General features: G+C 70.4%; 54 protein-coding genes (1 of these 54 only partly in view). 34 read left to right on the forward strand and 20 right to left on the reverse strand.

Going from position 1 to position 54,807, the window contains the following annotated elements; translation table 11 throughout:
• Positions 1-108: 108 nt before the first annotated feature.
• From EZ242_RS06400 to EZ242_RS06410, 3 genes are all read right to left on the reverse strand, one after another.
• Positions 109-1,314 carry a multidrug effflux MFS transporter gene (locus EZ242_RS06400; protein ID WP_135284319.1) on the reverse strand — a complete coding sequence of 402 codons (1,206 nt, stop codon included), beginning with the start codon at positions 1,312-1,314 and terminating at the stop codon, positions 109-111.
• A gap of 96 nt (positions 1,315-1,410) precedes the next feature.
• Positions 1,411-1,827 (reverse strand): hypothetical protein, encoded by a 417-nt coding sequence (locus EZ242_RS06405; protein ID WP_135284320.1) that lies wholly within the window; start codon positions 1,825-1,827, stop codon positions 1,411-1,413.
• Positions 1,828-1,835: 8 nt separating this feature from the next.
• Positions 1,836-2,672 (reverse strand): TIGR02587 family membrane protein, encoded by an 837-nt coding sequence (locus EZ242_RS06410; RefSeq protein ID WP_135284321.1) that lies wholly within the window; start codon positions 2,670-2,672, stop codon positions 1,836-1,838.
• A gap of 176 nt (positions 2,673-2,848) precedes the next feature.
• Here EZ242_RS06410 and serA point away from each other — a divergent pair, with 176 nt between their 5' ends.
• Positions 2,849-4,084, forward strand: a complete 1,236-nt coding sequence (gene serA, locus EZ242_RS06415) for a phosphoglycerate dehydrogenase (RefSeq protein WP_135284322.1) — start codon at positions 2,849-2,851, stop codon at positions 4,082-4,084.
• Between the two features lie 34 nt (positions 4,085-4,118).
• On the opposite strand, the gene EZ242_RS06420 is transcribed toward serA, so the two are convergent.
• On the reverse strand, positions 4,119-5,384 hold the full coding sequence (locus tag EZ242_RS06420; RefSeq protein ID WP_240787010.1) for an MFS transporter: 1,266 nt from the start codon (positions 5,382-5,384) through the stop codon (positions 4,119-4,121).
• A 96-nt stretch (positions 5,385-5,480) separates the two neighbouring features.
• Between EZ242_RS06420 and EZ242_RS06425 the strand changes: the two genes are divergently transcribed.
• The 17 genes from EZ242_RS06425 to EZ242_RS06500 all read left to right on the forward strand — a co-directional run bounded on the left by EZ242_RS06425 (position 5,481) and on the right by EZ242_RS06500 (position 20,577).
• Complete coding sequence (locus EZ242_RS06425; RefSeq protein WP_135284323.1) at positions 5,481-6,011, forward strand: TspO/MBR family protein; 531 nt, start codon at positions 5,481-5,483, stop codon at positions 6,009-6,011.
• Positions 6,012-6,078: 67 nt separating this feature from the next.
• Positions 6,079-6,666 carry an NAD(P)H-dependent oxidoreductase gene (locus EZ242_RS06430; protein ID WP_135284324.1) on the forward strand — a complete coding sequence of 196 codons (588 nt, stop codon included), beginning with the start codon at positions 6,079-6,081 and terminating at the stop codon, positions 6,664-6,666.
• 31 nt (positions 6,667-6,697) lie between these two features.
• Positions 6,698-7,555, forward strand: a complete 858-nt coding sequence (locus tag EZ242_RS06435; RefSeq protein ID WP_135284325.1) for a creatininase family protein — start codon at positions 6,698-6,700, stop codon at positions 7,553-7,555.
• 175 nt (positions 7,556-7,730) lie between these two features.
• A complete protein-coding gene (locus tag EZ242_RS06440; protein ID WP_135284326.1) occupies positions 7,731-8,714 on the forward strand; it encodes an ABC transporter substrate-binding protein in 984 nt (327 codons plus the stop codon).
• Positions 8,714-9,529: an ABC transporter ATP-binding protein gene (locus tag EZ242_RS06445; protein ID WP_135284327.1), complete on the forward strand. Its 816-nt coding sequence runs from the start codon at positions 8,714-8,716 to the stop codon at positions 9,527-9,529. The genes EZ242_RS06440 and EZ242_RS06445 overlap by 1 nt, the downstream gene beginning before the upstream one ends.
• Positions 9,526-10,326, forward strand: coding sequence for an ABC transporter permease (locus EZ242_RS06450; protein WP_135284328.1), 801 nt, complete (start codon positions 9,526-9,528; stop codon positions 10,324-10,326). The genes EZ242_RS06445 and EZ242_RS06450 overlap by 4 nt, the downstream gene beginning before the upstream one ends.
• Positions 10,327-10,444: 118 nt before the next feature.
• Positions 10,445-11,812 (forward strand): FAD-binding oxidoreductase, encoded by a 1,368-nt coding sequence (locus tag EZ242_RS06455; RefSeq protein ID WP_135284329.1) that lies wholly within the window; start codon positions 10,445-10,447, stop codon positions 11,810-11,812.
• A 138-nt stretch (positions 11,813-11,950) separates the two neighbouring features.
• Complete coding sequence (locus EZ242_RS06460; protein ID WP_135284330.1) at positions 11,951-12,418, forward strand: RidA family protein; 468 nt, start codon at positions 11,951-11,953, stop codon at positions 12,416-12,418.
• Positions 12,419-12,513: 95 nt separating this feature from the next.
• Positions 12,514-13,476 (forward strand): ABC transporter substrate-binding protein, encoded by a 963-nt coding sequence (locus EZ242_RS06465; RefSeq protein ID WP_135284331.1) that lies wholly within the window; start codon positions 12,514-12,516, stop codon positions 13,474-13,476.
• Positions 13,477-13,505: 29 nt separating this feature from the next.
• Positions 13,506-14,558 carry an aromatic ring-hydroxylating dioxygenase subunit alpha gene (locus EZ242_RS06470; RefSeq protein ID WP_135284332.1) on the forward strand — a complete coding sequence of 351 codons (1,053 nt, stop codon included), beginning with the start codon at positions 13,506-13,508 and terminating at the stop codon, positions 14,556-14,558.
• On the forward strand, positions 14,552-15,610 hold the full coding sequence (locus tag EZ242_RS06475) for an aromatic ring-hydroxylating dioxygenase subunit alpha (protein ID WP_135284333.1): 1,059 nt from the start codon (positions 14,552-14,554) through the stop codon (positions 15,608-15,610). Before EZ242_RS06470 ends, EZ242_RS06475 begins: the two co-directional genes overlap by 7 nt.
• A complete protein-coding gene (locus EZ242_RS06480; protein ID WP_135284334.1) occupies positions 15,607-17,025 on the forward strand; it encodes an amidohydrolase family protein in 1,419 nt (472 codons plus the stop codon). The genes EZ242_RS06475 and EZ242_RS06480 overlap by 4 nt, the downstream gene beginning before the upstream one ends.
• Positions 17,026-17,129: 104 nt before the next feature.
• Positions 17,130-17,948 (forward strand): class I SAM-dependent methyltransferase, encoded by an 819-nt coding sequence (locus EZ242_RS06485; protein ID WP_135284335.1) that lies wholly within the window; start codon positions 17,130-17,132, stop codon positions 17,946-17,948.
• A 130-nt stretch (positions 17,949-18,078) separates the two neighbouring features.
• A complete protein-coding gene (locus tag EZ242_RS21950) occupies positions 18,079-18,243 on the forward strand; it encodes a hypothetical protein (protein ID WP_167784673.1) in 165 nt (54 codons plus the stop codon).
• 223 nt (positions 18,244-18,466) lie between these two features.
• Positions 18,467-19,480, forward strand: coding sequence for a POTRA domain-containing protein (locus tag EZ242_RS06490; protein ID WP_135284336.1), 1,014 nt, complete (start codon positions 18,467-18,469; stop codon positions 19,478-19,480).
• A 5-nt stretch (positions 19,481-19,485) separates the two neighbouring features.
• A complete protein-coding gene (locus tag EZ242_RS06495) occupies positions 19,486-20,175 on the forward strand; it encodes a hypothetical protein (RefSeq protein ID WP_135284337.1) in 690 nt (229 codons plus the stop codon).
• Positions 20,176-20,577 (forward strand): hypothetical protein, encoded by a 402-nt coding sequence (locus EZ242_RS06500; RefSeq protein WP_135284338.1) that lies wholly within the window; start codon positions 20,176-20,178, stop codon positions 20,575-20,577. It abuts the gene before it with no gap.
• Between the two features lie 342 nt (positions 20,578-20,919).
• Here EZ242_RS06500 and EZ242_RS21955 read toward each other — a convergent pair whose 3' ends face one another.
• Positions 20,920-21,135 carry a hypothetical protein gene (locus tag EZ242_RS21955; protein ID WP_167784674.1) on the reverse strand — a complete coding sequence of 72 codons (216 nt, stop codon included), beginning with the start codon at positions 21,133-21,135 and terminating at the stop codon, positions 20,920-20,922.
• 223 nt (positions 21,136-21,358) lie between these two features.
• Between EZ242_RS21955 and EZ242_RS06510 the strand changes: the two genes are divergently transcribed.
• Positions 21,359-22,327 (forward strand): class I SAM-dependent methyltransferase, encoded by a 969-nt coding sequence (locus tag EZ242_RS06510; RefSeq protein WP_167784675.1) that lies wholly within the window; start codon positions 21,359-21,361, stop codon positions 22,325-22,327.
• Here the strand turns inward: EZ242_RS06510 and EZ242_RS06515 are convergent.
• Positions 22,284-22,865, reverse strand: a complete 582-nt coding sequence (locus tag EZ242_RS06515) for a hypothetical protein (protein WP_135284341.1) — start codon at positions 22,863-22,865, stop codon at positions 22,284-22,286. The two genes, EZ242_RS06510 and EZ242_RS06515, sit on opposite strands and share 44 nt — an antisense overlap.
• A complete protein-coding gene (locus tag EZ242_RS21960; protein WP_167784676.1) occupies positions 22,866-23,510 on the reverse strand; it encodes a hypothetical protein in 645 nt (214 codons plus the stop codon).
• 20 nt (positions 23,511-23,530) lie between these two features.
• Between EZ242_RS21960 and EZ242_RS06525 the strand changes: the two genes are divergently transcribed.
• Complete coding sequence (locus EZ242_RS06525; protein WP_167784677.1) at positions 23,531-24,205, forward strand: TIGR04283 family arsenosugar biosynthesis glycosyltransferase; 675 nt, start codon at positions 23,531-23,533, stop codon at positions 24,203-24,205.
• A gap of 8 nt (positions 24,206-24,213) precedes the next feature.
• Here EZ242_RS06525 and EZ242_RS06530 read toward each other — a convergent pair whose 3' ends face one another.
• From EZ242_RS06530 to EZ242_RS06555, 6 genes are all read right to left on the reverse strand, one after another.
• Complete coding sequence (locus EZ242_RS06530; RefSeq protein WP_135284344.1) at positions 24,214-24,957, reverse strand: sterol desaturase family protein; 744 nt, start codon at positions 24,955-24,957, stop codon at positions 24,214-24,216.
• Entirely contained in the window at positions 24,957-25,505 is a 549-nt protein-coding gene (locus EZ242_RS06535; RefSeq protein ID WP_135284345.1) for a vitamin K epoxide reductase family protein, read from the reverse strand. The genes EZ242_RS06530 and EZ242_RS06535 overlap by 1 nt, the downstream gene beginning before the upstream one ends.
• A 26-nt stretch (positions 25,506-25,531) precedes the next feature.
• Positions 25,532-26,548 carry an SDR family oxidoreductase gene (locus tag EZ242_RS06540; RefSeq protein WP_135284346.1) on the reverse strand — a complete coding sequence of 339 codons (1,017 nt, stop codon included), beginning with the start codon at positions 26,546-26,548 and terminating at the stop codon, positions 25,532-25,534.
• A 119-nt stretch (positions 26,549-26,667) separates the two neighbouring features.
• A complete protein-coding gene (locus EZ242_RS06545) occupies positions 26,668-27,642 on the reverse strand; it encodes a nucleoside hydrolase (protein WP_135284347.1) in 975 nt (324 codons plus the stop codon).
• Positions 27,639-29,030, reverse strand: coding sequence for a TIGR04283 family arsenosugar biosynthesis glycosyltransferase (locus EZ242_RS22355; protein WP_240787011.1), 1,392 nt, complete (start codon positions 29,028-29,030; stop codon positions 27,639-27,641). The genes EZ242_RS06545 and EZ242_RS22355 overlap by 4 nt, the downstream gene beginning before the upstream one ends.
• Positions 29,027-30,097: a phosphotransferase gene (locus tag EZ242_RS06555; RefSeq protein ID WP_135284348.1), complete on the reverse strand. Its 1,071-nt coding sequence runs from the start codon at positions 30,095-30,097 to the stop codon at positions 29,027-29,029. Before EZ242_RS06555 ends, EZ242_RS22355 begins: the two co-directional genes overlap by 4 nt.
• Before the next feature lie 78 nt (positions 30,098-30,175).
• Between EZ242_RS06555 and EZ242_RS06560 the strand changes: the two genes are divergently transcribed.
• Both EZ242_RS06560 and EZ242_RS06565 read left to right on the forward strand, forming a co-directional pair.
• Positions 30,176-32,338, forward strand: coding sequence for an FAD-dependent oxidoreductase (locus EZ242_RS06560; protein WP_135284349.1), 2,163 nt, complete (start codon positions 30,176-30,178; stop codon positions 32,336-32,338).
• 1 nt (position 32,339) lies between these two features.
• Positions 32,340-33,065, forward strand: coding sequence for a DUF3047 domain-containing protein (locus EZ242_RS06565; protein ID WP_135284350.1), 726 nt, complete (start codon positions 32,340-32,342; stop codon positions 33,063-33,065).
• Between the two features lie 112 nt (positions 33,066-33,177).
• Here EZ242_RS06565 and EZ242_RS06570 read toward each other — a convergent pair whose 3' ends face one another.
• The 3 genes from EZ242_RS06570 to EZ242_RS06580 all read right to left on the reverse strand — a co-directional run bounded on the left by EZ242_RS06570 (position 33,178) and on the right by EZ242_RS06580 (position 34,628).
• Positions 33,178-33,588 carry a PIN domain-containing protein gene (locus tag EZ242_RS06570; RefSeq protein ID WP_135284351.1) on the reverse strand — a complete coding sequence of 137 codons (411 nt, stop codon included), beginning with the start codon at positions 33,586-33,588 and terminating at the stop codon, positions 33,178-33,180.
• Entirely contained in the window at positions 33,588-33,812 is a 225-nt protein-coding gene (locus tag EZ242_RS06575; protein ID WP_135284352.1) for an AbrB/MazE/SpoVT family DNA-binding domain-containing protein, read from the reverse strand. Before EZ242_RS06575 ends, EZ242_RS06570 begins: the two co-directional genes overlap by 1 nt.
• A 66-nt stretch (positions 33,813-33,878) precedes the next feature.
• Positions 33,879-34,628 carry an SDR family NAD(P)-dependent oxidoreductase gene (locus EZ242_RS06580; RefSeq protein ID WP_135284971.1) on the reverse strand — a complete coding sequence of 250 codons (750 nt, stop codon included), beginning with the start codon at positions 34,626-34,628 and terminating at the stop codon, positions 33,879-33,881.
• 139 nt (positions 34,629-34,767) lie between these two features.
• Here EZ242_RS06580 and EZ242_RS06585 point away from each other — a divergent pair, with 139 nt between their 5' ends.
• A complete protein-coding gene (locus EZ242_RS06585) occupies positions 34,768-36,915 on the forward strand; it encodes an acetate--CoA ligase family protein (protein WP_135284353.1) in 2,148 nt (715 codons plus the stop codon).
• 21 nt (positions 36,916-36,936) lie between these two features.
• Here the strand turns inward: EZ242_RS06585 and EZ242_RS06590 are convergent, their stop codons facing one another.
• The gene (locus EZ242_RS06590; protein WP_135284354.1) at positions 36,937-37,413 is read right to left on the reverse strand and encodes a YqaA family protein; all 477 of its coding nucleotides are present in this window, start codon (positions 37,411-37,413) and stop codon (positions 36,937-36,939) included.
• Positions 37,414-37,586: 173 nt separating this feature from the next.
• On the opposite strand from EZ242_RS06590, the gene dusB reads away from it, so the two are divergent.
• From dusB to EZ242_RS06610, 4 genes are read left to right on the forward strand one after another with little or no spacing between them, the layout of a single operon-like run.
• Positions 37,587-38,636, forward strand: coding sequence for a tRNA dihydrouridine synthase DusB (gene dusB / locus EZ242_RS06595; protein ID WP_135284355.1), 1,050 nt, complete (start codon positions 37,587-37,589; stop codon positions 38,634-38,636).
• Positions 38,633-38,866 (forward strand): Fis family transcriptional regulator, encoded by a 234-nt coding sequence (locus EZ242_RS06600; RefSeq protein WP_135284356.1) that lies wholly within the window; start codon positions 38,633-38,635, stop codon positions 38,864-38,866. Before dusB ends, EZ242_RS06600 begins: the two co-directional genes overlap by 4 nt.
• A 16-nt stretch (positions 38,867-38,882) precedes the next feature.
• On the forward strand, positions 38,883-40,454 hold the full coding sequence (gene purH, locus EZ242_RS06605; protein ID WP_135284357.1) for a bifunctional phosphoribosylaminoimidazolecarboxamide formyltransferase/IMP cyclohydrolase: 1,572 nt from the start codon (positions 38,883-38,885) through the stop codon (positions 40,452-40,454).
• A 13-nt stretch (positions 40,455-40,467) separates the two neighbouring features.
• Entirely contained in the window at positions 40,468-40,788 is a 321-nt protein-coding gene (locus tag EZ242_RS06610) for a hypothetical protein (protein WP_135284358.1), read from the forward strand.
• Between the two features lie 61 nt (positions 40,789-40,849).
• On the opposite strand, the gene hemL is transcribed toward EZ242_RS06610, so the two are convergent.
• Together hemL and thiD are read right to left on the reverse strand one after the other, a co-directional pair.
• Positions 40,850-42,160, reverse strand: a complete 1,311-nt coding sequence (gene hemL, locus EZ242_RS06615) for a glutamate-1-semialdehyde 2,1-aminomutase (RefSeq protein WP_135284359.1) — start codon at positions 42,158-42,160, stop codon at positions 40,850-40,852.
• Positions 42,144-43,091 carry a bifunctional hydroxymethylpyrimidine kinase/phosphomethylpyrimidine kinase gene (thiD, locus tag EZ242_RS06620; protein ID WP_135284360.1) on the reverse strand — a complete coding sequence of 316 codons (948 nt, stop codon included), beginning with the start codon at positions 43,089-43,091 and terminating at the stop codon, positions 42,144-42,146. The genes hemL and thiD overlap by 17 nt, the downstream gene beginning before the upstream one ends.
• Before the next feature lie 114 nt (positions 43,092-43,205).
• On the opposite strand from thiD, the gene EZ242_RS06625 reads away from it, so the two are divergent.
• The 6 genes from EZ242_RS06625 to EZ242_RS06650 all read left to right on the forward strand — a co-directional run bounded on the left by EZ242_RS06625 (position 43,206) and on the right by EZ242_RS06650 (position 53,041).
• Positions 43,206-43,358 carry a rubredoxin gene (locus tag EZ242_RS06625; protein ID WP_276606534.1) on the forward strand — a complete coding sequence of 51 codons (153 nt, stop codon included), beginning with the start codon at positions 43,206-43,208 and terminating at the stop codon, positions 43,356-43,358.
• A gap of 63 nt (positions 43,359-43,421) precedes the next feature.
• Positions 43,422-43,811 (forward strand): response regulator, encoded by a 390-nt coding sequence (locus EZ242_RS06630; protein ID WP_240787012.1) that lies wholly within the window; start codon positions 43,422-43,424, stop codon positions 43,809-43,811.
• A gap of 4 nt (positions 43,812-43,815) precedes the next feature.
• A complete protein-coding gene (locus EZ242_RS06635; RefSeq protein ID WP_135284363.1) occupies positions 43,816-44,181 on the forward strand; it encodes a response regulator in 366 nt (121 codons plus the stop codon).
• A 19-nt stretch (positions 44,182-44,200) separates the two neighbouring features.
• Complete coding sequence (locus EZ242_RS06640; RefSeq protein ID WP_135284364.1) at positions 44,201-44,728, forward strand: chemotaxis protein CheW; 528 nt, start codon at positions 44,201-44,203, stop codon at positions 44,726-44,728.
• A gap of 14 nt (positions 44,729-44,742) precedes the next feature.
• Entirely contained in the window at positions 44,743-46,962 is a 2,220-nt protein-coding gene (locus EZ242_RS06645) for a methyl-accepting chemotaxis protein (RefSeq protein ID WP_135284365.1), read from the forward strand.
• Between the two features lie 25 nt (positions 46,963-46,987).
• On the forward strand, positions 46,988-53,041 hold the full coding sequence (locus tag EZ242_RS06650) for a hybrid sensor histidine kinase/response regulator (protein WP_135284366.1): 6,054 nt from the start codon (positions 46,988-46,990) through the stop codon (positions 53,039-53,041).
• On the opposite strand, the gene EZ242_RS06655 is transcribed toward EZ242_RS06650, so the two are convergent.
• Positions 53,005-54,516: a cryptochrome/photolyase family protein gene (locus EZ242_RS06655; RefSeq protein ID WP_135284367.1), complete on the reverse strand. Its 1,512-nt coding sequence runs from the start codon at positions 54,514-54,516 to the stop codon at positions 53,005-53,007. The two genes, EZ242_RS06650 and EZ242_RS06655, sit on opposite strands and share 37 nt — an antisense overlap.
• Before the next feature lie 31 nt (positions 54,517-54,547).
• Between EZ242_RS06655 and EZ242_RS06660 the strand changes: the two genes are divergently transcribed.
• Positions 54,548-54,807, forward strand: the beginning of a protein-coding gene (locus EZ242_RS06660; RefSeq protein WP_135284368.1) for a YqgE/AlgH family protein. Its footprint extends 340 nt past the window's final position; the window shows 260 of its 600 coding nt (coding positions 1-260); the start codon lies at positions 54,548-54,550; the stop codon falls past the right edge of the window.

Here is a 54,807-nt window from a genome sequence, read left to right on the forward strand (position 1 = left end):
CCTTTTCTTTGCCTCCTTTCTTTTGGCGAAGCAAAAGAAAGGAGGTCGGCCGCCGGGCCGAGACCCGGCAAGCCACGAACGCAGCAACACGCCGCCAAAGCCAAAGCCCTAGCGCCGCGCCTTCCCGAACAACACCCCCTGCGCCCCGATCCCCACCACAGCCCACCCGATCATCAACAACACCAGGTTCACAGACCCCTCGTGCGGCACCAGCCCCACCAGGTAACCCCCCAGCGCGCCGAAGAGCTGTTGCATGAGCCCCGTCACCGCTGCCGCCGACCCCGCCAGCGCCGGCAGCAATCCGACGGTGCCCACCAGCGCCGGCGGGACCAGGAGGCCGTGGCCCACGCCCAGCACCATCAGCGGCAGTGCCAGCGCCCAAGGCGAGCGCCAGCCGGCGATGCCGACGGCCAGCGTGAGCAGCAGGCCCAGCAGGGCCAGCGCCTGGCCCGCGTTCATGAGGCGGCGGTCGCCGAGCCGGCTCACCAGGCGGGTGGTGAGCCAGTTGCCCAGCATGTAGGCGATGGGGATGGACATCAGGTACCAGCCGATCTCCTTCGGGCCCACGCCGTAGCCGCCCAGGACGATGGGGGCGCCGGCCAGGAAGGTGTAGAAGGTGGCGGTGGACCCCGCGAGGATGGCCACGTAGGCCAGGAAGGCCGGCACGCGCGCCAGCCGCGCGTAGCCCGCGACGCTGTCGCGCCAGCTGCCGCGGTCCTCGCCGGCGGGGCGCCGGGCGGGGGAGGGCAGGCCCTTCCAGGCCGCGAACAGCAGGGCCAGGCCCAGCATCGCCATGAACCAGAAATTCGCGGCCCAGCCCACATGCACGTGCAGCTGGCCGCCCAGCAGCGTGGCCGCCGGCGGGCACAGGCCCATGGTCATGCCGATGAAGGCCGTGGTGCGCGTTCGCTCGTGCGCGTCGAAGAGGTCCTGCACCAGTGCCCGGCCCACCACCATGCAGGCCGCCGCCCCGGCGCCCTGAAGGCCGCGGGCGGCGATCAGCCAGGCGATGGTCGGCGCCATCGTTGCCAGCACGGAGGCGACGATGGCCACGACCAGGCCCGCCATCAGCACGGGCTTGCGGCCCAGGCGGTCGGAGAGCGCGCCGTACACCAGCTGCATCACGCCATAGGCGATCACGTACACGCTGAAGGTCAGTTGCACGCTGGCCTGGCTGGCGGCGAACAGGCGCGGCCAGTCCTGCATGGAGGGCAGGCAGATGGTCATGGCCACCAGCCCGAACGCGAACTGGGCGATCAGGTTGACGGTCAGCCAGGGGGAGTGCCGCCGGACGGCGACGCAGTCTTGATTCATGTGGATGGCGCAGGCTCGCACGGTGCAGCCGCGGATGGCGAGCCCACCGGGCGCGCATGCCCGGGCCGTGCGGTCCGGCGAGTGTAGCCAGCGCGCTCAGGGCGCCTGGTAACCCTCCGCGCGCAGCTGCAGCTCCAGCCCGCGCGGGTCGCGGTCGAAGAGCAGGGCGGCGCGGCGACTGGAGCCGGGGGGCAGGAGATCGAGGCGCGCGACGCTGCGCTGCACCGGCTCGCCGCCCTCGCGCAGCGTGCCCGAGATCTGCAGGTCGGCCGCCGCCTGCCGGCCGGCGTTGCGCACCTGCAGCTCCACCAGCCAGTCGCCGCCCTGTGGACGGATACCGCGCACCTCCAGCACGGGTGCGGCCGGTCCGTCCTCTCCGTGCAGCGCGTGCCAGCCCAGCACCGAGGCGCTGCCCGCCACCAGCACGGCGGCCACCGCCGCGGCGATCCATTCGGCCAGGGGGTTGTCCTCGGTCTGCCTGGCTTGCCTGCCTTCGCTGCCTTCGTGTGCCATGGAGGGTCCTAGAGAATGAGCCGCGCGGCGGCCGCGCCGATGGCGGCCGGGAATCCCAGCACCGCGACGGCCTTGAGCGCCGGCACCAGGCCGCTTCCTTCCAGGCTTCCGAACATCCACAGCATGAAGGCGCTCAGCAGCAGCGCGAGGGCGTAGCCGACCACGGTGAATCGCAGGAAAAGCGGCCAGCCGCTCTCGTGCGCGGCAACGGCCGGCTGGCCGCGGAAGGCCACGCCGTAGACGAAGGCGTGCATCAGCGCCAGCGACACCGCCATGAGCAGCAGCGCCTGCCCCGCGCCGATGCGCAGCGCGATCAGCAGCATCTCCTGCGTGGGCGCGAGGTTGAAGGACAGGAACAGCGCGCCGACGGCCATGATGAAGACCTCGCTGGCCCAGTGCTCCTCGCCCGAAGGCTGCGCGTCCCGAGGCCCGCGCTCGCCCAGTTGCGACTGCGCCAGCAGCGCGCCGATGCTCCCCGGAACGGCCTGCAGGGTGACCTTGCCCACCGCCTCGCGCAGCGAGCCCTCAGGGGTCAGCACGCCGATGAGCCCGAGCGCCGCCGCCGAGGCGGTGAAGCCCACGCCATAGGCGACCAGCGCATCGACCACGTCGCCGCGCCAGCTGAAGGTGTCCTCGAAGCCCACGTGCCAGGAGAGCACCACCAGAAAGGGGAAGAACAGGACCAGCAGCGTGACGAGCTTCCAGGCTGGCAGGTGGACGCCCAGCTCCCACATCTCCATGGTCATGAACAGGGGCAGTCCGAAGATCAGCGCCCCGGCGTAGGCCCGCGCGAGGCCCTTGCCGAACTCGCGGTTCGAAACGGCGGGCGCTGGGGCGGCATGCATGGCCCAAGCATAGGCAGCAGGCCCAGCCGCGCCGTCTCATGTTGTCCGACTTACCTGCTGTTGCACGGCCGAGCTCCTGCGCCGCGGAGCACCGCCACGAACCACGGGGGCTTGGCTTTCCGCTCTAATGGCCCTCTCGTGCGGCGCGGCGCCGCGCGTTCTTTCCCGCATCGCCCATGAACACCCCCCGGCTCTCGCACCCCAAGGAAAAGATCAAGTTCGTCCTGCTCGAAGGCATCCATCCCTCGGCCATCGACACGCTCGACCAGGCGGGCTACGCGCGCGTGGTCACCGCCCCCAAGGCTCTGGCCGGCGACGAGCTGGCCGAGGTGCTGAAGGACGCCCATTTCCTGGGCATCCGCTCGCGCACGCAGCTCACCGCCGAGGTGCTGGCCCAGGCGCCCAGGCTCACCGCCATCGGCGCCTTCTGCATCGGCACCAACCAGATCGACCTGCGCGCGGCCATGCTGCGCGGCATCCCCGTCTTCAACGCGCCCTTCTCCAATACGCGCAGCGTGGCCGAGCTGGTGCTGGCCGAGGTCGTGATGCTGATGCGCGGCATCCCGCACAAGAACGCGGTGCTGCACCAGGGCGGCTGGGTCAAGAGCGCCGCCGGCTCCCACGAGGTGCGCGGCAAGACGCTGGGCATCGTGGGCTACGGCCACATCGGCACGCAGATCGGCGTGCTGGCCGAGCACCTGGGCATGCAGGTCGTGTTCGTGGACATCGAGGCCAAGCTGCCGCTGGGCAATGCGCGGCAGCTCTCGTCGCTGGACGCGGTGCTGCAGGCCGCCGACGTGGTGAGCCTGCACGTGCCCGAGACGCCCGAGACGCAGAACATGATCGCGGCGCCGCAGCTCGCGCGGATGAAGCCTGGCAGCCATCTGATCAACGCCTCGCGCGGCACCGTGGTGGACATCGACGCCCTCACCGACGCGCTGGAGCGCAAGCACCTGGCCGGCGCGGCCATCGACGTGTTCCCGGTCGAGCCGCAGGGCAACGACGCGCGCTTCGACTCGCCGCTGGTCAAGTTCGACAACGTGCTGCTCACGCCCCACATCGGCGGCTCCACCGCCGAGGCGCAGGAGAACATCGGGCGCGAGGTGGCCGCCAAGCTGGTGCGCTATTCGGACAACGGCTCCACCGTCACGGCGGTGAACTTCCCCGAGGTGTCGCTGCCCGGCCATGCCGGGCGCTCGCGCCTGCTGCACATCCACCGGAACGTGCCGGGCATGATGGCCCGCGTCAACGAGCGCTTTTCGGATGCCGGCATCAACATCGCCGCGCAGTACCTGCGCACCAACGACGACGTGGGCTACGTGGTGATCGACGTGGACTCCGACGCCAGCGAGGCGGCGCTCGATTCGCTCTGCGGCATCCCGGGCACCATCCGCTGCCGCGTCCTGTACTGAGACGCTGCGAACGAATCGGCAGCTCGAGCTTTGCTCAGGCCGTCCGCAGCGCCCCCGCCCCCGCGCGCGGCAGCTGCAAGGACACGGCCGCCGCGCCCAGCAGCAGCACGCCGGCCGAACCGAAGGCGATCCAGTGCGTGCCATAGGCCTCGTAAGCCCAGCCGCCCAGCCAGGCGCTCACCATGCCGCCGAGCTGGTGGCTGAGGTAGGTGAGGCCGTACAGAACGCCCACCAGGCGCACGCCGTAGACGTCGGCGAGGATGGCCGAGGACAGCGCGATGCTGCCGGCCCAGACGATGCCGCCGATGCTCGCGGCGGTGTACAGCTCCCAGTGCGTGCCCACGGCCACCAGCACGAAGAAGCCGATGCCGCGCACGCCATAGATGGCAGCCAGCAGCTGCCGCTTGGGCATGCGGTCCGACAGGCGGCCCAGCACCAGCGTGCCGAAGATCGCCACCAGGCCGATCAGGCCGATGCCCAGCGAGCTGGAATGCGCGTCGAAACCGTGGTCCATCAGCATGGGCACGCCGTGCGTGCCCAGCAGGTTCATGCTGAAGCCGCAGGCGAACAGGCCCAGGGCGATGTTCCAGAACGGCACCGTCGCGATGGCGTGGCGCAGCCCCGGGGCGGGCTGCGAGGACGGCGCCGTCGCCGGCCGCGTGGCGATGTCCTCGGGCCGCAGGTCGGTGTGCTCCGGAGCCTGGTCGCGCACCACCAGCCAGGCCGCCGGCAGGGCGAAGGCCGTGAGCGCGGCCGCGAAGCCGATCATGGCGATGCGCCAGCCATAGGCCTCGATGGCGGCCGCCAGCACCGGCGTCATCACGGCCATGCCGGCCATGGATCCGGTGGACAGGAAGAACAGCGCCATGCCGCGCTGGCGCGTGAACCAGCGGCTGATCACCGGGGTCATGGCCACCGGGCTGGTGAAGGCCAGGCCCACGGACATCAGCACGCCGAAGGACCACAGGAAGCCCTGCGCACTGGAGGTGTTCACCGCCCAGGCCACGGAGACGGCGACGATCGCCACGCCGAGCGTGAGCACGGTGGCCGTGCCCCAGCGGCCGACCAGCCATCCGGCCAGCGGCATGCCCAGGCCGTACACGATCATGCCCACCGCCACGATCCCCGCCAGCACGCTGCGGCTGAAGCCGAGGTCTTCGGTGATGGGGAGGAAGAAGGGGCCGATGCCCAGGCGCATGCCCACGGCCAGCAAGGTCAGCAGGCTGCCCACCGCCACGATGTTCCAGCCGTGGTACCAGCGCGGCGCGCGCGCGGTGGGGGAGGGCAGGGGCCGGGTCACGGGGTACTCCTTGGGATCAGCGGGGGACTATAGCGGCAGGGGCTCACCCTGGCCCGGCTCACCTATGCTGCGCCAACGACCTCGACAGGAGCTGCGATGCCTTCGACACTTCACGGCGAACCCTCGGCCGGACCGCCCACCCCGTCCCCGGGCCGGCAGGCGCTGGCCCTGGCCATCGCGCTGGGCGTGTGCTTCACCGCCGCGGGCCTGGGGGCCATCGCCTCGGCGGGAGCGCCTGCGTTCTACGCCCAGCTTCAGCGCCCCGCCTGGGCGCCGCCAGCCGGCCTGTTCGGGCCGGTGTGGACGGTGCTGTATGCGTTGATGGCCGTGTCCGCCTGGCTGGTCTGGCGCACGCAGGGCGTGGCCATGCGCACCGCGCTGGCCTTCTTCGCCGCCCAGCTCGTGGCCAACGCGGCCTGGAGCTGGCTCTTCTTCGCCTGGCGCCTGGGGGCGTTCGCCTTCGCGGACGTGCTGCTGCTGTGGCTGCTGCTGGCCGCCACCATCGTTCGCTTCTGGCGCCTGCACCGCGGGGCGGCCGTGCTGCTGCTGCCCTACCTGGCCTGGGTCACTTACGCGGCGGCCCTGACCTGGAGCGTCTGGCAACGCAATCCGGGGCTGCTCGGCTGACTCTGCCGGAGGGCGCTGGCACAGCCCTTGCGAGACGGGACGCACCGAAGTCCCCGTCCGGCTCGCCATGCATGTCCTAGTCGTCTACTGCCACCCGGTGGAGACCAGCTTCCACGCCGCCCTGCACCGCGAGGTTCTGCGGCAGCTTCGGTCGGCCGGCCACACCGTGGACGACTGCGACCTGTATGCCGAAGGCTTCGATCCCGTCATGTCGCGCGAGGAACGCCTGGGCTACCACGACGTGCCAGCCAACCAGGCGGCGCTGGGTTTCTACGTGGACCGCTTGCGCCGGGCCGAGGCCATCGTGTTCTGTTTTCCGACCTGGTGCTTCGGCCTGCCGGCGATGCTCAAGGGCTTCTTCGACCGGCTGCTCATGCCCGGGGTGGCCTTCGACATCAGCGACCCCGCGAACGTGAAGCCCCTGCTCACGAACATCCGCCGCATCGGCGCCGTGGTCACCTACGGCCGCCCGCGCTGGATGGCCTGGTACATGGGCGATCCGCCGCGCAAGATGGTCACGCGCTACCTGCGGCGCCTCACCGGCAACCGCGCCCGCGTGGACTACCACGCCTATTACCACATGAACGTCGCGACGCCGCCGCGCCTCGCGCGCTTCATGGCCCGGGTGGGCCAGGCGATGGCCCGCTTCGCCTGAATTTCCTTTCCGTCCGAAAAGACCTCACACCATGATGCATGGCTACATCCCTGCCGAACGCTTCCTGCCCTACCTGAGCTGGACCGACATCGACCAGCTGCCCGACCGCGAGAACACCGTCATCGTGCTGCCGGTCGGCGCCATCGAGCAGCACGGTCCGCACCTGCCCTGCGCGGTGGACAGCGTCATCTCGGCCGGCGTGCTCGGCAAGGCACTGGAGCGCCTGCCCGCCGCGGTGCGCGCCTTCGGCCTGGCGCCCATCACCTACGGCAAGTCCGACGAGCACCTGCACTTTCCCGGCACCATGACGCTCACCGGCCCCACGCTGCTCGCCGTGGTGCAGGAGATCGGCGAGTCGGTTTACCGCGCGGGCTTTCGCAAGCTGCTGCTGGCCAACGGCCACGGCGGCCAGCCGCAGGTGCTGGAGATGGCCGCGCGCGAGCTGCGCCTGCGCCATGGCGACTACGTGGTGGTGCCGCACCATGTCTCGCGCCTGCCCAATTCCTCGGGCAAGTACATCCACGACCAGGAGCGCAAGCTCGCCATGCACGCCGGCCATTCGGAAACCGCGCTGATGCTGGCCTTGGCGCCGCAGACGGTGCACATGGACCGCGCCGCGCCCAACTTCCCGCCGCCTTTCCCCTCGAAGATGCTGTCCGCCGACGGCCGCCCCGCCTGCGCCTGGACCGCGCGCGACTTCGGCCCGAGCGGCGTCATCGGCGACCCCTGCGGCGCCACGCGCGAGCAGGGCCTGGACATCCTGGACACGCTCAGCGCGAGCTGGGTGCAGGCCATCACCGAATTGTTCGAGATGCGCTGGGTGGTGCGCGAGGCGCCGTCCTGGGGCCATGTGCACCAGCACGGACACATCGAGTCAGCGCGCTCGTGATTCCCCCTCCCCCTTTGGGGGACGGCAGGGGTGGGGGCCGCGCGCGCCGGCCATGTGGCTCGAACGCGTGGCCCCCATCCCGGCCTTCCCCCAGCGGGGAAAGGAGGAACTCCCCCTGGTCATGGCCCGCAATTTGCAATTGCGCTCTCACCCGACCCACTCCCCACCCGACCCCATGACCCTCCACCGCACCCGCCTGCTCGCCACCCTCCTCGCCGGCCTCGCGACCGCCGCCGGCGCCTCGGCCCAGGAAAAGCTCACCTACTTGACCAACTGGTATGCCCAGGCCGAGCACGGCGGCTTCTACCAGGCGGTGGCCACGGGCCTGTACAAGAAGGCCGGGCTGGACGTGACCATCAAGATGGGCGGGCCGCAGGTCAACATCCTGCAGCTCATGGCCGCCGGCCAGGCCGACTGCATCATGGGCTCCAGCGACATGCAGATGATGGTGGCGCGCGCCGGCGGCCTGCCGGTGGTCACCGTGGCGGCCATCTTCCAGAAGGACCCGCAGGTCTTCATCGCGCACGAGCAGGTCAAGTCCTTCGAGGACATGAAGGACAAGACCATCCTCATCGCACCCTCGGCGCAGCGCGGCTACTGGCTGTGGCTGAAGAAGAAGTACGGCTTCCAGGACTCGCAGACGCGGCCCTACACCTTCAACATCCAGCCCTTCGTCGCCGACAAGAACACGGTGCAGCAGGGCTACCTGAGCTCCGAACCCTTCGCGGTGCAGAAGGCCGGGGTGAAGGCCAACACCTTCCTCTTCGCCGACCACGGCTGGACCTCCTACGCCACCACCATCTCCTGCATGGAGGACACGCTGAAGAACCGGCCCAAGGTGGTGGACGCCTTCGTGAAGGCCACCATGGAAGGCTGGAAGAGCTTCCTGGCCGACCCGGCACCCGGCGCCGCGCTGATCAAGAAGGACAACCCCAACATGAGCGACGAACAGATCGCCTACAGCGTGGGCAAGCTCAAGGAAATGGGCATCGTCACTTCGGGCGAGGCCAAGGCGCAGGGCATCGGCACCATGGACGTGGCGCGCGTGCGCCAGAACCATGCCTTCCTGGTCGAGAACAAGCTGATCGAAGCCGGCAAGCTGAAGGTGGAAGACGCCGTCAAGCTGGACTTCATCAAGACCACGAAGGTGCTGCCTTGATGCGCGAACCCCTCGCCGCGCTGGCCCCGGCCGCCGCGGCCGTCGAGGTGCTCTCGGCGCACAAGACCTACCCCGGCGGCACGGTCGCCCTGCAGCCGGTGGACCTCACCGTGCAGGAAGGCGAGTTCGTCACGCTGCTCGGGCCTTCGGGCTGCGGCAAGAGCACGCTGCTCAAGATGATGGCCGGGCTGCTGGAACCCAGCGACGGTCGCCTGCTCCTGTGGCGCAAGCCCGTGGACCGCCTGCACGAGGCCGACAAGCGCATGGCCTTCGTCTACCAGGCGCCGACGCTCATGCCCTGGGCCGACGTGGCCACCAACGTGCGCCTGCCGCTGGACCTGGCCGGCGTGCCGCGGGCCGAAGCCGAGGCGCGGGTGCTCGACGCGCTGGCGCTGGTGGGCCTGAAGAAGTTCGCGCGCGCCTTGCCGCGCGCGCTCTCGGGCGGCATGCAGATGCGCGTGTCCATCGCGCGCAGCCTGGTCGTGCAGCCGCACCTGCTGCTGATGGACGAGCCCTTCGGCGCGCTGGACGAGATCACCCGCCACAAGCTCGACGCCGACCTGCTGGCCTTGTGGCGCGAGAAGAAGCTCACCGTCATCTTCGTGACCCACTCCATCCACGAGGCGGTGTTCCTCAGCACCCGCGTGATCATGATGGCCGCCCGGCCGGGCCGCATCGTGGAGGAGGTGGTGATCGACGAGCCCTACCCGCGCACGCCGGACTTCATGGTCACGCCGCGCTTTTCCGGGTACGCGCGCCACCTGCAGGACAGCCTGCTGCGCGCGAGCCGCGAGAACGAGGAGGACATGGAATGAACACCGCATCCGCATCCCGCCGGCGCCACGACAAGGTGCTCTACCCCCTGCTCGTGGCCCTGGTGCTGCTGGGCCTGTGGCAGGGCGCGGTCACCGGCTTCCAGCTGCCTGCCTACCTCGTGCCCTCGCCCATCCTCATGCTGCAGACGCTGGTCACCGACTGGCAGATGCTGGGCGGCGCGCTGCTCTTCACGCTCAAGATCACGCTGCTGTCCTTCGCGGTGGCCATCGTCGCGGGCGTGCTGGTCTCGTTCCTCTTCGTGCAGAGCCGCGCGATCGAGACGGCGCTCTTTCCCTATGCCGTGCTGCTGCAGGTCACGCCCATCGTGGCCGTGGCGCCGCTGATCATCATCTGGGTCAAGGACCCCACGGCTTCGCTGGTGCTGTGCGCCGCCCTGGTGGCGCTCTTTCCCATCATCAGCAACACCACGCTGGGCCTGCGCAGCATCGACCCCGACCTGCAAAGCTACTTCGCGATGAACCGCGCCAGCCGCGGGCAGATGCTGCTGCGCCTGCGCATCCCCAGCGCGCTGCCGTATTTCTTCGGCGGATTGCGCATCTCCAGCGGCCTGGCCCTCATCGGCGCCGTGGTGGCGGAGTTCGTCGCCGGCACCGGTGGCAACAACACGGGGTTGGCCTACCAGATCCTCTTCGCCGGCTACCAGCTCAACATCCCGCGCATGTTCGCGGCGCTGCTGCTGATCTCGCTGACCGGCGTCGCACTCTTCGTGCTCATGGCCTGGCTGTCCAAGTTGGCGCTCGGCTCCTGGCACGCGAGCGAACTGTCGCGCGACTGATGCGCATTTCTCCTCCCCCATTGGGAGGAGGCAGGGAGGGGAGGCTGCGCGCCCTCGCCGCCCCCCACCCCGACCCTCCCCCAGGGGGGGAGGGAGGCTCACTCCGTCCCATCGAACCATGAACGCACCCCTGAACCCCATCGAACACCTGCAGATCGAGGTGCCCGACATCGACTGGGTGAGCGACCCCCAGCGCATCGCCCGGCTCTCGCAAGACTTCTCCTGGTTCAGCCCCGTGCTCACGCGGCAGCTCGCCGGCAAGATGGCCGAAGCCGTGGCGCGCCCGCGCAGCGTGGAGGAAATCCGTGCCCTGGTGGCCGCCTGCGCGCGGCTGCGCGTTCCGATCACGATCCGCGGCGCCGGCACCGGCAACTATGGGCAGTGCGTGCCGCTGCAGGGCGGCGTGGTGCTGGACCTCTCCGGCTTCAACCAGTTCCTGTGGGCCCGCGGCGGCGCGGCGCGCGCGCAGGCCGGCATCCGCCTCGCGGACTTCGAGAAGCAGGCCCGCGCTTCGGCCGGGCTGGAACTGCGCTGCATGCCGTCCACCTTCCGCAGCGCCACGCTGGGCGGCCTCTTCGGTGGTGGCTTCGGCGGCGTGGGCTCCATCAACTACGGGCCGCTGGCCGCGCGCGGCAACGTGCTGGGCATCAAGGTCATGACCGTCGAGGAGTCGCCGCAGATCGTGGAGCTGCGCGGGCCCGAGGCCCTGGCCCTGCACCACCTCTGGGGCACCAATGGGCTGGTGCTGGAGATCGAACTGGCCATGGCGCCGGCCCTGGACTGGCAGGAGCACCTGGTGGTCTTCGAGGCCTTCGGCGATGCGCTGGAGTTCGGCCAGGCGGTCGCGGCGGCGCCCGGCATCGTCAAGCGCGAGGTCGGCCTGCTGGCCGACCCCATTCCCGGCTACCTCACGGCCTGGTCCGCGCACCTGCCGGCCGGCTCCCATGCCCTGGTGCTGGCCATCGCGCCGGCCGGCGAAGCCGCCATGCGCGAGCTGGCTGCCGCCTGGCGGGGAGAGGTGAGCTACGCCAAGAGCGCGGCGGAAGTCGCCCAGGGCGGCCGCACCCTGCTGGAGACCACCTGGAACCACACCACGCAGCTGGCCCTGCGGGTGCGCAAGGACATCACCTACCTGCAAAGCGCCTTCACGCCCGGCCAGCACCTGGCGCAGGTGCGCAAGCTCCACGCGCTGCTGCATCCGGAGGTGCAGATGCATGCGGAGTTCATCCGCACGCTGGACGGGCAGCTGACCTGCACCGCGCTGCAGATCGTGGAGTTCACGACCGAGGAGCGGCTGCAGGAAATCATGCGCATCCACCGCGAGCACGGCGTGCGCATCAACGACCCGCATGTCTTCATCGTGGAGGACGGCAAGGCCGGCGGCGGGCTCGACCCGGCGGTGGTGGCGGCCAAGCGTCGCTTCGATCCGCTGAATTTGCTGAACCCGGGGAAGGTGCGGGCGTGGCGGGAGGGGGTGCCGGAATGAGGGCGGCTTGTACGCGCTGGGCTTCGACAGGCTCAGCCCGAACGGTGGGGGGGAGCGTCGCCGGTGTGCCCACCAAGCCCGTTCGCCCGAGCCTGTCGAAGGGCCTGTCCTGAGCCTGTCGAAGGGCATCCCCCACCCATGACCGCTTCCCAGATCGGCCACCCCATGGCCCGCTACGCCGCCGCGCGCCGCGCCGGCGACTTCCTCTTCGTGAGCGGCGTCGTCGCCGTGGACCCGGCGCGCCAGGCCGTCATCCAGCGCTACGACGAACTGCCCTCCCACGCGCGCGAGCAGCTGCGCGCGCTCGGCTACGACACGGGGCAGATGACCGTGGACCTGTACGAGGCGCCGGTCGTCGCACAAAGCTGGTTCGTGCTCGATCGCATCCGGCAGATCGCGCACGAGCACGGTGCGCGCATGGAGGACGCCATCAAGCTGGTGCAGTACTTCCGGGACCTGCGCCACTACCCGTTCTACAACCGCGTGCGGGGCCTGTTCTACCCCACGCAGCCGCCCGCCAGCACGGTGGTGGAGGTGGCACGGTTCATGCCTTCTGACATGGCATGGATCGAGGTCGAAGCGACGATTCACCTTCGCGGCGACTGATCCATCGCTCTCAGAGTAGAAGCAGGCAGTGGCGGCGCATGCCACCACGGGTCATTGCTCTGGTTCCTTGTCATTCGCACCGGAGAACCTCCTCGATGAAATCCGCCTTCGCCGCCATCGCGCTCGCCTGCGCCGCCACCGCCTCGTTCGCGCAGGACAAGGTCACCTTCCTCACCTCCTGGTATGCCCAGGCCGAGCACGGCGGCTATTACCAGGCCGTGGCCAACGGCATCTACAAGAAGCATGGCCTGGACGTCACCGTCAAGATGGGCGGCCCGCAGGTCAACGCCGTGCAGCTCGTGGCCGCCGGGCAGGCCGACTTCATGATGGGCAAGGACTTCCAGGTCCTCGCCGGGCTGGAGCAGGGCGTGCCCATGGTCACCGTGGGCGCCATCTTCCAGAAGGAGCCGCAAGGCATGGTCACGCACCCGGACGTGAACAGCCTGGCCGACCTCAAGGACAAGACCATCCTCGTGGCCACCAGCGGCCGCAGCACCTGGTGGCCCTGGCTGAAGCTCAAGTACGGCTTCAAGGACGAACAGACCCGTCCCTACACCTCCAACATGCAGCCCTTCTTCGCGGACAAGGGCCTCGCGCAGCAGGGCTTCCCCAGCTCCGAGCCCTTCACCGCCGAGAAGGCGGGGCAGAAGGTCAAGTTCTTCCTCTTCGCCGATGACGGCTATCCGCCCTACGGCAACACCATCGTCACGCTGCAGAAGACGGTGAAGGACAAGCCCGAGATGGTGCAGCGCTTCGTGCGCGCCACGCTGGAGGGCTGGAAGAGCTACATGGAGAACCCCGCCGCGGGCAATGCCCTGATCAAGCAGGACAACCCCAAGATGGACGACGAGATGCTCGCCTATGCGCACAGGAAGATGAAGGAGATGAAGTTCTTCGACGGCGGCGACGCGGCGCGCCTGGGCGCGGGCGTGATGACCGACGCGCGCTGGAAGACCACCTACGACTTCATGGTCTCGAGCGGCCAGCTCAAGCCGAATCCGAACTGGCAGCAGGCCTACACCCTGCAGTTCGTCAAGGACCTGAAGGTCCTGCCCTGAGGGCGCGAGGCGATCGGAGAACCCCCGACATGCTCGTGACCCGACAACCCGTGCTGCGGCGTTTCTGGTACGCCGTCATGCCCATGCACCGGCTCGACGCCGGTCCGCAGCCCTTCCGCCTGCTCGGCGAGGACATCGTCCTCTGGAAGACGGCGGACGGCACGCCCGCTGCCGTGCGGGACCGCTGCTGCCACCGCACCGCGAAGCTCTCCAAGGGCTTCGTGGAAGGCGGCCACATCGTCTGCGGCTACCACGGCTGGACCTACGACTGCAGCGGCGCCTGCGTGAAGATCCCGCAGGCGGCCGACCAGCCGGTGCCGCCCGGCGCGAAGGTGCCCGCCTACCACTGCCAGGAGCGCTTCGGCTACGCCTGGGTGGCGCTGGACGAGCCGCTGCGCGACCTGCCGCTGCCCGAGGAGGAGAGCCTGGGCTGGCGCCGGGTGCACCAGTTCGACGAGACCTGGCGCACCGGGGCGCTGCGCCTGATGGAGAACTCCTTCGACAGCGCGCACTTCGCCTTCGTGCACAAGGGCACCTTCGGCCAGGCCGACCAGCACAAGCCCCAGCACTTCAGCATCACCGAGACCGATTACGGCTTCGAGGCCAGGATGGTCATCACCATCAACAACCCGCCCGAGTCGCACCGCATCACCGGCAGCACCGAGCCGACCACCGAGCGGCGCTTTTCCAACCAGTGGCACCTGCCCTTCCTGCGGCGCCTGGGCTTGGTCTATCCCAGCGGCGTGCAGCACGTGATCTACACCTGCGCCACGCCCATCGACGACGAGCGCATCCAGCTCATTCAATGGCTGTACCGCAACGACACAGAGGCCGACTGCCCGGCCGACCTGATCAACGACTGGGACACGCGCGTGGTGATGGAGGACAAGGAGATCCTGGAGACCGTGAACGCCGACGCGCCGGTGGACGTCGGCCGGCGCGACGAGCAGAGCATGGCCAGCGACCGGCCCGGCCTCATCATGCGCAAGCGCCTGCTGGCCCTCCTGCAGGCGCACGGCGAAGCCGAGGCGCATGGCTGGCCCCGGAATGCGCAGCCGCGCGAGGAGGTCGCCGCATGCTGACCACCCGGCAGAACGTGCTGCGTCGCTTCTGGTACGCGCTCATGCCCATGTCCCGGCTGGACGAGGGCCCCCAGGCCTTCCGCCTCATGGGCGAGGACCTGGTCCTGTGGAAGCAGGCCGACGGCACGCCCGCGGCCGTGGCCGACCGCTGCTGCCACCGCACCGCGAAGCTCTCCAAGGGCTTCGTGGAAGGCGGCAACATCGTCTGCGGCTACCACGGCTGGACCTACGACTGCACCGGCGCCTGCGTGAAGATCCCGCAGGCCGCCGACCAGCCGGTGCCACCCGGCGCGAAAGTCCCCGCCTACCGCGCGCAGGAGAAATACGGCTACGTGTGGGTGGCGCTGGAGGACCCGCTGCGGCCCATCCCGCACTTCCCCGAGGACGGCCGGCCCGGCTGGCGGCGCATCTTCCAGTTCTACGAGGAGTGGAAGACCAGCCCCGTTCGCATGATGGAGAACTCCTTCGACAACTCGCACTTCTCGTACGTGCACAAGGCCAACTTCGGCATCCTGGAGAATCCCAAGCCCGCGCCCTACGAGTTCCGCGAGACCGACTACGGCTTCGAGGCCGAGACGCTGGTGCCGATCCGCAACCCCGAGGCCAGCCACCGCGTGACCGGCACCACCGAGCCCATCACGCATCGCCACCTCGTCAACCGCTACTACCTGCCCTTCGCCCGGCGCTTCGGCTGCACGTATCCGGCCAGCGGCATCGGCCACATCATCTACAACTGCGCCACGCCCATCGACGACGAGCGCATGATGCTGGTGCAGTGGCTGTACCGAAGCGACACCGAGGCCGACTGCAGCACGCAGGAGCTGATCGACTGGGACGCGGCCATCACCGTCGAGGACCGCGAGATCCTGGAGGCCACCGACCCGGATGCCTGCGTGGACATCGCGCGCCGCGCCGAGTTCCACATGGCCTCCGACAAGCCGGGCCTGGTGATCCGCAAGCAGCTCATGGCGCTGCTGCGCGAGCACGGCGAGGAGGAGGTGCATCGCGGCAACGTGGGGCAGGCGGCGCCGCCGGAAAGGGTCACGGCATGAGCGAGCTTCTCATTCGCGGAGCGACGGCCGTCCTCACGGGCCTGGGCGGGGTGAAGGCCCGCGCCCGGGGCGGCGACATCCGCGTGGAGGGCGGTCGCATCGCGCAGATCGGAACGCTCTCGCCGCGACCCGGCGAACGCGTCATCGACGCGAGCGGCTGCGTGGCCTACCCGGGCTGGGTCAACACGCACCACCACCTGTTCCAGTCGCTCCTCAAGGGCGACCCGCAGGGCCTGAACGCCACGCTCACGCCCTGGCTCGCGGCCACGCCCATGCGGCTGCGGCCGCTGATGAACGAGGCCGAGTTCCGCCTGGCCACGCGCATCGGGCTCATCGAGCTGGCCCTGTCGGGATGCAGCACGGTGGCCGACCACAACTACCACTACTGGCCGGACATGCCCTTCGACGGCTCGGCCATCCAGTTCGAGGAGGCCGCGCGCCTGGGCCTGCGCTTCGTGCTGTGCCGCGGCGGCGGCACGCTCGCGCGCCTGCCGGGCGACCAGCTCCCCGCGGCCTCGCGGCCCGAGACGCTGGAGGGGTTCCTGCGCGAGGTGCAGCGCACCGCGCGCGAGTTCCACGACCCGCGGCCGGATGCCATGCGCCGCGTGGTGGTCGCGCCCACCACGCCGCCGCACTCCATGCGCCCGCAGGAGCTGCGCGAGGTGGCAGCCTTCGCGCGGTCCATGGGCCTGCGCCTGCATTCGCACCTGTCGGAGACCGTGCAGTACCACGACGCGGTGCACCAGCACCACGGCATGAAGCCCGTGAACTTCTGCGAGACCGTGGACTGGCTGGGGCCGGACGTGTGGTTCGCGCACCTGGTCAAGCTGGACGCGGACGAGATCGCCCTCCTGGGCGCGACGCACACCGGCATCGCGCACTGCCCGCAGAGCAACGGACGCCTGGGGAGCGGCATCGCGCCGGTGCGGCAGCTCGAAGCGGCCGGCGCGCAGGTCTCCATCGGCGTGGACGGCGCCGCCTCCAACGAGGCGGCCGACATGATCTCCGAGACCCATGCCGCCTGGCTCATGCAGCGCGCGCGCGGCGGCCAGGACGCGGTGGCCCTGCACCGCGGTGGCGCGGGCGAGGGCGATGCGGCCGCCGTCACGGTGGAAGACGTGGTGCGCTGGGGCACGGCCGGCGGGGCTGGCGTGCTGGGCCTGGACGCGGTCGGCACCCTGGCCGTCGGCCAGGCCGCCGACATCGCGCTCTACGGCATCGACCGCAACCCGCGCTACTTCGGCCTGCACGATCCGGCCATCGGTCCCGTCGCCAGTGGCGGCGCGGCGGACCTTCGCCTGCTGCTGGTGGGCGGGCGCGAGGTGGTGCGGGACGGAGCCCTTCCGGGGCTGGACATGGCGCAGCTGGCGCACGAGAGCCGCGAGGCGGTGCGGGCGATCCTGGGGCGCCTGTAGATCGCCCGGCCGCCCGGCGCCTGGGCGGCTCCGGGACAAAGCTCCCTTGCCCGCAGCGGCGCCCCGTCGCCCAATGGCCGTTTTCCCCGTTGAGAGGAGCTGCCATGAACCCCAACAAGGCCCTGTGGGAGAAGGGTGATTTCACCCGCATTGCCGAGACCATGCGCGACAGCGGCGAGTCGCTCGTGCAGTCGCTGGGCATCCAGCGCGGCGACCGGGTCCTGGACCTGGGTTGCGGCGACGGCACCACGGCCCTGCCCGAGGCGCGGCTCGGCGCCGAGGTCCTCGGCGTGGACATCGCGAGCAACCTGGTGGCCGCCGGCAATGCGCGCGCCGCCGAGGAGGGCCTGAGCTCGCGCTGCCGGTTCCAGGAAGGCGATGCCTCGGACCTGCAGGGCATCGAAAGCGACCGCTTCGACTGGGTGGTCAGCATCTTCGGCGCCATGTTCGCGCCCAAGCCCTTCGACGTGGCGCGCGAGATGGTGCGCGTCGCGCGCCCGGGCGGGCGCATCGTGATGGGCAACTGGATCCCCGGTGACCCGACCTTGGTCTCCCAGATCCTCAAGATCAGCTCGGCCTACTCGCCGCCGCCGCCGGAAGGCTTCGTCAGCCCGATGACCTGGGGTGTGGAGGGCAACGTGCTGGAGCGCTTCGAGGCTGCGGGCGTGCCGCGCGAGCGCATCGACTTTTCCCGCGAGAGCTACACCTTCCGCTTCGCGGGCGCGCCGGCCGAGTTCGTGGACCGCTTCCGGCGCTGGTACGGCCCGACCATGAACGCCTTCGAGGCCGCGGACAGGAGCGGCCGCGCGGAACAGTTGCGCGAGGAACTGGAGGCGCTCTTCCAGCGGCAGAACCAGGCCAGCGAAGCCGGGCGCACGACCATCCCGGCCACCTTCCTGCGCGTGACGGTGCGCGTGCCCTGAGGGTCGGCGGCCTACTCGCGCGCGCGTCTTGTCCGCCACCGGACTGCGCGCATCGCCGACCACGCCGGATTCCCCCGCCCTTTACAAGAAGGGCGTGCGGCCGCGCGGGCCGCGATGAAAGGGGTGCAGCATGAGGCGGATCAAGACAGCGCGGGCGCGGGCCGCAAGCGTGGCGCAACGGCGGGCGCGGATGCTTCGCATCGGCATCATGGGACTGGTGCTCGCCGGGGGCGCATGGTTCGCGGCAACGGCCGAGGCCGGCGGCCGGGCGGCTCAATGCATGGGCATGCTCTGACACACGACCTGCAGCGCATGAGTTCGCGACCCGAGCCGTCCATTCCCCCCCAACCGAAGCCACCCTTGGGCCCCGACCCGCAGCCGCCGCGCGGGCCATTGCCGACGCCGCCGCCGGTGGAGTAAGTACGACTCAGGTGATACAAGCTGCTAGCTTCGACAGGATCGAGAATGTCTAAGTATTAGCAGCTCCGTAGAATCGCTCGCTTTTCCAGAAGCGAGCAATGTTTCTACTACTGCGGATCCGGCAGGCGTTTCGCCTCGTTCTTGCCTTGTGCGCCTGCATTGCGGGTGCGACGGCACCGGCGCAGACGCCAGAAGCCAGCGCGACAGAGCAGCAGCGCCGCGCCACCGAGCGTGCGGCCCAGCAGCGACAGCGACTCGAGCCGCGCCCCGAGGTGCATCTGCAGCCGGACGGACATCACACCGCGCGCAGGATCCCACCTGAAGAAGCGCCCTGCTTTCCCATCGATACCCTCCGCCTGGAGGGCGAGTTGCACGAGCGTTTCAGCTGGCTGCTCGGGCATGCCGACGGGCACCTGCAGCTGGCCCCACCCGATCCGGTCATCGGGCGCTGTCTGGGTACGCAGGGGATCCAGATCGTCATCGACCGCCTGCAGCATGCGCTGGTCGCCGCAGGTTATGTGACGAGCCGCGTGATGGCCGGTCCCCAGAACCTGCAGACCGGCGCGCTGGTACTCACGCTGCTGCCGGGGCGCGTCGGTGCCGTTCGTTTTACCGACGGCACCGGCGAGCGGGCGAGCCGGTGGAATACCGTGCCGGCCAGCTCCGGTGAGGTGCTCAACCTGCGCGACGTCGAGCAGGCGCTGGAGAACTTCCAGCGCGCACCGAGTGCCGAGGTGGACGTCGAGATTGCACCCGGCCAGGAGCCTGGCACGAGCGATCTGCTCATCGCGCACCGCCAGCCCATGCCGCTGCGAATCTCGGCCACTGCCGATGACAGCGGCACACGCAGCACTGGCAAGTTCCAGGGCAGCTTCACTTTCAGCCACGACAGCCCCCTCAACCTGAGCGACCTGTTCTACCTCACGCTCCTGCATGAAGCGTTCGGGGAAATACCCATCGCGCATGCGCCTGTGGTTGCTCGAAGCGGCGCTGCAGCACGGGGACGTCTTACAGGCGGAGGCGGCGCTGTTCAGGGCCTTACTTCGATTGTCTTTATCAACAGCGGAGGTGCCTTGACGAGTAATGCAACTAATGGGTTGCAGGCGAGGTAGGGGAAATGAACGCTTTTCTATACTGGCTGCGTCGATTCATATCGATGGGGGTCGTTCTCAGTGTTGCATTGGTCATATTGCTCCTGATGATCGAGTATCTCGCTCGACCGGCGCTGGAGTTGTTTGCGCTGGAAGTCCGGAGCATTCTCGCCATAGGCGGAGTATTCTTTGTGCTTTTCTTTTCAGTCTCGGGCGGCTTGATGATGGCGACGGTTCTGATCTCGCTTGAGTATTACAGCTCTAACGCCGGGAACCACATCAGGAAACTCGTGACCTGCGCACTCCTTAACTTGGTGGTGCTTGCGCTTGTCTTTGGGGTATTGGTGCCGTTGTACCGCGGCTACGTCGGTTTGGTAGCGATACAACCGCAATTCCCGGCCACAGCAGGCCGGCTAGTCTCCAGCGGCGCTCGAATCGGTTCACGAAACCTTGAGCACTGGAACGGCCCCGTTGCGGGCGCTGTGGTTGGAACGGCTGTCGGGTACAGCGCAGGAAAGGGAATCGAATCACTTGTTCGGGTCCGGACGGATCCGTGGTGGAAGCCTGATTGGGTGACCGCTGGACCGTTGGGTCTGACTCGATGGAACGGGCAAAGCAGCGTTCCCACGGCAGCTGGGAATGCCGCAGCCAGCGGCGTTCAAGAGTATCTTGGAGCGCGGGCCTCGGGTGCAATTGACGGCCGGCAAGGAAAGTAGATGATTGCACCGACTTTTCGACTGTGGGTTGAAATCTTTGCAATCTACTTCTTCGGAACTGTCCTTCTCGTGATGCTGGTTCCGGTTGTCGGCTACGCCGTTGTGCATGCGGACTCGTTTACGAGCGGGAACTTCTGGTCCTGGGAGGCGCTTACGGCTTCTATTTCGCCCCAAGCCTGGGTGCGCTACTTCGTTTTCGGCGTAACGGCAGGCCTGTTCACTGGCGGGCCCCTCGCTTGGCAGAACTGGTTGGCCAGCCAAAGACCGCCCCTCGTATACGCTGCACTTGCCTTCGGCACGTTGGTTGTGCCGGTTCTTGTGTTGGCGGCGGCGACTCTGTACTGGCGCCATCAGCTTGTCGGAGTACTCGTAGGGCTACTGAACGACACAGCACGCTTCTAATCCTTGAACCCGGGGCACGGCCTCTCAGGGTATTTGCATGCATCGCGTTCGATGCCGCTGCTATCGGATCAGTGCTGTTGTTGTTGAATTCAGTGCAGACAATACTTAGCTAACGCTGCGGGTGTTGAATGGAAGTGACGGTAGGGTGTATGCGGAGCAATCACGAGGGAAAGGATTGGCTGCTTTGATTAAGTGTTTGATCGCACGGTTCCTCTGGTGTTGGTGTGCAATGATTGCACTGCTAGGCACTTCAATAATCCTCTTGAAGTACCTTGTAGAGCCCGGAGTTGTGTGGGCCGTGTCCGGAACCTGGACGAAACCTTCCTTCTTGCAGGTCTCGCCCTATTTGCTAAGCGTATTCAGCATCGGGCTGCTGTCAGCGGTCGCTTTCGCTTCGTTGACGTGGTGGCGGATCAGCTCGATCAGAGCAGGAGCGAAGGCTCGGCAGTGATCTTCGCCTTTGCCGTGATGGTGCCGCTGCAGCGACAAGTTTCTGCGTGGCTTGTTGCCGCTGGCGCGCAGTGAACCCGAGCCCATCCGGTGCTGCTGAACTCCCATAGGAATTCGTGAACTGGCGGACGGAGTACCCCGTTCAAGCTCAACAACAAAAAGTAGTTATCAAGTTGGAGTGGTCGTCGGCAAACTAGTCCTTGCCTCGTACATCAAAACGAGCGTCGCCTAGCCGACCTCTGGCCACTCGACAATGAACCAAGAACAAGCGTACAGCCCCTTCACCGCCCAAACACCCTGCCCCTGTTGCGGCGCTTTCGAGGGCATTCTCGTGTCCACCATCGACGGGAAAACCGACGAGAAGCTGCTGACGGTTTCGTGCAATGGCTGCGGGCTCGGCCGGATCGATCCCATGCCCACCGAAAGCGAACTGGAGCAGTGGTACGAAAGCCGCTACCGGCAGGCCTACAAGGGTTGCGAGCAACCCAGGATGCATTACGTGCTCAGGGCGGCGCGCAACGCGCTCGACAGATACCAGTGGCTGCTGCACAGGCAGTTGCTGCGCGAAAACGGGCCGAGTCTGAGAACTCTGGACATCGGGTCCAGCAGTGGCGAGTTCGTGAGCCTGATGGTTCACAAGGGCCACGACGCGCATGGCGTCGAACCCCACCGTGGTTACGCCGAATACGCACAGTCGATGGGCCTCCAGGTCGCGAACGGCTCCCTGAGCAGCACCCTCCAGGCGCACGCCGGGAAAAGCTTCGACCTGGTCACGATGTTCCACGTGCTGGAGCATCTCGCGGACCCCGTCAGTGCGCTGAGGAGGATCGGCGCGTGCCTCAAGGAGGACGGCATCCTTTTTATCGAAGTGCCCGATGCCACCCGCTTCACCTCACCGAAGTACATGTTCTTCAAGGCCCATACGCTGTATTTGACGCCCGGGTCCCTGCAGAACGTGCTGCGTTGCGCGGGGTTTGAACTGGTACGCCTGAGCGAGCCGGGTGCGGGGAATGTCCGGTGGGCCGGTACGTTCCGCGGCGTCAGCGCGCAGGCCGCGACGATCCCGCACAGCCATGAGCTGGTCACGGCGCAGGAGCGAAGAAGATGGGCGCCCTACCTGCTCCACCAAGCCCAGAAGGGCGAGCCCTTCGGCAAGCTGGCGAAGCGCTACGGCGAGAAGCGGGTGGCGCGCCGCTTTGACAGTCCCCGGGAGCTGATGGACCATGTGTACGGCGTGCCGGCGCTGCTCCCGGGCCTCACATCTCCGGCGCCCGGTGCACGCGCCGGTCACGCAGCGTGATGTACACCCCCGCTGCCACCAGACCGAAGATCACGTGGTTGAGCCAGCTGACCCAGTGCGTGGCCTCCACGAACCAGGGGAAGAGCGCGGGTGCGAGCACGTAGAAGTTGAGCAGGTACTGGGCGATCAGGCCGAACAGGCCGCCCACCAGCAGCGCCGGGCCGAGCGTCATCGCATGCACGATGGCGCCGATGATGAGTCCGTAGATGATGGACAGGCCGAAGTGGATCAGCAGGCCCACCACCATGATGCTCAGCGTCATGTCGGCCACCGCGGGCAGCACGTCCGGGCCCATGAGGATGGCCGCGATCATCTGCAGCGGTCCCCAGAAGCTGCCGCCCAGCAGCGTGGCGGTGAGCGTCATCTGAAGCACAGCGAAGACCACGCCGGCGATGACCCCGGCCCACGCGGCCGAGCCCCACCAGGTGGTGTGGCGCACGTCGATGATCTCCACGTGCCTTGCGCCGCCCGGGGCCGCGTGCGGGTGGGGCGGCACATCGGAGCGGGCATCGGTGCGGGTGTCGTAGTCGCTTGCCATTCACAACCTCCTTGGAGTCGGGTGTCCATCGGGAATGCCGGGGCAGGCCCCGGCCAGTTCACGGCGCACGGCCGCGCGGTAGTGGTCCGCGTCGGCCGCCAGGCAGTCCAGCGAGCTCAGCCCGGCTTCCAGCAACTCGCCGCCCAGGGCGACGTAGTCCGCGCGGGCGCTTCGCAGCTCGGCGCCATCGGCGGGCGCGAGTCGCGCCACCCAGGTCGTGCCCAGCTTCCGGTGCGCCATTTCCTGGTGGAGCACCAGCGGCCGCAGCGGTACCCAGGCGTCGGCCATGCGGGCCAGCTCGCCGGGTGGAGGCGCCAAGGCTGCACAGGCCAGCCCTTCCAGCACGCACTGCAGGCCCAGCAGCGAGGCAGCGAGCCGACCGGCCTGAACGTCGTCCATGAGCCGCGCCTGCCACGCGTCCATGACCTGTACGAGCGCGGGTGGACACGGGGCGTTCCCCGGAAGGCATTGCAGGACGCGACGAAAAGTAAGGGCATGCAGGGCTTCCTGCCGGCCCTGCCGTGCGAGCACGGGCGCGAGCGGCGGTGGCGCGATGAGCGCCTGTGCCAGGGCGACGTCACGCGAGAGCTCCTCGGCCCGCACCATGGCCGCGAGCAGCGGCCGCAGGGCCTGCGGCTTCAGCATGGCGCACCTATCATGGCCGGGTGATCAGCGTGATCGTGCCCCTGCGGAACGAAGCGGCGCTCGTGCGTGAGGCGGTGGAAGCCTTGCGCGCGCAGGCTGGGGACTTCGAGTTGCTGCTGGCCGATGGCGGCAGCACCGATGGCACCTTGGAGATCGCGCAGGCCCTGCCCGGTGTGCGCTGCGTGCGCAGCGCGCCCGGACGCGGCGTGCAGATGAATGCAGCCGCCGCCGTCGCGCGCGGGTCCGTGTTCCTCTTCCTGCACGTGGACACGCGACTCGAACCCGGCGCGCTCCTGGCGCTGGAACGCGCCGTGGCGGCGGGGCTGCAGGCGGGGGCCTTCACGCACCGCTTCGACCACCCGGACTGGCGGCTGCGCCTGGTGTCCTGGGGGCACAACCTGTCCTGCCGCATTGGCCGCATCTATTACGGCGACCACGGCATCTTTGTCACGCGCGAACTCTTCGAGCGCGTGGGGGGCTTTCCCGAGGTGCCGGTGCTGGAGGACGTGATGTTCTGCGAGCGCTTGCGCCGCCATGCGCGCGGGCGGCTGCTCGCGCCCGTGGCGACGACCGGTGCGCGGCGCTTCCTGCAGCTGGGGGTCTGGCGCACGACGGCGCGCGGCTTGTGGATCCTGGCGCAGCATCGGCTGGGGCGCGTGCCGGATGGACGCGGCTTCCGGGAAGAGGTTCGCTGAGGCCGCGTTCAGCCTGCGTCCACCGGCAGGCCGATGGTCACATGCTGCGGCGCCTCGGCGGGCCGGTAGCTGCCGTGCAGCCGGTCCCACACGGTGAGCCCGCTGGAGAGGTTGGAGCGCTGCAGGGCTTCGCGGTTGGCGTGGTGCAGCCCGTGCAGGGCCGGGGTGACGATGACGCGGGACAGCGCCCGCTCCAGCGGCGGCGGCAGGCGCAGGTTGCTGTGCTGGAACATGACCTCGGCCAGCGTGAGCTGTCCCCACAACTTCAGCAGCGCGGGCGAGGTGCCGATCAGCAGGACCTGCCCCGCGCGCCAGGGCACGGACCAGAGCAGCTCCATGGGGTGGAAGCGCAAGGCGGTACCGGTGTCCAGGTCGGGGTCGGCGTGGTGGTAGCGGTGCCAGCGCCAGAGCGTGTCGCTCCTGTGCAGCAGGATGTGCCAGAGAAAGAGCGTGTAGTCCATGAGCGCCAGGCCCAGGGCGGTGGCGGCCGGCGCGGGCAGGCCTAGGCGCGGCAGCAGGCCCCAGCGGCGCCGCTCCACTTCGCGCGCCAGGCGCTGGACCACCGGTTCCTCGGCCAGGGCGACCGTCAGGGCGGCCGCCGCGCCGGTGGCGAGGTTGGCGGCCAGGCGCGGCGGCTCGGGCGCGCTGCGCGCGCGCAGCGGACGCCGGCGTTCGGATACCAGCAGCGCGACGAAGACGGCGCCCAGCGCCAGCGCCGGCAGGTGGGCGCCGAGCCGCCGGACGACGCTCATCAGCTCTCCCCGCGCAGCGTGCGTTGCGACAGAACCCGCCGCAGGGCCGCACGCGATTCGGGCAGCGTGAGGCCGACGGTGGCGAAGTGCGTGAGCGCATCGACGATGCAGTAGGGGCACCAGGCCTTGTCCACCTTGGGCATCTGCCAGAAGAGGTAGCGCGCGGCGGTGACGGCCTGCGCGCCGGCGAACAGCGTGGCCAGCAGCGGCAGCCAGGGATGGCGCGCGGGCCGGTCCCAGCCGCCCATGGAGGCCAGCACCATGTTGACGCCGTGGGTGGTGATGGCGATGGGGCTGTCGGGGCCGCCGTAGCTGTAGGCCTCCGGCGAGGAGTTCACCTGGCGGGTGTGGAAGTTGCCGCGCGGTGGATCGGGCAGGTTCTTCACCACGCCGGTCTGCAGCAGGGTGGTGGCGGCCATGGCCGCGATGCCCAGGAGCGAGACGACGATGGTGGCGCGCCGCAGCGTGAGTGCGTCGTCCGCGCCTTCCTGCAGGTAGTAGCGCAAGGCCTGGGGCTCTTCGCCCAGGAGGGAGCTGAGGGTGGGCATGGGGGTCCTTGGAAGACGCGAAGGGGTCAACGCCGGCGCACGCCGGCGGCGGTGCCGGCGGCCACCAGCGTGAGGGCCAGCAGGCCGGCCGCGCAGGGCAGCAGCCAGGGCAGGTGCAGGTTCATGCGCTGGCTGGTGCTGTGCGGGCTGGCCTCCGCGTCGAAGCGGCCGTGCGCCGAGAAGTCGCCTGGCACCGGATCGAAGAGGTTGTCCTTGCGGTCGGCGGCCAGGGGCTCGTCCATCTGCTGGCCGTCGTAGGCCTTGTGCGCGAGGTAGTGGTCCATCAGCCCGGGGGCGAGCTTGTCGCCCCAGATGGCCATGGCGCTGGAGAAGGCCACGTAGGTTTCGCGGCGGCCAGTCTCCACGGTCTGCAGCACGGCGCGGGCCGGCACCTCGGGCTGGTAGATGGTGCCCAGGGGCTTGGGGTGGCCGGACATGCGGGTGCGGCACCACTCGAACTGCGGCGTGTTCACCGCGGGCAGCTCGACCATGCCGAGGTGGATGGCCGAGTTCTCGTAGATCAGCTCGGTGCGCAGCGACTCGGTGAAGCCGCGCACCGCGTGCTTGGCCCCGCAGTAGGGCGCCTGCAACGGGATGGAGCGGTAGGCCAGGGCCGAGCCCACCTGCACGATGCTGCCGCGGTTGCGCGGGCGCATGCGCTTGAGCGCGGCCAGGCTGCCCCACACGGTGCCGTGGTAGCTCACCTCGGTGACGCGGCGGAACTCCTCGGGCTCGATCTGCTTGACGGGCGCCACGATGGTGACCATGGCGTTGTTGATCCACACGTCGATGGGACCCAGCTCGCGCTCGGCGCGATCCGCCGCGGCCTCCACCTGGTCTTCATGGGCGACGTCGCAGGCGATGGCGATGGCCTGCCGCGCGCCCAGCCTCAGCATCTCCGCGCGAGCCTGTTCCAGTCGCTGGGGCTCGCGTGCGAGCAGTGCGACGCTGGCGCCGCGGCGCGCGAATTCCTGGGCGATGGCGCGGCCCACGCCGGCGCTGGCGCCGGTGACCACGGCCACGGTATCGGGTCCGATCTTCATGCATGCTCCCTGGACAATGGGAACAAGCCTCCCACAGCCCACCCATGCGGCGGGGCGCTGCCCGGCACAACAGCGGGCAACTTGGGCAACGGGGTGTCAACCAGGAGTGGACAGAGGGCCTAGGGCAGCCGCGCGAAGAAGTCATTGAAGATGCCGTCGCGGTCCACCGCATGGGCCTCGCGCATCAGCGCACGGCCGGGCGCGGCCTGCCAGCGCAGCGCATCGTCCACGGCCGGGGTGCGCAGCAGGCTGCTGGGCACCCAGGCGGGCTCCAGCAGCCAGGCGATGCAGATGAGGTCCCAGATCACCCAGCTGTGGCTGTCGGCGCGGGGGCGCCCGGTGATCGCCCACAAGGGGTTGTCGGTGAAGAGTGCATGCAGGTAGTCGCCGATGCGGCCGCGCCCGCGTACGTGCCGGTCCGCCTCGGCCCGCGAGAGGCGCAGCTGTGCGCCCACGTGGAAGCCGGGCAGGTAGACCAGGGGCACGCCGCTGTCCAGCAGCTGGCGCGTGGCGGGCAGGTCCTGCTCCAGGTTGAAGGAGTCGTTGACCTGCGGCGCGTGCGAGGGGTAGCCGCTGGTCCAGACCACCACGATGCGCCGGGCGATGTCGGGTGCGAGCAGCAGGGCGCTGGCGATGTTGGTGACGCAGCCCAGGGCCGCGACATAGAGCGGCTCACCGGGCGGGGTGGCGCGGGCGAGGGCGACGAGGTGCTCGGCGGCCTCGCTGCGCAGCGGCTTGCCGGGAGCCGGCAGGTAGCCGGGGCTGCCGGCGAAGACGCGGCCGCCGCTCGGCGCGTCCAGCAGCGAGAAGACCCGGTGGATCTCGTCGAGGCTGCGGCGCATGCCGAGCTCGGGCGTGCAGAACGGCGCCGCATCGTGTGGCGCGCGGGGGTACTGCGCGCGGCGGTGCGCGAAGGAAAAGGGCGCCGCATAGACCGCTTCGAGCCGCAGGCGCTCGGGCGCGCGCAGGGCCCAGGCCAGGGCGAATTGGTCGTCGATCTCGTTGGCGGCGTCGGTGTCGATGACCAGGCGCACCGGGCCGGTGGGCGGCGCCAGGCGGGCGGTGGTCCAGTCGTCGTCAGGGGTGGGCGTCATGGCCGGGTTCCGGTGGCGGGGTGTTCGTGCAGCGTGAGCAGCGCCTGCCAGCGCTGCCAGTCGGCCGGTTCGTCCACGTCCCACAGTGCCGGCAGCTCCGCCCAGCGCCAGCCCCCGGCGCGCAGCCGCTCGCGCGTCTGGGCCGCGACGGCGTCCGTGCTCCAGGCGATGCCGGGCTCGAACAAGGTCGGCAGGGGGATGCGCATACCGACGAGCACGTAGCCGCCGTCTTCGGCCGGCACCAGCACCGCGTCATGGTCGCCCAGGACGCGTGCGGCGGCCTGCAGCAGGCCCGGCGAGAGTAGCGGGCAGTCCGTTCCGACGATCAGTAGCGGCAGGGCGGGACGCTCCTCGAAGTGCCGCTGCATGGCCGCGAGCAGGCGCGCGCCGAGGTCCCCCTCGGGCTGCGCATGCAGGCGCACCCGCGGCTCGCGCGACAGCGCGCGGAAGCTGCGGTGATGGGTGGACGGCGCGCACCAGAGGTCCACCTCACCGAGCCGGCTGGCCAGCGCCGCGCGCACGGTCGTGCCCAGCAGGCGCCGCTGAGCGCGCGCGGCCTGCGCGGCGCCCAGCAGCGGGATGAGGCGCGTCTTCGCGAAACCGGGCAGCGGCGCCTTGGCGAGCACGGCGACGGCGGCGCTGTGCAGCGGCGGCGCAGGCGCGTAGCCGTAGTCGCGGGCGAGCATCGCCGCATCGGCGCCCAGGGCATGGCGCGCGCGCAGCCACCACATGAGCGCAATGGTGCGCAGCACGCCGTGGCGCTCCCAGCGGCGCCCCGAGGTGTGCACCGGGCTGCCGATGCAGGCCGGCCGTCCCACCGCGCGCAGCAGCCGGGCGCTGAGGTCCACGTCTTCCATGAGCGGCTGCGCGGTAAAGCCGCCGAGCTGCTCGAAGACGCTGCGGCGCACGAACATGGCCTGGTCGCCGGTGGCGATGCCGCCCAGGCGCGAGCGCAGGTTCATCAGGCCCTGCACCACGCGCAGCAGCGGGTGCCTGCCCTCGATACGAACGTCGAAGCGGCCCCAGTGCCGGCCCGGGGCCAGCGCGGCGCGCAGGCGCAGGTCGGCGTCCGCAGGCGGCAGGGTGTCGGCGTGCAGGAACATGAGCAGCTCGCCCTGGAATCCGGCGGCGCCGGCGTTCATCTGCACGGCGCGGCCCCGCGCGCAAGCGAGCACGCGGTCGGCGTGGCGGCAGGCGATGGCCCAGCTGGCGTCGGTGCTGCCGCCATCGACCACCACCACCTCGGCGCCGCGCGCACGCAGGGGCTGCACGGCCCGCAGGGTCGCGGGCAACGCGGCGGCTTCGTCCAGCACGGGAATGACGATGCGCAGTCCGGCGGCCCGGGGATCGCCGAGGGCGGGCGCGCCCAGGAAGTCCGGTCCGCTCATGGCCGCAGGGCGTCCTCCAGGGCGGCGAACTCGTGCGTCAGGTGCAGCACCACGTCTTCCAAGAGGTAGTGGTCCACGCGTTCGCGCACATGGGCCACCAGGGCGGTGGAGCTGCGCTGGGCCGACCAGTCCTCCCCGCGGTCCAGCGGGTCGGGCGCGCGATCCGAGAGCACGCGCCACTTGGCGCACCAGCTCACCGACCACAGCCACATGGCGCGCCGCAGCGGCGCGTGCCAGGGCCGCGCGGCGGCGGCCAGGGGCGCTTCGGCGCGCGCTTCCCAGGCTTCGTAGAAGGCGAGCACTTCGCCCGGCGACAGGACGGCGTGGCTGCCCTGGTCCCAGGTGGTGGAGGTGTAGAGCGTGGCATGCGCCAGGTCCAGGCCCGGGGCGCCGTAGCGGCATTTCTCCAGGTCCACCAGCACCGCGCTGCCGTCGGCGCGCACCAGGAAGTTGCCGGGGTGGCTGTCGAAGGCGATGAGGCGCACCGGCGGTCGCGGGGTCCGAGCGAGCTGCCCGCGCAGCTGCTCCAGCTGGGCGCTGATCGTGCGCCGCACGGCCGGCGCGAGCGCGGCGGCGTCGAGGTGGCGCGCCTGCTGCGCGATTTCCTCCCACAGGGCCTGCAGCGGGTCGGCCGGTGCGAGCAGCGGCTCGCGCGCAGCCGGCTCGGGCAGGGGCAGGCGGTGCAGGCGGGCCAGCGCGTCGGCGATGGCGGGCAACTCGCCGGGCAGGCGCGCGCTGTGGCCGGGCACCTCCTCGACCAGCAACGCCCCGCGCGGCAGCCAGCCCGACACCGGCAGCACGGCGGCCAGGCGCGGCGTGCGCGCAGAGGCGAAGGCGCGTTCGAAGCAGGCCCGCTGGAAGCGCAGGTTGGCCTCGGGCGCGAGGCCGAGCTGGCTCTGCTTGGGGATGCGCGCAAGCAGGCCGGTGCCGACGAGCCGGACGTGCTCGTGCGCCAGGCCCTTGTCGGGAAGGGGCTCCAGGCGGGCGTGCTGCCAGGGCGAGCGGGCGTGCGCCAGCGCAGCCGACAGCGCGGCCAGCAGGGCGGGGGTGGCGTGCGGATCGCTCATGCGAAGGTGGATTCGGCAAACTCGCGGCAAGGTTACCCGGGCGGTAACCTTTGCGGCACCGCCGCGAATGAGTGCCCGATGCGCCGATCCAAACTCGTCCTCGTCCTGCTGCTGCTGGCGGCCATCGTCCTGTTCTTCTCGCTCGACGCGGGGCGCTACCTCAGCCTGGACGCCCTGCGCAGCGCACAGGCCGGGCTGCAGGCCCAGGTGGCGGCCCGCCCGCTGGCCTCGGCCGGGCTCTACTTCCTGCTCTACGTGGCCGTCACGGGCCTGTCGCTGCCGGGGGCGGCGCTGCTCACGCTCGCGGGCGGCGCGCTCTTCGGCCTGCTGTGGGGCACGCTCATCGTCTCCTTTGCCTCCAGCCTGGGGGCGCTGCTGGCCTTCCTGATCGCGCGCTTCCTGCTGCAGGACGCCGTGCAGGCCCGCTTCGGGCGCCGCCTGGGTGAGATCGACGCCGGCCTGCAGCGCGACGGGGCGCTGTACCTCTTCACGCTGCGGCTGGTGCCGCTGGTGCCCTTCTTCCTCGTGAACCTGCTGATGGGACTGACCCGGATGCGCGCGCTCACCTTCTATGCGGTGAGCCAGCTGGGCATGCTGCCGGGCACCCTGGTGTACGTGAACGCGGGCACGCAGCTCGCCAGCGTGGAGTCGCTGGGCGGCCTTCTGAGCGTGCGGGTGCTGGGCGCCTTCGTGCTGCTGGCGATCTTCCCCTGGCTGGCGCGCGCGGGCCTGGCGGCCTGGCGGCGCCGGCGCGTGTATGCGCGCTGGCGCGGGCGCAAGCCCCGGCGCTTCGACCGCAACCTGGTCGTGATCGGCGCCGGCGCGGCCGGGCTGGTGTCGGCGTATCTGGCGGCCGCCTTGAAGGCCAAGGTCACGCTGGTGGAGTCGCACAAGATGGGCGGCGACTGCCTCAACTACGGCTGCGTGCCCAGCAAGACCCTGATCCGCAGCGCGCGCCTGGCGCACCAGATGCGCCACGCCGGGCACTGGGGCGGCGAAGCGGTGGCGCCGACTTTTTCCTTCGCGCGGGTGATGGCGCGCGTGCGCGAGGTGATCCGCGCCATCGAGCCGCACGACAGCGTGGCGCGCTACACCGGCCTGGGCGCGGACGTGGTGGCAGGCCACGCCCGCCTGCTGGACCCGTGGACGGTGGAGATCACGCCTTCGGACGGCGGCCCCGTGCGGCGCCTGGCCACGCGCAGCGTGGTGATCGCGGCCGGGGCGCAGCCGCTGGTGCCGCCGCTGCCCGGGCTGAAGGAGGTGGGCTTCCTCACCAGCGACACGATGTGGGAGGCCTTCGAGCGCCTGGATGCGCCGCCGCGGCGCCTGGCCATCCTGGGCGGCGGCCCCATCGGCTGCGAGCTGGCGCAGGCCCTGGCGCGGCTGGGCTCGCAGGTCACGCAGGTGGAAATGGCGCCACGCCTGCTGCTGCGCGAGGACGACGAGGTGTCGGCCCTGGTGCGCACGGCGCTGGAGGCCGACGGCGTGCAGGTGCTCACGGGCCACGAGGCGCTGCGCTGCGAGCGGCAGGGGGACGAGAAGCGGCTCTGGGTGCGCGGCGCAGCCGGCGAGCGCGCCATCGAGTTCGATGCGCTGGTCTGCGCCGTGGGCCGCCGCGCGCGGCTGGCCGGCTACGGCCTGGAGGAGCTGGGCATCCCGGCCGAGCGCACGGTGCAGGCCAACGAGTACCTGGAGACGCTCTACCCCAACATCTACGCGGCGGGGGACGTGGCCGGCCCCTGGCAGTTCACCCACACCGCCGCGCACCAGGCCTGGTACGCCACCGTCAACGCGCTCTTCGGAAGCCTGCGGCGCTTCAAGGTGGATGCGCGCGTCATTCCCGCCGTGACCTTCACTGACCCGGAGGTGGCCCGCGTGGGTTTGAACGAGCGCGAGGCGCGCGAGCAGGGCGTGCCCTTCGAAGTCACGCGCTATGCGTTGGGCGAGCTGGACCGCGCCATCGCCGAAGGCGAGACGCAGGGCTTCGTGAAGGTGCTCACGGTGCCGGGCAAGGACCGCATCCTCGGGGCCACGGTGGTGGGCGCGCATGCCGGCGAGCTGCTCGCCGAGTGGGTGCTGGCCATGAAGCATGGCCTGGGCCTGAACAAGGTGCTGGGCACGCTGCACGCCTACCCGACCTTTGCCGAGGCCAACAAGTACGCGGCGGGCGAGTGGCGCCGCGCCCACCAGCCGGCCTGGGCGCTGCGCCTGCTGCAGCGGTGGCACGCATGGAGGCTGTGACATGAACCGGCGCCACGCGCTCGCGAGCGTCACGCTGGCCTCCATCGGCTGGCGCGCCTCGCACGCCCAGGCGGCCTGGGACCCGCCGCCTTTCTCCGGCGCACCGCTGGGGCCCGGAATCCCTCCCGGGTGGGTCCACGAGACGCTGCCGCGCGTGGAGCGTGCCAACGACTACGCCGTGGTGTTGCAGGAAGGCGAGCGCGTGCTGCAAGTCACGTCGCGGTCCTCGGCCTCGTCCTTGCTCGCTTCCGCGCGCCTGCCGCCGGGCGGCGACGCGCGCCTGCGCTGGCGCTGGAAGGTCTCGCACGCGCTGCCGGCCTCGGACCTGCGGCACAAGCCGGGCGACGACTGGTCGGCGCGCCTCTACGTCCTCTTCGACCTGCCGCTGGAACGCCTGGGCCTGGGCGAGCGCCTGGCCATCGGCGCGGCGCGTGCGCTCTCGGGCCGGCCCGTGCCGGCGGCGGCCCTGTGCTACGTGTGGGGCCAGGCGCAGCCGGCGGGGACGACTGGCTGGAATCCCTTCACGGACCGCGTGCGCATGGTCGTCCTGGACAGCGGCGACCGGCACGCCGGCCAGTGGCGCCTGCACGAGCGCAATCTGCGCCGCGACTGGGCCGAAGCCTTTCCGGGCGAGATGCCGCATGTCGCGGCGGTGGCCGTCGGCAGCGACACGGACAACAGCGGCGGCGAGGTGCAGGCGTGGTTCGGGGATGTGAGCTGGGGGTAGGAACATCTTGCCCCTTCCCCCACTGGGGGAAGGCCGGGATGGGGCTCGGGAGAAGCGGTGCGGTCGGCGCGCGGCCCCCACCCCGGCCCTCCCCCAGAGGGGGAGGGGGCGCTTATCGTCCCGAGCCGCCGACGGCCTGTGCGCCTTGTACCTTCGCGGCGCGCTTGTCGAAGGTATAGAGCGGCGCCTGTCCGGCCTGCTCCGCGAGCGCGACGTGGAGGCAGTCGGCGAAGTCGGCCGGTCCCTCGCGATACAGCTGCAGTGCGATTTCCAGTGCGTGTTCCGATTCGAAGGTCAACTCGGCAGCCGCGAGCAGGCTGGCCAGTACCTGGGTGACTTCATCCTTGCCCAGCTCGTAGCTTGCGCGCAGCACCCACTCGAGTTCCAGCGTGACCGTCACAGGAACGAACAGCGCCTGGTCGGCCGCGATGCACGCTTCGATGAGCCGTTTGGCTGCGGCCAGCTGCGCGCCGTCGTCGCGAACCAGGTAGCGGACGAGGACATTGGTGTCGAGCGCGGGCATCAGCGCCGCCAGGGACTCATGTTCTCGGTGGCCACGTGTTGGCCCTTGGGCAGCTTGACGATGCCGGCCAGGTCGCGGATGGACTTGTTCTTGGCGCGGACGATGATGGTTCCGTCGGGCATCACGGACCAGAGCAGGCGCGTGCCCGGCTCGGCATGCACGAGCGCCCGCACGTCGGCGGGAACCGTCGTCTGTCCCTTGGCTGTGATCGTGGACTCGGCCATGGAGGGCTCCTTACTAGTCGGCGGATTGTAATGCGCACTCGCGCGCCGCGTCCACAGCGGCCCTCCTCACCTCGCCAGGAAGCCCCCATCCACCGGGTAGTAGCTGCCGGTCACGAACGAAGCCTTGGGCGAGCTGAGCCACAGCACCAGTTCCGCCACTTCCTCGGGCTGCCCCAGCCGGCCGATGGGGTGCATGGCCACCAGCGCCTCTTCGGTCGCCGGGTCCTGCTCCAGCCGCTCGATCATGGGCGTGTGGATGAAGGCCGGTCCTACCGCGTTGACGCGCACGCCCTGCGTGCCGTATTCGAGCGCGGCCGCGCGGGTCAGGCCCAGCACGCCGTGCTTGGCCGCCGTGTAGGCGGGTGCATTGGCGAAGCCGACCTGCCCGAGGATGGAGGCGACGTTCACGATCGAGCCGCCGCCTGTGGCCAGCAGCGCCGGGATCTGGAACTTCATGCCCAGGAACACGCCGGTGAGGTTGATGCCGATCACGCGCTGCCATTCCTCCACCGGGTAGTCCGCCGTGGGCGCGAGATCGCCGCCCACGCCGGCGTTGTTGCAGGCGATGTCCAGGCGGCCGAAGCGGCGCACCGCTTCCTCGACGCTGGCGCGGCAGTCCTCGGCGCGCGAGACGTCGGCGCGCAGGAACACCGCCTCGCCGCCGCCTTCGCGAAGCCGCGCAGCGGCGCTTTCGCCTCGATCGGCGTCCATGTCGGTCAGCAGCACGCGGGCGCCGGCGTGCACATACGCCTGCGCGATGGCGCATCCGATGCCGGAGGCGGCGCCGGTCACCAGGGCGACCTTGGATTCGAGCATCATGGTTCTCCTTCGAACGTAATGCCTGCATTCTGGAAACGCGGCCGTGGCCACCGGCTTGACGCAGCTCAAGGCCGCGCCGATCGGGCCGCCTAAGCTGGCCCTCTTGAACACGCCCTGCCTTGAACACGCCCTGTCCATGAGCCTCGATTCCCTGCGCCGAATGTTCGCTCCCGCCAGCATCGCCCTCGTCGGCGCCTCGGATCGTCCTGGGAGCGTGGGCGCGGTGGTCCTGCGCAACCTGCGCGAAGGCGGCTTCACCGGGCCGCTGTGGCCCGTGAATCCGCGCCACGCCAGCGTCGGCGGCGTGGCCGCGTTCCCGGACGTGGAGGCGCTGCCGGCGGTGCCGGACCTGGCCGTGATCTGCACGCCGGCGCCCGCCGTGCCCGGCATCGTGCAGGCGCTGGCGCGGCGTGGCACGCGCGCGGCCATCGTGCTGTCCGCGGGTCTGCGCAGCCGCCCGGACGACGGCGCGCCGAGCTACGAGCAGGCCATGCTGGCAGCCGCGAAGCCGGCGGGGCTGCGCGTGCTGGGGCCCAACTGCATCGGCGCGCTGGTGCCGGCCGCGGGCCTCAACGCCAGCTTCGCGCCCGGCCAGGCGAGCCCGGGCCGGCTGGCCTTTCTCACGCAGTCGGGTGCGCTGGCCACCGCCATGCTGGACTGGGCCCAGGGCCGCGGCATCGGTTTCTCGCACTTCGTGTCGCTGGGCGACAGCGCGGACATCGGCTTCGCCGACCTGCTGGAGCTGCTGGCGCAGGAAGAGGGCACGGACGCCATCCTGATGTACGTGGAGTCGGTGCGCGAGGCGGCGCGCTTCATGGCCGCCGCGCGCGCGGCGGCGCGGTGCAAGCCGGTGATCGTGGTCAAGGCAGGCCGCGCACCTGAAGGCGCGCGGGCGGCGCGCTCGCACACCGGCGCGCTGGCCGGCTCGGACGCGGTGTTCGATGCGGCCGTGCGGCGCGCCGGCCTGCTGCGCGTGGACACGCTGGAGGCGCTTTTCGACGCCGCCGAGGCGCTGTCGCATGCGAGTCCCTGGCGCGGCCCGGGCCTGGCGGTGCTGACCAACGGCGGCGGCGCCGGCGTGCTCGCGGCCGATGCCCTGGCGGGCGCGGGCGTGCTGGCGACGCTGTCGCCGCAGACGGTGAGCGCACTGGATGCGGTGCTGCCCGCCGGCTGGCCGCAGGCCAATCCGGTGGACATCATCGGCGACGCGCCGGTGGAGCGTTATCGCGCCGCGCTGGAGGTGCTGCTCGCGGCCCCCGAGGTCGACGGCGTTCTCTTCATGCACGCCCCCACCGCCATCGTGCCGGCGGCGCAGATTGCACGCGCCTGCCTGCCGCTGCTCGCGCAGGCCGACAAGCCGGTGCTGGGCTGCTGGCTGGGCGGCCCTGTCGTGGCCGAGGCCGCGGCGCAGTTCCGCGCCGCGGGCGTGCCCTGCTACGGAACGCCCGAGCGCGCGGCCACCGCCTGGCTTCAGCGGGCGCAGTTCCGCAGCCACCAGCAGGCCATGCTGCGTCCGCTGGGGCCGGGGGCGCACCTGCCCGCGTCGGCGTCGGAGCACGCGGGAGACCTCATCGCCGCGGCCCTGGCGCGCGGCAGCGAGTGGCTGGACCCGAGCGAGGCGCGCGAGGTGCTGCAGGCCTACGGCATTCCCACGCTCGCGACGGTGCGCGTGGCCAATGCGTCGCAGGCCGCGGCCGAGGCGGCGCGCTTGGGCTGGCCGGTGGCGCTCAAGCTGCTCTCGCCGCAGGTGGTGCACAAGTCGGACGTGGGCGGCGTGGCGCTGAACCTGCGCTCGGCCGAGGAAGTCGAGGCCGCGGCCGCGGGCATGTGCGCGCGGCTGGCGCGGCAACTGCCCGAGGCGCAGGTGCTGGGCTTCGTCGTGCAGCAGATGGCCGAGCGGCCCGGCGCGCAGGAACTGATCGTGGGCATCGCGCAGGACGCGGTGTTCGGCCCCGTGCTGCTGTTCGGAGAAGGCGGCATCGCCGTCGAACTGCGCCAGGACCGCGCTTTGGAACTGCCGCCCATCGACCGCGTACTCGCCGGCGAGATGATCGACCGCACCCGCATCTCGCGCCTGCTCGCCGGCCACCGCGGCCGCCCGCCCGCCGACCGCGAGGCCGTGATCGACGTGCTCCTGCGCGTCTCGCGCATGGCGGCCGACCTGCCGGCGCTGGCGGAACTGGACATCAACCCGCTGCTGGCCGATGCGCAGGGCGTGCTGGCGGTGGATGCGCGCATCCGGCTGCGGCGCAGCGTGGGGGAGGGCGGGAGGATGGTGCTGTAGCGATTGCGCTGAAGGCCCGACTCACAGCCGCCCCGGAAACATCTCCAGCAAGACCCATGTCATCGTGAGATAGCGCAGGAACTTGCCTATGAGCATGTAGAAGGCGCAGGGCCAGAAAGGCAGCTTGAGCCAGCCGGCCACGGCGCACAGCGGATCGCCCACCAGCGGCAGCCAGGCCAGCAGGCAGGCCTTGGGGCCGAGCCCTTCCAGCCATTCGAGGGCCTTCAGGTGCACGTGCGAGTGCTTCCACTTGTCCACCGCGCGGTGGGCGCCGTAACCCAGCCACCAGTCCAGCATGCCGCCCAGGGTGTTGCCCGCCGTGGCCACGCCGATGGCGGGCCAGAACAGGTCGGGGTTGATCTTGAGCAGGCCGAAGAGCGCGGGCTCCGAGCCCATGGGCAGCAGCGTCGCCGAGATGAAGGACACCAGGAAGAGGGTGCTCAGCCCGTGCTCCGGCAGCGCCATCCAGGCCATCAGCGCGTTCATCCAGGCTTCCATCGGCGCGCAGTATAGGGACGCCCTGCTGCGGCGGCGCGTCGGCCGGCGTCCCGATGCGAGGCCGATGGGAGGCCGATGCCGACGCTCAAAAAGCCGCAGCGCGTTTCGCGTGCCAAAAAGCAAAGCGCCTACAATCGTGCCTCTTTTTTCAGCACGCCCTCCATCCCCTTCCGATGAACATCGGCCCCTACACCCTGGCGAATGCCGTGTTCGCCGCGCCGATGGCGGGCGTGACCGACCGGCCTTTCCGGCAGTTGTGCCGCCGGCTGGGCGCGGGGCATGCGGTCAGCGAGATGGTCACCTCGCGCCGCGAGCTGTGGAACAGCCTGAAGACCTCGCGCCGGGCCGACCACACGGGCGAGCCGGGGCCCATCGCGGTGCAGATCGCCGGCACCGAGGCGGCCATGATGGCCGAGGCCGCGGCCTACAACGTGGACCGCGGCGCGCAGATCATCGACATCAACATGGGCTGCCCGGCCAAGAAGGTGTGCAACAAGTGGGCGGGTTCGGCCCTGATGCAGGACGAGCCGCTGGCTGTCGCCATCGCGCAGGCGGTGGTCCAGGCCTGCGCGCCGCGCGGCGTGCCCGTCACCCTGAAGATGCGCACCGGCTGGTGCGATGCGCAGCGCAATGCGGTGGCGCTGGCGCGCGCCTTCGAGGACGTGGGCGTGCAGATGATCACCGTGCATGGCCGCACGCGCGAGCAGGGCTATCGCGGCCGCGCCGAGTACGACACCATCGCGGCAGTGAAGGCAGCGGTGCGCGTGCCCGTGGTGGCCAATGGCGACATCGACTCGCCGCAGAAGGCGCGCGAGGTGCTGCAGGCCACGGGGGCGGACGCGGTGATGATCGGCCGCGCGGCACAGGGCCGGCCGTGGATCTTCCGCGAGGTGGCGCACTACCTGGCTACCGGCACGCTGCTCGCGCCGCCGCTGGTGGCCGAGGTGCGGCGCCTGCTGCTGGAGCACCTGCAGGACCACTATGCGCTGTATGGCGAATTCACCGGCGTGCGCAGCGCACGCAAGCACATCGGCTGGTATGTGAAGGCCTTGCCCGGCGGCGAGGCCTTGAGGGAGCGGATCAACGGGATCGAGGAATGCCAGGCCCAGTCGCGGGCCGTGGCGGCGTATTTCGACGAGCTTGCGCAGCTCACCGACCGGCTGCCCCGGACGGTGGAGGCCTGCGCTGAAGAACAAGCCCATACGGGTGCAGAGGACACATGAGCAAGAAACACATCGAGGAGTGTGTGCGCACGAGCCTGGAAGGCTACTTCCGGGACTTGCGGGGGATCGAACCGAACGACATGTACGAGATGCTGGTGAAGGTGGTGGAGAAGCCTTTGCTGGAAGTCGTCATGGCCAAGGCCGACCACAACCAGTCGCGCGCGGCCGAGTGGCTGGGCCTGAACCGCAACACGCTTCGCAAGAAGCTGCTGGAGCACAAGCTGCTCTGAACGGACAACAAGAACCATGAACGCACTGATCTCCGTCTCGGACAAGTCCGGGGTGCTCGAATTCGCGCAGGCGCTGCACGGCCTGGGCGTGAAGCTCATCTCCACCGGCGGCACTGCCGGCCTGCTGCGGGACGCCGGACTGCCGGTGACCGAGGTGGCCGACCTCACCGGCTTTCCCGAAATGCTCGACGGCCGCGTGAAGACCTTGCACCCCAAGGTGCACGGCGGACTGCTCGCGCGGCGCGACGTGCCCGAGCACATGGCCGCGCTCGAGGCCCACGGCATCGCCCCCATCGACCTGCTGGTGGTGAACCTGTACCCCTTCGAGGCCACGGTCGCCAAGCCCGGCTGCACGCTGGATGACGCCATCGAGAACATCGACATCGGCGGCCCGGCCATGGTGCGCAGCGCGGCCAAGAACTGGAAGGACGTGGGCGTGCTCACCGACGCCTCGCAGTACGCAGGCGTGCTCGAGGAGCTGCGCGCGAACGGCAAGCTCTCGGACAAGCTGCGCTTCGCGCTGTCGGTGGCGGCGTTCAACCGCATCAGCAACTACGACGCGGCCATCAGCGACTACCTCTCCAGCCTGCAGGACGATGGCGGCCGCACGATGTTCCCGGCGCAGTCCAATGGCCGCTTCGTCAAGCTGCAGGACCTGCGCTACGGCGAGAACCCGCACCAGCAGGCGGCCTTCTACCGCGACCTGTACCCGGCGCCCGGCTCGCTGGTGACCGCCACGCAGCTGCAGGGCAAGGAGCTCTCGTACAACAACATCGCCGACGCCGATGCGGCCTGGGAGTGCGTGCGCAGTTTCGACGCGCCGGCCTGCGTGATCGTCAAGCACGCCAACCCCTGCGGCGTGGCCGTGGCCGAGGGCGCGCTGCAGGCCTACGAGAAGGCCTTCAAGACCGATCCCACCTCGGCCTTCGGCGGCATCATCGCCTTCAACCGCCCGCTGGACGGCGCGGCCGCGCAGGCGGTGAGCAAGCAGTTCGTCGAGGTGCTGATCGCCACCGACTTCACGCCCGAAGCCCTCGAGGTGTTCAAGGCCAAGGCCAATGTGCGCCTGATGAAGATTGCCCTGCCGCCCGGCGGCGAGCGGCCCTGGGACCGCGGCCAGAACTTCATGGACGTCAAGCGCGTGGGCTCGGGCCTCTTGATGCAGACGGCGGACAACCACGAGCTGCAACTGTCCGACCTGAAGGTGGTCACGCGCAGGCAGCCTACGCCCGAGCAACTGCAGGACCTGCTCTTCGCCTGGAAGGTGGCGAAGTACGTGAAGTCCAACGCCATCGTCTTCTGCAAGGAGGGCATGACCTTCGGCGTGGGCGCGGGCCAGATGTCGCGCCTGGACTCGGCGCGCATCGCCAGCATCAAGGCCCAGCACGCCGGCCTGTCGCTGCAGGGCACCGTGGTGGCGAGCGACGCCTTCTTCCCCTTCCGCGACGGCCTGGACGTGGTGGTGGACGCGGGCGCGGCTTGCGTGATCCAGCCCGGCGGCAGCATGCGCGACGCCGAAGTGATTGCCGCCGCCGACGAGCGCGGCGTCGCGATGGTGTTCTCGGGCGTGCGCCACTTCAGGCACTGAGAGGAGCTGCGCGGTGGCTCTTCCCTGGGGTGTCCTGGTCGCCAACCTGCCGACGCTGATCGATGCGGCCGGCAAGCTGTTCAAGCGGGCCGATGCGCCCCCGCGCCTGCCCGAGGTGCAGGGCTCGGCGGCCGACCAGATCGAGGCGCTGACGCAGCGCCTGGCCTACTACGAGCGGCTGGAGGCCGAGCAGGCGCAGCTGCTCAAGCAGACCATCGAGCAGCTGCAGCAGATGGCCGTGAAGGCGGCCGCGTCCGAGACGCGCGCCAACATCGCGCTGGGCGTGGCGGCGGTGAGCGTGCTGGTCGCGGTGGTGGCGCTGGTGGTGCGCTGAAAAGCTGCACCCCGGGCCGATCGCTCCGATCCCTTCACACCTTTGAAGGCCGCATGGGCCTTCAGGCCCGCAGCGTCGCGAACACCTCGCGCGCCGCCTCCAGCGTGGTGGCGATGTCCTCGTCGGTGTGGGCCGCGCTCACGAAGCCGGCCTCGTACAGGGCCGGCGCGATGTACACGCCGCGTTCCAGCAGGCCGTGGAACAGGCGGTTGAAGCGGGCCCCGTCGCTGGTCATCACGGTGCGGTAGTTCTGCGGCAGCTCGGGCAGCAGGAAGAAGCCGAACATGCCGCCCTCGCAGTCGGCGCTGAAGTCGATCCCTTCGGACCGCGCGAGCAGCGAGAGGCCGTCGACCAGCGATTGCGTGCGTGCGGCCAGCGTGTCGTAGAAGCCGGGCTGCGCGATCTGCTCCAGCGTGGCCAGGCCGCAGGCGGTGGCGATGGGATTGCCCGAGAGCGTGCCCGCCTGGTAGACCGGGCCCAGCGGCGCCAGTTGCTCCATGATGGCCCGCGGGCCGCCGAAGGCCGCCAGGGGCATGCCGCCGCCGATCACCTTGCCGAGCACGGTGATGTCCGGACGGAAGCCCGGGATCGCGCGCCCGTAGAGGCTCTGCGCGCCGCCCAGCGCGACGCGGAAGCCCGTCATCACCTCGTCGAAGACCAGCAGCGCGCCGTGCCGGTCGCACAGCTCGCGGCAGCGGCGCATGAAGGGCACAGTCGCGCGCACGAAGTTCATGTTGCCGGCGATGGGCTCGATCATCAGGCAGGCGATGTCGGCACCGTGGCGCGCGAAGGCTTCTTCGAGCTGCTCGAGGTTGTTGTACTCCAGCACGATGGTGTGCTGCGCCACCTCCGGCGGCACGCCGGCGCTGGTCGGGTTGCCGAAGGTCGCCAGGCCCGAGCCGGCCTTGACCAGCAGCGCGTCGGCGTGGCCGTGGTAGCAGCCCTCGAACTTGATGAGGTGCTTGCGGCCGGTGGCGCCGCGTGCCAGGCGGATCGCGCTCATCGCCGCTTCGGTGCCGGAGCTCACGAGCCGCACCATGTCCATGGTGGGAACGAGCTTGACGATGGTCTCGGCCAGCTGCACCTCGCGTTCGGTGGGCGCACCGAATGAGAAGCCATCGAGCACGGCCTGCTGCACGGCCTCCACCACGGCCGGGTGGCCGTGGCCGAGGATCATGGGACCCCAGGAGCCGATGTAGTCGATGTAGCGCTGTCCGTTGGCGTCCCAGAACCAGGCGCCTTCGGCGCGCTGCACGAATCGGGGCGTGCCGCCCACGGCGCGGAAGGCCCGCACGGGTGAATTGACGCCGCCGGGGATGCGTTCGCGGGCGCGCTCGAAGAGTTCGACGTTGCGGTCAGTGCTTGGTGTCATGGGCGGGCATGTCGAAGACCTGCAGGGCCTGCGCTTCTTCTTCGGTCACGCTGCCCGGCGGCTCGGTGTCGGATTCGGGCTGGGCCCAGAAGAGGCGGTCCGGGACCACGTGTCCCATGCCGGGACGAAAGCCCCCGTCCAGGCAGTGGTCCAGGTATTCCAGCGCCTCGGCGAAGGCGGCCGGCAGGTCGGCCCCGCTGGCCACCAGCGCCGACAGCGCGGCGCTCAGCGTTTCGCCGGCGCCGGAGAAGACCGCCTCGAAGCGCTCGAAGCGCTGGCTGGCCAGCACGCTCTGTGGCGTGCACAGCACGTTGTCGATGTACTGGTCCGGCAGGGGAATGCCGGTCACCACGGTATAGGACACGCCGGCGTCCGAGGCCGCCTTGGCGATGTCCCGCGCGCTCGGACTGCGGTCGCTGGTCCAGTCCGGCAGCAGCCAGCGCCACAGGGTGCTGTGGTTTCCCACCAACACGGTGGTCTGCGGCAACATGAGCTCGCGGAAGGCATCGAGGTAGGCGTCGATGTCGGCCTCGTCCCACCAGGCCAGGTGCGGCATGTAGGCGACCAGGGGCACGTCGGCGTAGTCGGTGGCGATCTCCGCGACGGCGCCGATCGCCTCGGGCGTGCCGAGGAAGCCGACCTTGAACACCTGGACCGGCACGTCCTCCAGGATGGCGCGCGCCTGCTCGGCGATGGCGTCCTCGTCGAGGGCGAAGTGGTCGAAGATGTCCGCGGTGTCGCGCGCGTAGGCGCCGCAGGTGACGGGCAAGGCATGCGCACCGACCGAGACCATGGCGGAGATGTCGGCCGACAGGCCCGCGGCGCCGCTCGGGTCGCCGGCGTTGAAGGTCATGACGCAAGGCGGCACGTCGGGCGGGCCTGTGTCCTCATCGCGCGGCTCGGAGGGCGGGGTGCTGGAGCTGTGGGTCATGGGCCTGTGAGCATCATCCGTGTGCGCTAGTTGCGAATCGCTCGGAGGCGCCTCGATACAATCGTTGCATTCTATGGGAAGCCCTCTTAAGCTGTGACTGAAGCAAAGACCTGGATGTGTCTGATCTGCGGATGGATCTATGACGAAGCCGCCGGCGCACCCGATCACGGCATCGCCCCCGGCACCGCCTGGGCCGACGTTCCGATGAACTGGACCTGCCCCGAGTGCGGCGCCCGCAAGGAAGATTTCGAGATGGTTCAGATTTGATCGGAGCGGCGCCGCGCACGGTGGATGCGCCCGATCCGACGAGTGAGCGAGGAGAGGGACCCAGTGAGCACGAACGCAGCCCTGAAGGTGCTGGTGATCGATGACAGCAACACGATACGCCGCAGCGCCGAGATTTTCCTGAAGCAGGGTGGCCACGAGGTCATGCTGGCCGAAGACGGCTTCGATGCCCTCTCCAAGGTCAACGACTACCAGCCGCACCTGATCTTCTGCGACATCCTCATGCCCAGGCTGGACGGCTACCAGACCTGCGCCATCATCAAGCGCAACGCGCGCTTTTCCTCGGTGCCCGTGGTCATGCTCTCGTCCAAGGACGGCGTCTTCGACAAGGCGCGCGGCCGCATGGTGGGCTCGCAGGACTACCTCACCAAGCCCTTCACCAAAGACCAGCTGCTGCAGACCGTGCGGCAGTTCGGCGCCGCCCTGCCGGAGTGACCTGATGCCCATCACCAAAGTGCTCGTCGTCGACGACTCCAAGACCGAGCTCATGTTCCTCACCGACCTGCTGCACAAGAACGGCTATGCGGTGCGCACCGCGGAAAACGCCGACGACGCCTTCCGCCGCCTGGAGGAAGAGCGCCCCGACCTGATCCTCATGGACGTGGTCATGCCCGGCCAGAACGGCTTCCAGCTCACGCGCTCGATCACGCGCGATCCTCGCTACGAGGGCCTGCCCATCATCATCTGCACCAGCAAGAGCCAGGAGACCGACCGCGTCTGGGGCATGCGGCAGGGCGCACGCGACTACATCACCAAGCCCGTCGAGCCGCGCGAGCTGCTCGCCAAGATCCGCGCGATCGGCTGATCGCGCGCATCGTCACGCCATGGCCAATCGCGAAGCCCTCCGCGAGCTGCAGACCCGCCTGGCGGAGCGCCTGCAGGCCGCGCGGCAACAGGGCGTGCAGGCCTCGTGGCTGGCCGTCGAGATCGCCGGCGGCAAGTACCTGTTTCCGCTCGCGCAGTCCGGCGAGATCTTCTCGCTGCCGCCGCTGCAGCCCGTGCCCTACACCAAGCCCTGGTTCCTCGGCGTGGCCAACCTGCGCGGCGGGCTCTGGGGCGTGGTGGACCTGGCCGCCTTCATGGACGCGGGCAGCACCCGCCAGCGCGCCGACGGCCGCACGCAGCCGCAGCTGGTCACGCTCAACGCGGTGCTGGAGGTCAACTGCGCCGTCCTCATCGAGCGCCTCGGCGGACTGCGCAGCCTCGAAGCCTTCGCCGCCTCCGAGCCGGCGCCTGCCACCGCGCCGAGCTGGTTCGGCAGCAGCTACATCGATTTCCATGGCACCCGCTGGCAGGAGATCAACCTGCAGGCCATGTCCCAGCAACCTCAGTTCCTGAGCATCAGCGCGTAGAGAGCGAGCCCCCCATGCCTGTCCTCGATTCCGTCAAGAACCTCCTCGCGCGCCGACCCGCCGACGCGGCGCGGGCCGGCAGCCCCGATACCGCCACGCTGGTCGAACCGACCGTGCCTGCCCAGGCCTGGCGCAAGGCCCGCGAAGCGGCGGCCGAGGGGCCGCCCAGCGAGCAGATCGCGCTGCCGATCCTCGGGCGGCGCAGCGTGGAGGTCCACCAGCGCGTGCTCTTCGTGCTGCTGGGCGTCTCGCTGCTGGTGCTGGGCGGCGTGGGCGCCTGGACCATCGGCCAGGCCGACCGGGTCGCACAGCAGGTCGCTGGCGTGGGCCAGGCACTCATGCAGTCGCAGCGGCTCGCCAAGTCGGCCTCGCAGGCACTGGGCGGCGTCGCCCAGGCGTTCGAGGACGTGAAGGACAGCTCCAACGAGCTCTCCCGGATGGTGAACGGCCTGCAGTCCGGCGACGAGGACCTGCGCATCAAGCCGGTCCTGGGGGCCAGCGGCGAGCTGGAAGCCATCACGCCGCTGGCCGAGCGGGCCGACCGCAACGCCAGCATCGTGCTGACCCAGAAGGACACGCTCACGCGCGTGATGACGGCCCTGCGCACCGTTGCGCAGCAATCGGACGACCTGCTGGAGCGGGCCGAGACCGTGCAGTCGCTCAAGCTGCAGGCCGGTGCGGCGGCCCCCGAGATTTCCGCGGCCGCCCAGCTGGTCATGCTCACGCAGCGCATCGGCAAGTCGGCCAACGAATTCCTCACGCTCGAAGGCGTGAGTGCGCAGGCCGTGTTCCAGCTGAACAAGGACCTGGCCTCGTTCAGCCAGGTCGGCCAGGGCCTGCTGGACGGAAGCCCCGAGCTGCGCCTGCCGGGCACCCGCGACCCGCAGACGCGCGAGCAGCTGCAGGAGCTGCTGAAGCTGTTCGCCGCCACCCGTACCGAGGCCAATGCCATGCTGGGCAACCTGCAGGGCCTGGTGGCCGCACGCGAGGCGCAGCTGGGCATCTTCGCGGACAGCGAGCCGCTGCGCCGCTCGCTGGAAGCGCTGCAGGCCCGGCTCTCGGACCGCACGGGCCTGGGCTTGGGCGTCGTGGCCGTCCTGTCGCTCGCGGCACTGGCGGGCATCGCCTGCGCGGTGTCGCTGGTCTTCGTGCAGCTGCAGGACAGCCGCCGCCGCCAGTCCCTGGCGGAGGCGCAGCGCCAGGAGGCCGAACGCCAGCAGCAGGAGTCCAAGCGCGTCAACGATGCCAACCAGGCGGCCATTCTTCGGCTGATGAACGAGCTGCAGACCGTGGCCGAGGGCGACCTCACGCAGGAAGCCACCGTGACCGAGGACATCACCGGCGCCATCGCCGACTCGGTCAACTACACGGTGGAAGAACTGCGCCAGCTGGTGGGCAGCGTGCAGACCACGGCCGCCCGCGTGGCGCAGACCACGGCGCTGGTGGAGAGCACCTCCACCGAGCTGCTGGCGGCCTCGACCGAGCAGCTGCGCGAGATCCGCGAGACCGGCCAGTCCGTGCTCGACATGGCCGGCCGCATCAACCAGGTGTCCGGGCAGGCCCAGCAGTCGGCGCAGGTCGCGCGCCAGTCGCTGCAAGCGGCCGACTCGGGCCTGAAGGCGGTGCAGAACGCCATCGGCGGCATGAACGCGATCCGCGACCAGATCCAGGAAACCTCCAAGCGCATCAAGCGCCTGGGCGAGTCCTCGCAGGAGATCGGCGAGATCACCGAGCTGATCTCCGACATCACCGAGCAGACCAACGTGCTGGCGCTCAACGCGGCCATCCAGGCCGCCTCGGCGGGCGAGGCCGGCCGCGGCTTCTCGGTGGTGGCCGAGGAGGTGCAGCGACTGGCCGAACGCTCGGCCGACGCCACGCGCCAGATCGCGGCGCTGGTCAAGGCCATCCAGACCGACACCCAGGACGCGGTGGCCGCCATGGAGCGCTCCACCCAGGGCGTGGTCGAGGGCGCCAAGCTCTCCGACAACGCCGGTGCGGCGCTCTCGCAGATCGACCAGGTCTCGCGCCAGCTCGCCGAACTCATCGAGCAGATCTCCGCCTCCGCCTCGCGCGAAGCCGAGTCGGCCAACGTGGTGGCCGGCAACATCCAGCACATCTTCGCGGTGACCGAGCAGACCGGCGAGGGCACGCGCTCCACCGCCAACCAGGTGCGCGAGCTCTCGCGCATGGCCGACGAGCTGCGCAAGTCGGTGGCGCGTTTCAAGATCACCTGAACCACGAGGGCCGCCGCACATCGCCATGCAAGTCCACGCTCTCGAACACGACCCGCAGTTGGGGGACCTGGGGCCGCTGGCCTGGGTGCTCGGCGAACTGCGCAAGTCCCTGGAAGCCTCGTCCTCCGCCTGCCGGCGCTTCCTGCGCGAAGCCGCGCAGGCGCGCGAGACAGGCGGCGAGCCGGCCGACATCGCCCAGCTGCGCGTCGCGCGCCAGCACCTGCACCAGGCCCTGGGCGCGCTGGACATGGTGGGCCTGCACGGGCCGGCGCAGCTGCTGCGGGGCATGGAGACGGCCATGCAGGCGCTCACGGCCAGGCCGCAGGCCTGCGACGAAGCGGCCGTCGGCAAGATCGAGCGGGCCGGCCACGCGCTGCTCGAGTACCTGGAGCAGCTCCTCGCGGGCAAGCAGCCCGCGTCGGTGGCGCTCTTTCCCCAGTACCGGGACGTGCTGGCCCTGGGCGGCGCCGAGCGCGTCCACCCGGCCGACCTCTGGTCCTTCGACTGGCGCTGGCGCGAACCCCGCAGCCCCGTGGACGTCCCGGCGCTGGCCTGCGGGCCGGCGGTGCGCGCGCGCCTCGATGCCTGCGTGCTGCGCATCGTCAAGTCCGGCGACGCGGCCGCCGCGGCCGAACTGCGGCGCCTGGCGCTCGGCCTGTCCTTCGGCGGCGGCGGCCCGCAGGCGACCACCTTCTGGCGGCTGTGCGCGGGTTTCTTCGAGGCGATCGCCCTGGGGCTGCTGAAGGTCGACGTGTACGTCAAGCGGGCCGCCTCGCGCGTGCTCGTTCAGTACGCGCAGCTCGCCAAGGGCGAGCCTTCGGTCTCCGACCGGCTGGCGCAGGACCTCCTGTTCTTCTGCAGCCATGCGGGCGTGTCCGCACCGGGGGCAGCGCCACTGCTGCACGCCGTGCGCCAGGCCTGGAGCCTGCGGCCCGCGACGCCGGTGGACTACGAGCTGGAGCACTTCGGCCGCTTCGACCCGGCCCTGCTGGCCCAGGCGCGCCGCCGCATCGGCTCGGCCAAGGAGCTCTGGTCCCACCTGAGCGGGGGCGACGAGTCGCAGCTTCGCAGCTGCCCGGGCGCCTTCCGCCAGCTCGCGGACGCCTTGGTGCGCCTGCATCCGGCGACCCAGTCCCTGGCCGATGCACTGCGCACGGTGGGTGACGGCGTCGCACAGGCCGCCGCCCTCCCGCGCCCCGAGCTGGCGCTGGAAGTGGCGACCTCGCTGCTGTACCTGGAAGCGGCCTTCGAGGACCTGGAGAACGACGAACAGCGCATCGAAACGCGCGCCCGGGCGCTCGCGCTGCGCCTGGAGCAGTCGTTCGCCGACGGGCGCGCGGCGCCCCTGGAAGACTGGATGGCGGACCTGTACCGCCGGGTCAGCGACCGCCAGACCATGGGCAGCGTCGTCGGCGAGCTGCGCCAGACCCTGTCCGAGCTGGAAAAGGACCTGGACGCCTACTTCCGCAATCCGCAGGACAAGCCGCTGCTCCAATCGGCGCCGCCCCGGCTGTCGCAGATGCGGGGCGTGCTCTCGGTGCTCGGCCTGGACCAGGCGGCCCAGGCCGTGCTGCGCATGCGTGCGAGCGTCGAGGGCCTCATCGCCGCCGACGCGGACCAGGACGCCGACGCGCTGGCGGCACGCTTCGAGGTGCTGGGCAGCAACCTCGGTGCGCTGGGTTTCCTGATCGACATGCTCAACTACCAGCCCGCGCTGGCCAGGAGCTTGTTCGTCTATGACGCCGCGCGTGGTGAGCTGCTTCCGCTGACCGGGCGGCTCCCCGGCGCGGCGCAGGGCGCCGAAGCGGTCGAGACGGTCGAGACGGTCGAGACGGTCGAGACGGTCGAAGCGGTCGAGACGGTCGAAGCGGTCGAAGCGGTCGAAGTGGTCGAAGTGGTCGAAGCGGTCGAAGCGGTCGAAGCGGATGCGGATCCGCATCCGGATGCGCCCGCACCGTCTGGGCCGGCCGCCGCGAACGAAAGCGCCGTGGAGGTCCTTTCGCCGACCGCCACCGCCACTGCCGACGAGCCGGAGTTTGCTGGCGCGCAGGTCCCCCTGCCGGTCCTGCCCGAGCTCCCCGGAATCGAGTCGAGCGAGCCGCAGGCCGCCGCTTCGGCGCCCCCGGCTGCCGAACCCCTGCCAGCTGCGCAGGCCACGGCCGACGAGGCGGACGCACCGCCCGATGCCGACCTCGCGGCGCCTTCGGGCCTCGTCGAACTTCAAGCACCGGCTGCATCGCGGGAGCCCTTGCCCTGGCCGGTCGCCGAGCAAGCGGTTCCGCAGGACGACGCGCAAGACGAACTGCTCGCCATCTTCATCGAGGAGGCGCGCGAGGTCGTGCAGGCCGGCCGCGCCGCCTGTGCGGTCCTGGCCGTCACGCCGTCCGAGCTGTCCGAACTCACCGTGCTGCGGCGCGCTTTCCACACGCTCAAGGGCAGCTCGCGCATGGTGGGCCTGGAAGCCTACGGCGAGGCCGCCTGGAGCCTGGAGCAGGTGTTCAACGACTGGCTGGCCGAACAGCGGCCGGCGAGCGATGCGCTGCTGGCCCTGGCCGGAACCTCGCTGGAGGCCTTCGGCCGCTGGACCGAAGACCTCGCACGCGCCGAGCCCCCACGCTGGCAGGCCGACGCCTTCCGTCGTGCGGCGCAGGCTTTCCAGGCCGGCGACGCCTTGCCGCCCCTGGACCGGAGCCTTGATGCAGCGCCGTTGCAGCAAGCCGCCGAGGTCGCCGAGGACGCGCCGGGGCGCACCGAAGCCGCACCCGCCGAAGCCGCACCCGCCGAAGCCGCACTTGCCGAGATGCCGCAGGCCGAGGCGCCGCTGCCCGAGCTGTCCGGCCTGGAAGTGAGCGAGATCGGTGGACTCGACGACGCGGACTTCGCCGCCTTCGAATCGGCGCAGGCCGAGCACCTTGCTGCGCCGGCCGTTCCCGAGCCCTTGCTCGACACCTTTGCGGCGTTCGAGGACGCCGTGGCGGAGCACCTGCCCGCCGAGCCCGCCGCACTGCCCGATGGCACGCTCCTCGACCAGCACGACGATACGCTCGATGCCTTCGCGCCGAGCGACGCGGACCCGCTGTCCGCGGCCCTCCCCGCCGAGGCCGAGCCCGCCGAGGTCGAGCCCGCGGCGGAGACAGAAGCCGAACTCGAACCCGAGCCCGCGGCGGCAGAAGCCCAAATCGAACCCGACCTCGAGCCCGAGCCCGAGGAAGACACCTGCGCCGACGAGCCGGTCAAGGTGATCGGCGAGCTGCGCATCGGCATTCCCCTCTACAACGTCTATCTCAACGAGGCCGACGAGTGGTCGCGCCGCCTGCAGGTCGAGTTGTCGGAGTGGGCGCTGGAGATCAACGCGCCGCTGCCGTCGTCGGCCGTCGCGCTGGCGCATTCGCTGGCCGGCAGTTCGGCCACCGTGGGCTTCCATGCGCTCTCGCGCATCGCGCGGCTCCTGGAAGATGCGCTGGCAGGCGTCCAGGCGCATCACGGGGGAACGCCTGCGCACGCCGCCGTCTTCAATGCCGCAGCCGAGGAGATCCGGCGCCTGCTGCACCAGTTCGCTGCCGGCTTTCTGAAGGAGGCCAGCCCGCGGCTGCTGGAGGCGCTGACCGCGCTGGAGTCGCTGCCCGCGCCGCTCGACTCGCAACCCGCGCCGCTCGATTCGCAGCCGGCGCCGCTCGCGGCCGAGCCGCAGGCGCATGCGGAGGCACCGCGCGGCACCGCCAGCCTGGACGACCAGCGCGAGGGCATCGACCTGGCCGATGCCGTCGATGCCGACCTCTTTCCCATCTTCGAGGAGGAAGCCGCGGAGCTGCTGCCCCAGCTGGGCGGCGTGCTGCGCCAGTGGAACGCGCGGCCCGAGAACCGCAGTGCGCGCGACGCGGTGCTGCGCTGCCTGCACACGCTCAAGGGCAGCGCGCGGCTGGCCGGCGCCTTGCGCCTGGGTGAGATGGCGCACCGGCTGGAGTCCCTGGTCGAACAGATCGGCCCCGATGCGGTGACGGAGGCGGACCTGGAGCCGCTGCTGCAGCGCTTCGACGCGCTGCAGTCCGCCTTCGACGCCTTGCGCATGGCGCAGGCCGAGCCGGCGGCCACGGCCGAGCCGGCGGCCGAAGCGCCGAAGGAGACCGAAGCGCCGGCCATCCCGTCCGCGCAGGCGCGGGCGCTGCTGGCCGCCCCGGTGGGCACGTCCGTCGCATCGCAGCGCGCCGCGGCGTCGCAGGCCGTGCGCGTGCGCTCGCAGCTGCTGGACCGCCTGATGAACCAGGCCGGCGAGGTGATGATCACCCGGGCCCGCCTGGAAGACGAACTGCGCCAGCTGCGCGGTTCGCTGAACGACCTCACGGGCAACCTCGACCGCCTGCGCACGCAGCTGCGCGACATCGAGCTGCAGGCCGAAACGCAGATGCAGTCGCGGCTCGCGCAGGCCAAGGACTCGGCCGGCTTCGATCCGCTGGAGTTCGACCGCTTCACTCGCGTGCAGGAGCTCACGCGCATGATGGCCGAGTCGGTCAACGACGTGGCCACCGTGCAGCGCAACCTGCAGCGGACGGTGGACGCCACCGAAGACGACCTGGCCGCCCAGGCTCGCCAGACGCGGGAGTTGCAGCGCGACCTGCTGCGCACGCGCATGGTGGAGTTCGAAGCCATCTCCGACCGCCTCTACCGCGTCGTGCGTCAGGCCAGCAAGGACACGGGACGACCGGTCCGCCTGGACATCGAGGGCGGCGCCATCGAGGTGGACCGGGGCGTGCTGGACCGCATGACGCCGGCCTTCGAGCACCTGCTGCGCAACTGCGTGGCGCACGGCATCGAGGATCCGCAGCAGCGCATGGCGGCCGGCAAGGACGCGACGGGCCAGATCCGCATCACGCTCGCCCACGAAGGCAACGACGTGTCGGTGGAGTTCTCCGATGACGGCGCGGGCCTGGACCTGGCCCGCATTCGGGCGCGCGCGATCGCACAGGGCCTCCTGCCCGAAGGCGCCGAGCTGAGCGATGCGGACGCGGCCAGCCTCATCTTCACCGCCGGCTTCACCACCGCCGGCCAGGTCACCGAACTGAGCGGCCGCGGCATCGGCATGGACGTGGTGCGCGCCGAGGTGAACGCCCTGGGCGGGCGCATCGAGACGCACAGCGAACCGGGGCGCGGCACGCGCTTTCGCCTGGTGCTGCCGCTCACCACGGCCGTCACGCAGATCGTCATGATCCGAAGCGGCGACCTCACCATCGGCGTGCCGGCCAACGTGGTGGAGATCGTGCGCCGCGCCTCGGTGCGCGAGCTGCAGCAGGCCTACAACAGCGGCCGCTACGAGCACGACGGCGAGGCGCTGCCCTTCTTCTGGTCGGGCGCGCTGCTGCAGTCCTCGCGCCGCAGCACGGAGCCGCAGGGCCGCACGCTGCCGGTGGTCGTGTTCCGCAGCGCCTCCCAGCGCATCGCCCTGCACGTGGACGAGGTGCTGGGCAGCCGCGAGATCGTGGTCAAGAACCTGGGCCCGCAGCTGTCGCGCCTGCCGGGGCTGGCCGGCATGTCGGTGCTGCCCTCGGGTGCCGTGGTGCTGGTCTACAACCCGGTGGCCCTGGCCACGGTGTATGGCGACATGGCCCGTGCGCTCAGTGCCGATGCGGCGCAGCCGGAGATGCTGGGCGCGGCGGGCGCAGCCGGTGCCTCGGCCGCGGCTTCCAGCACGCCGGACGTGCCGCTGGTGCTCGTGGTGGACGACTCCATCACCGTGCGCCGCGTCACCCAGCGCCTGCTGCAGCGCGAGGGCTGGCGCGTGGCGCTGGCCGCCGACGGCCTGCAGGCCCTGGAGCGCCTGGCCGAAGAAACGCCGGCGCTGGTGCTCTCGGACATCGAGATGCCGCGCATGGACGGCTTCGACCTGGTGCGCAACCTGCGCAGCGATGCGCGCTGGGCGCAGCTGCCGGTGGTGATGATCACCTCCCGAATCGCCGAGAAGCACCGCGAGCATGCGCGGCAGCTCGGCGTGAACCACTACCTGGGCAAGCCCTACTCGGAAGAGGAACTGCTGGGCCTGGTGCGGCGCTACGCGGAACGGGCGCGTTCCTTGACCGCGCCGTAACGGCGCAGCGTCTCTTCGCGCGCCCCGGCGTGGTCCACCACGGGTCGCGGGTAGTCGGTCCCCAAGGCCAGTCCGGCCGCTTCCAGCTCCAGCGGCGCGGCCTGCCAGGGCGCATGCAGCGCCTTGCCCTGCAGGCCCACGAGATGCGGCAGGTACTGCAGGATGAAGCGGCCCTGCGGGTCGAAGCGCTCGCTCTGCGTTACCGGGTTGAAGATGCGGAACCACGGCTGCGCGTCGCAGCCGGTGGACGCGGCCCACTGCCAGCCGCCATTGTTGGCCGCGAGGTCGTAGTCATTGAGCTGCCGCGCGAAGTAGCGCTCGCCCCAGCGCCAGTCGATGCCCAGGTCCTTGGACAGGAAGCTCGCGGTGACCATGCGCAGGCGGTTGTGCATATAGCCCGTCTCCTTGAGCTGGTGCATGGCGGCGTCCACCAGGGGGTAGCCGGTGCGGCCCTCGCACCAGGCGGCAAAGAGCGCCTCGGCCCGCGCGCCGTCCTCGAAGACGATGGCGTCGTACTCGGGGCGGAAGCTGTGGCCGTTGCCCTGCACGTCGGCCACATGCGGGAAGTTGGCGAGGATCTGGAAGTAGAAGTCGCGCCAGATCAGCTCGTCCAGCCAGGTGGCTGCGCCGGCGCTGCCGCCGCGCTCGCGCTCCAGGGCCAGGCGCGCCAGCTCGCGGATGGAGACGGTGCCGAAGCGCAGGTGCACGCTCAGGTAGCTGGGTCCGCGCTGCGCAGGAAAGTCGCGCGCGTCCTGGTAGCGATCGATGCGGGCGAGGAAGTCCTTCAGCAGCGCCTGCCCGCCCTCGATGCCTGCCGGCAGGGGCAGGTCCGCCAGGTTCGTGCGCTCGAAGCCGAGCTCCGCCAGGGTGGGGATCGGCTGGCGGTGCGCGGGGGGACGCTCGGCCAGGGCCTGGGCGCGCGGCCGCGTGCGGTGCGGCGCCAGGTCCGCCGCGTCGAGCTTGGCTCGCCAGGCGCGGCGGTAGGGGCTGTAGACCGAATAGGGCTTGCCGGTTTGCGTGAGCAGTTCGCCGCGCTCGAACACGGTGTGGTCCTTCGCCGTGTGCAGGGCGATGCCCTGCGCGGCCAGGCGCCGGCGCACGGCGGCGTCGCGCTGCAGCGCCGCCGGCTCGTCGTCGTGGTTGGCGAACACGGCCTGCACGCCCAGTTGCGCGGCCAGGCGCGGCACCGCTTCTTCCGCCAGGTCGTGCAGCACGACGAGGCCCGCGGCGGGTGAGCCCGCCATCTCGCGCAAGGCCTCGTCCAGCGGCACCAGCGACTCGCGGATGAACTCCACGCGGCGGTCCCGCCGGGGCAGGGTGCCCAGGATGGCGCGGTCGAAGACGAAGACGGCATGCACCTGCCGGCAGGCAGCCAGGCACTGGGCGAAGGCCGCGTTGTCCTCGGGGCGCAGGTCCCGGCGGAACCACATCAGGCCGGCGTCGTAATTCTTGTCGTCGGCGGGCGTCGGGCTCATGGGTCGGGTGCGCTCTCGTAAAATCGCGATCATGCCCGCCGGTGCCGACCCCATCAATCTGACGCATCATTTCCTGATCGCGATGCCCGGCATGGAAGACGAGCGCTTCGCCCGCAGCGTGGTGTACCTGTGCGAGCACAGTGCGCGCGGCGCCCTGGGGATCGTCATCAACAAGCCCAGCGACATCAGCCTCAGGCACCTGTTCGAGAAGGTGGAGTTGCCGCTGGGCCGCGAGGATCTGATGGCCGAGCCGGTGTTCCAGGGCGGCCCCATCGCCACCGAGCGCGGCTT

The organism is Ramlibacter rhizophilus, from assembly GCF_004681965.1.
Taxonomy (GTDB): Bacteria; Pseudomonadota; Gammaproteobacteria; order Burkholderiales; family Burkholderiaceae_C; genus Ramlibacter; species Ramlibacter rhizophilus.

Bases quoted from the DNA above. Each gene is read 5' to 3' on its own strand.
- EZ242_RS06400 (WP_135284319.1), bottom strand. From the start codon at position 1,314: ATGAATCAAGACTGCGTCGCCGTCCGGCGGCACTCCCCCTGGCTGACC.
- EZ242_RS06405 (WP_135284320.1), bottom strand. From the start codon at position 1,827: ATGGCACACGAAGGCAGCGAAGGCAGGCAAGCCAGGCAGACCGAGGAC.
- EZ242_RS06410 (WP_135284321.1), bottom strand. From the start codon at position 2,672: ATGCATGCCGCCCCAGCGCCCGCCGTTTCGAACCGCGAGTTCGGCAAG.
- serA (WP_135284322.1), top strand. From the start codon at position 2,849: ATGAACACCCCCCGGCTCTCGCACCCCAAGGAAAAGATCAAGTTCGTC.
- EZ242_RS06425 (WP_135284323.1), top strand. From the start codon at position 5,481: ATGCCTTCGACACTTCACGGCGAACCCTCGGCCGGACCGCCCACCCCG.
- EZ242_RS06430 (WP_135284324.1), top strand. From the start codon at position 6,079: ATGCATGTCCTAGTCGTCTACTGCCACCCGGTGGAGACCAGCTTCCAC.
- EZ242_RS06435 (WP_135284325.1), top strand. From the start codon at position 6,698: ATGATGCATGGCTACATCCCTGCCGAACGCTTCCTGCCCTACCTGAGC.
- EZ242_RS06440 (WP_135284326.1), top strand. From the start codon at position 7,731: ATGACCCTCCACCGCACCCGCCTGCTCGCCACCCTCCTCGCCGGCCTC.
- EZ242_RS06445 (WP_135284327.1), top strand. From the start codon at position 8,714: ATGCGCGAACCCCTCGCCGCGCTGGCCCCGGCCGCCGCGGCCGTCGAG.
- EZ242_RS06450 (WP_135284328.1), top strand. From the start codon at position 9,526: ATGAACACCGCATCCGCATCCCGCCGGCGCCACGACAAGGTGCTCTAC.
- EZ242_RS06455 (WP_135284329.1), top strand. From the start codon at position 10,445: ATGAACGCACCCCTGAACCCCATCGAACACCTGCAGATCGAGGTGCCC.
- EZ242_RS06460 (WP_135284330.1), top strand. From the start codon at position 11,951: ATGACCGCTTCCCAGATCGGCCACCCCATGGCCCGCTACGCCGCCGCG.
- EZ242_RS06465 (WP_135284331.1), top strand. From the start codon at position 12,514: ATGAAATCCGCCTTCGCCGCCATCGCGCTCGCCTGCGCCGCCACCGCC.
- EZ242_RS06470 (WP_135284332.1), top strand. From the start codon at position 13,506: ATGCTCGTGACCCGACAACCCGTGCTGCGGCGTTTCTGGTACGCCGTC.
- EZ242_RS06475 (WP_135284333.1), top strand. From the start codon at position 14,552: ATGCTGACCACCCGGCAGAACGTGCTGCGTCGCTTCTGGTACGCGCTC.
- EZ242_RS06480 (WP_135284334.1), top strand. From the start codon at position 15,607: ATGAGCGAGCTTCTCATTCGCGGAGCGACGGCCGTCCTCACGGGCCTG.
- EZ242_RS06485 (WP_135284335.1), top strand. From the start codon at position 17,130: ATGAACCCCAACAAGGCCCTGTGGGAGAAGGGTGATTTCACCCGCATT.
- EZ242_RS21950 (WP_167784673.1), top strand. From the start codon at position 18,079: ATGAGGCGGATCAAGACAGCGCGGGCGCGGGCCGCAAGCGTGGCGCAA.
- EZ242_RS06490 (WP_135284336.1), top strand. From the start codon at position 18,467: ATGTTTCTACTACTGCGGATCCGGCAGGCGTTTCGCCTCGTTCTTGCC.
- EZ242_RS06495 (WP_135284337.1), top strand. From the start codon at position 19,486: ATGAACGCTTTTCTATACTGGCTGCGTCGATTCATATCGATGGGGGTC.
- EZ242_RS06500 (WP_135284338.1), top strand. From the start codon at position 20,176: ATGATTGCACCGACTTTTCGACTGTGGGTTGAAATCTTTGCAATCTAC.
- EZ242_RS21955 (WP_167784674.1), bottom strand. From the start codon at position 21,135: ATGGGAGTTCAGCAGCACCGGATGGGCTCGGGTTCACTGCGCGCCAGC.
- EZ242_RS06515 (WP_135284341.1), bottom strand. From the start codon at position 22,865: ATGGCAAGCGACTACGACACCCGCACCGATGCCCGCTCCGATGTGCCG.
- EZ242_RS21960 (WP_167784676.1), bottom strand. From the start codon at position 23,510: ATGCTGAAGCCGCAGGCCCTGCGGCCGCTGCTCGCGGCCATGGTGCGG.
- EZ242_RS06530 (WP_135284344.1), bottom strand. From the start codon at position 24,957: ATGAGCGTCGTCCGGCGGCTCGGCGCCCACCTGCCGGCGCTGGCGCTG.
- EZ242_RS06535 (WP_135284345.1), bottom strand. From the start codon at position 25,505: ATGCCCACCCTCAGCTCCCTCCTGGGCGAAGAGCCCCAGGCCTTGCGC.
- EZ242_RS06540 (WP_135284346.1), bottom strand. From the start codon at position 26,548: ATGAAGATCGGACCCGATACCGTGGCCGTGGTCACCGGCGCCAGCGCC.
- EZ242_RS06545 (WP_135284347.1), bottom strand. From the start codon at position 27,642: ATGACGCCCACCCCTGACGACGACTGGACCACCGCCCGCCTGGCGCCG.
- EZ242_RS22355 (WP_240787011.1), bottom strand. From the start codon at position 29,030: ATGAGCGGACCGGACTTCCTGGGCGCGCCCGCCCTCGGCGATCCCCGG.
- EZ242_RS06555 (WP_135284348.1), bottom strand. From the start codon at position 30,097: ATGAGCGATCCGCACGCCACCCCCGCCCTGCTGGCCGCGCTGTCGGCT.
- EZ242_RS06560 (WP_135284349.1), top strand. From the start codon at position 30,176: ATGCGCCGATCCAAACTCGTCCTCGTCCTGCTGCTGCTGGCGGCCATC.
- EZ242_RS06565 (WP_135284350.1), top strand. From the start codon at position 32,340: ATGAACCGGCGCCACGCGCTCGCGAGCGTCACGCTGGCCTCCATCGGC.
- EZ242_RS06570 (WP_135284351.1), bottom strand. From the start codon at position 33,588: ATGCCCGCGCTCGACACCAATGTCCTCGTCCGCTACCTGGTTCGCGAC.
- EZ242_RS06575 (WP_135284352.1), bottom strand. From the start codon at position 33,812: ATGGCCGAGTCCACGATCACAGCCAAGGGACAGACGACGGTTCCCGCC.
- EZ242_RS06580 (WP_135284971.1), bottom strand. From the start codon at position 34,628: ATGCTCGAATCCAAGGTCGCCCTGGTGACCGGCGCCGCCTCCGGCATC.
- EZ242_RS06585 (WP_135284353.1), top strand. From the start codon at position 34,768: ATGAGCCTCGATTCCCTGCGCCGAATGTTCGCTCCCGCCAGCATCGCC.
- EZ242_RS06590 (WP_135284354.1), bottom strand. From the start codon at position 37,413: ATGGAAGCCTGGATGAACGCGCTGATGGCCTGGATGGCGCTGCCGGAG.
- dusB (WP_135284355.1), top strand. From the start codon at position 37,587: ATGAACATCGGCCCCTACACCCTGGCGAATGCCGTGTTCGCCGCGCCG.
- EZ242_RS06600 (WP_135284356.1), top strand. From the start codon at position 38,633: ATGAGCAAGAAACACATCGAGGAGTGTGTGCGCACGAGCCTGGAAGGC.
- purH (WP_135284357.1), top strand. From the start codon at position 38,883: ATGAACGCACTGATCTCCGTCTCGGACAAGTCCGGGGTGCTCGAATTC.
- hemL (WP_135284359.1), bottom strand. From the start codon at position 42,160: ATGACACCAAGCACTGACCGCAACGTCGAACTCTTCGAGCGCGCCCGC.
- thiD (WP_135284360.1), bottom strand. From the start codon at position 43,091: ATGACCCACAGCTCCAGCACCCCGCCCTCCGAGCCGCGCGATGAGGAC.
- EZ242_RS06625 (WP_276606534.1), top strand. From the start codon at position 43,206: ATGTGTCTGATCTGCGGATGGATCTATGACGAAGCCGCCGGCGCACCC.
- EZ242_RS06635 (WP_135284363.1), top strand. From the start codon at position 43,816: ATGCCCATCACCAAAGTGCTCGTCGTCGACGACTCCAAGACCGAGCTC.
- EZ242_RS06640 (WP_135284364.1), top strand. From the start codon at position 44,201: ATGGCCAATCGCGAAGCCCTCCGCGAGCTGCAGACCCGCCTGGCGGAG.
- EZ242_RS06645 (WP_135284365.1), top strand. From the start codon at position 44,743: ATGCCTGTCCTCGATTCCGTCAAGAACCTCCTCGCGCGCCGACCCGCC.
- EZ242_RS06650 (WP_135284366.1), top strand. From the start codon at position 46,988: ATGCAAGTCCACGCTCTCGAACACGACCCGCAGTTGGGGGACCTGGGG.
- EZ242_RS06655 (WP_135284367.1), bottom strand. From the start codon at position 54,516: ATGAGCCCGACGCCCGCCGACGACAAGAATTACGACGCCGGCCTGATG.